The organism is Niveispirillum sp. (genome assembly GCF_017996735.1).
Taxonomy (GTDB): Bacteria; Pseudomonadota; Alphaproteobacteria; order Azospirillales; family Azospirillaceae; genus Niveispirillum.
In genome coordinates this window covers 1-42,379 of record NZ_JAGOGJ010000053.1, presented here as the reverse complement: position 1 = coordinate 42,379, position 42,379 = coordinate 1, and the positions used below count along the sequence as shown (strand labels likewise).

Annotated in this window: 41 protein-coding genes; 18 read left to right on the top strand and 23 right to left on the bottom strand. The window is 65.3% G+C overall.

What is annotated here, in order from left to right; all coding sequences use genetic code 11:
• The coding region (locus tag KBA48_RS17170; protein WP_292908551.1) for an MmgE/PrpD family protein at positions 1 to 952 on the bottom strand (952 nt) is incomplete at its 3' end.
• 187 nt (positions 953 to 1,139) lie between these two features.
• Here KBA48_RS17170 and KBA48_RS17165 point away from each other — a divergent pair.
• Positions 1,140 to 1,859, top strand: coding sequence for a GntR family transcriptional regulator (locus tag KBA48_RS17165; protein WP_292908549.1), 720 nt, complete (start codon positions 1,140 to 1,142; stop codon positions 1,857 to 1,859).
• Between the two features lie 142 nt (positions 1,860 to 2,001).
• Here the strand turns inward: KBA48_RS17165 and KBA48_RS17160 are convergent, their stop codons facing one another.
• From KBA48_RS17160 to KBA48_RS17135, 6 genes are all read right to left on the bottom strand, one after another.
• Entirely contained in the window at positions 2,002 to 2,784 is a 783-nt protein-coding gene (locus KBA48_RS17160) for an enoyl-CoA hydratase-related protein (protein ID WP_292908547.1), read from the bottom strand.
• 24 nt (positions 2,785 to 2,808) lie between these two features.
• Positions 2,809 to 3,603, bottom strand: coding sequence for a GntR family transcriptional regulator (locus tag KBA48_RS17155; RefSeq protein WP_292908545.1), 795 nt, complete (start codon positions 3,601 to 3,603; stop codon positions 2,809 to 2,811).
• 100 nt (positions 3,604 to 3,703) lie between these two features.
• Positions 3,704 to 4,627 (bottom strand): polysaccharide deacetylase family protein, encoded by a 924-nt coding sequence (locus KBA48_RS17150; RefSeq protein ID WP_292908543.1) that lies wholly within the window; start codon positions 4,625 to 4,627, stop codon positions 3,704 to 3,706.
• On the bottom strand, positions 4,627 to 5,580 hold the full coding sequence (locus KBA48_RS17145; RefSeq protein WP_292908541.1) for a polysaccharide deacetylase family protein: 954 nt from the start codon (positions 5,578 to 5,580) through the stop codon (positions 4,627 to 4,629). Before KBA48_RS17145 ends, KBA48_RS17150 begins: the two co-directional genes overlap by 1 nt.
• A gap of 17 nt (positions 5,581 to 5,597) precedes the next feature.
• A complete protein-coding gene (locus tag KBA48_RS17140) occupies positions 5,598 to 6,287 on the bottom strand; it encodes an isochorismatase family protein (protein WP_292908539.1) in 690 nt (229 codons plus the stop codon).
• 236 nt (positions 6,288 to 6,523) lie between these two features.
• The gene (locus KBA48_RS17135; RefSeq protein ID WP_292908537.1) at positions 6,524 to 7,459 is read right to left on the bottom strand and encodes a LysR substrate-binding domain-containing protein; all 936 of its coding nucleotides are present in this window, start codon (positions 7,457 to 7,459) and stop codon (positions 6,524 to 6,526) included.
• 192 nt (positions 7,460 to 7,651) lie between these two features.
• Between KBA48_RS17135 and KBA48_RS17130 the strand changes: the two genes are divergently transcribed.
• The 10 genes from KBA48_RS17130 (at position 7,652) to KBA48_RS17085 (ending at position 18,780) form a co-directional block, all read left to right on the top strand.
• Positions 7,652 to 8,962: an MFS transporter gene (locus KBA48_RS17130; protein ID WP_292908535.1), complete on the top strand. Its 1,311-nt coding sequence runs from the start codon at positions 7,652 to 7,654 to the stop codon at positions 8,960 to 8,962.
• On the top strand, positions 8,955 to 9,845 hold the full coding sequence (locus KBA48_RS17125; protein WP_292908533.1) for a hypothetical protein: 891 nt from the start codon (positions 8,955 to 8,957) through the stop codon (positions 9,843 to 9,845). Before KBA48_RS17130 ends, KBA48_RS17125 begins: the two co-directional genes overlap by 8 nt.
• 29 nt (positions 9,846 to 9,874) lie before the next feature.
• On the top strand, positions 9,875 to 10,924 hold the full coding sequence (locus KBA48_RS17120) for a class I SAM-dependent methyltransferase (protein WP_292908531.1): 1,050 nt from the start codon (positions 9,875 to 9,877) through the stop codon (positions 10,922 to 10,924).
• Positions 10,921 to 11,223, top strand: a complete 303-nt coding sequence (locus KBA48_RS17115) for a hypothetical protein (protein WP_292908529.1) — start codon at positions 10,921 to 10,923, stop codon at positions 11,221 to 11,223. Before KBA48_RS17120 ends, KBA48_RS17115 begins: the two co-directional genes overlap by 4 nt.
• Before the next feature lie 12 nt (positions 11,224 to 11,235).
• On the top strand, positions 11,236 to 12,060 hold the full coding sequence (locus KBA48_RS17110) for a DUF4437 domain-containing protein (protein WP_292908527.1): 825 nt from the start codon (positions 11,236 to 11,238) through the stop codon (positions 12,058 to 12,060).
• 64 nt (positions 12,061 to 12,124) lie between these two features.
• Positions 12,125 to 14,413, top strand: a complete 2,289-nt coding sequence (locus tag KBA48_RS17105) for a TonB-dependent receptor (protein WP_292908525.1) — start codon at positions 12,125 to 12,127, stop codon at positions 14,411 to 14,413.
• A 172-nt stretch (positions 14,414 to 14,585) separates the two neighbouring features.
• Positions 14,586 to 15,995, top strand: coding sequence for a 3-isopropylmalate dehydratase large subunit (locus KBA48_RS17100; RefSeq protein WP_292908523.1), 1,410 nt, complete (start codon positions 14,586 to 14,588; stop codon positions 15,993 to 15,995).
• A 3-nt stretch (positions 15,996 to 15,998) separates the two neighbouring features.
• Complete coding sequence (gene leuD, locus KBA48_RS17095; RefSeq protein ID WP_292908521.1) at positions 15,999 to 16,607, top strand: 3-isopropylmalate dehydratase small subunit; 609 nt, start codon at positions 15,999 to 16,001, stop codon at positions 16,605 to 16,607.
• A gap of 22 nt (positions 16,608 to 16,629) precedes the next feature.
• On the top strand, positions 16,630 to 17,838 hold the full coding sequence (locus KBA48_RS17090) for a CaiB/BaiF CoA-transferase family protein (RefSeq protein WP_292908519.1): 1,209 nt from the start codon (positions 16,630 to 16,632) through the stop codon (positions 17,836 to 17,838).
• A 3-nt stretch (positions 17,839 to 17,841) separates the two neighbouring features.
• Positions 17,842 to 18,780 (top strand): hydroxymethylglutaryl-CoA lyase, encoded by a 939-nt coding sequence (locus KBA48_RS17085; protein WP_292908517.1) that lies wholly within the window; start codon positions 17,842 to 17,844, stop codon positions 18,778 to 18,780.
• A gap of 9 nt (positions 18,781 to 18,789) precedes the next feature.
• Here KBA48_RS17085 and KBA48_RS17080 read toward each other — a convergent pair whose 3' ends face one another.
• The 5 genes from KBA48_RS17080 to KBA48_RS17060 are packed head-to-tail and all read right to left on the bottom strand — an operon-like array spanning position 18,790 to position 22,227.
• Complete coding sequence (locus tag KBA48_RS17080; RefSeq protein ID WP_292908515.1) at positions 18,790 to 19,263, bottom strand: RES domain-containing protein; 474 nt, start codon at positions 19,261 to 19,263, stop codon at positions 18,790 to 18,792.
• A gap of 2 nt (positions 19,264 to 19,265) precedes the next feature.
• Positions 19,266 to 19,703, bottom strand: coding sequence for an antitoxin Xre/MbcA/ParS toxin-binding domain-containing protein (locus KBA48_RS17075; protein ID WP_292908513.1), 438 nt, complete (start codon positions 19,701 to 19,703; stop codon positions 19,266 to 19,268).
• Between the two features lie 60 nt (positions 19,704 to 19,763).
• A complete protein-coding gene (locus KBA48_RS17070) occupies positions 19,764 to 20,648 on the bottom strand; it encodes a VOC family protein (protein ID WP_292908511.1) in 885 nt (294 codons plus the stop codon).
• A complete protein-coding gene (locus KBA48_RS17065; RefSeq protein WP_292908509.1) occupies positions 20,645 to 20,998 on the bottom strand; it encodes a hypothetical protein in 354 nt (117 codons plus the stop codon). Before KBA48_RS17065 ends, KBA48_RS17070 begins: the two co-directional genes overlap by 4 nt.
• The gene (locus KBA48_RS17060) at positions 20,998 to 22,227 is read right to left on the bottom strand and encodes a class I SAM-dependent methyltransferase (RefSeq protein ID WP_292908507.1); all 1,230 of its coding nucleotides are present in this window, start codon (positions 22,225 to 22,227) and stop codon (positions 20,998 to 21,000) included. The genes KBA48_RS17065 and KBA48_RS17060 overlap by 1 nt, the downstream gene beginning before the upstream one ends.
• A gap of 304 nt (positions 22,228 to 22,531) precedes the next feature.
• Here KBA48_RS17060 and KBA48_RS17055 point away from each other — a divergent pair, with 304 nt between their 5' ends.
• Positions 22,532 to 23,218, top strand: a complete 687-nt coding sequence (locus tag KBA48_RS17055; protein ID WP_292908505.1) for a hypothetical protein — start codon at positions 22,532 to 22,534, stop codon at positions 23,216 to 23,218.
• 98 nt (positions 23,219 to 23,316) lie between these two features.
• Positions 23,317 to 24,702, top strand: a complete 1,386-nt coding sequence (locus tag KBA48_RS17050) for an alpha/beta hydrolase (RefSeq protein WP_292908503.1) — start codon at positions 23,317 to 23,319, stop codon at positions 24,700 to 24,702.
• Here the strand turns inward: KBA48_RS17050 and KBA48_RS17045 are convergent.
• The 9 genes from KBA48_RS17045 to KBA48_RS17005 form a co-directional block, all read right to left on the bottom strand.
• Positions 24,699 to 25,817, bottom strand: a complete 1,119-nt coding sequence (locus tag KBA48_RS17045) for a CaiB/BaiF CoA-transferase family protein (RefSeq protein WP_292908501.1) — start codon at positions 25,815 to 25,817, stop codon at positions 24,699 to 24,701. The two genes, KBA48_RS17050 and KBA48_RS17045, sit on opposite strands and share 4 nt — an antisense overlap.
• A complete protein-coding gene (locus KBA48_RS17040) occupies positions 25,817 to 26,944 on the bottom strand; it encodes a CaiB/BaiF CoA-transferase family protein (protein WP_292908499.1) in 1,128 nt (375 codons plus the stop codon). The genes KBA48_RS17045 and KBA48_RS17040 overlap by 1 nt, the downstream gene beginning before the upstream one ends.
• A gap of 201 nt (positions 26,945 to 27,145) precedes the next feature.
• The gene (locus KBA48_RS17035; RefSeq protein ID WP_292908497.1) at positions 27,146 to 28,342 is read right to left on the bottom strand and encodes an acyl-CoA dehydrogenase family protein; all 1,197 of its coding nucleotides are present in this window, start codon (positions 28,340 to 28,342) and stop codon (positions 27,146 to 27,148) included.
• 22 nt (positions 28,343 to 28,364) lie between these two features.
• Entirely contained in the window at positions 28,365 to 28,886 is a 522-nt protein-coding gene (locus KBA48_RS17030) for a MaoC family dehydratase (protein ID WP_102113708.1), read from the bottom strand.
• 17 nt (positions 28,887 to 28,903) lie between these two features.
• Positions 28,904 to 29,719 carry a CoA ester lyase gene (locus tag KBA48_RS17025; protein ID WP_292908489.1) on the bottom strand — a complete coding sequence of 272 codons (816 nt, stop codon included), beginning with the start codon at positions 29,717 to 29,719 and terminating at the stop codon, positions 28,904 to 28,906.
• Between the two features lie 93 nt (positions 29,720 to 29,812).
• Entirely contained in the window at positions 29,813 to 30,775 is a 963-nt protein-coding gene (locus KBA48_RS17020) for an alpha/beta hydrolase (protein WP_292908487.1), read from the bottom strand.
• Between the two features lie 124 nt (positions 30,776 to 30,899).
• Positions 30,900 to 31,787: a polysaccharide deacetylase family protein gene (locus KBA48_RS17015; protein WP_292908485.1), complete on the bottom strand. Its 888-nt coding sequence runs from the start codon at positions 31,785 to 31,787 to the stop codon at positions 30,900 to 30,902.
• Positions 31,788 to 31,830: 43 nt separating this feature from the next.
• On the bottom strand, positions 31,831 to 32,676 hold the full coding sequence (locus KBA48_RS17010; RefSeq protein WP_292908483.1) for an SDR family NAD(P)-dependent oxidoreductase: 846 nt from the start codon (positions 32,674 to 32,676) through the stop codon (positions 31,831 to 31,833).
• A gap of 11 nt (positions 32,677 to 32,687) precedes the next feature.
• Entirely contained in the window at positions 32,688 to 32,999 is a 312-nt protein-coding gene (locus KBA48_RS17005; RefSeq protein ID WP_292908481.1) for a hypothetical protein, read from the bottom strand.
• 108 nt (positions 33,000 to 33,107) lie between these two features.
• On the opposite strand from KBA48_RS17005, the gene KBA48_RS17000 reads away from it, so the two are divergent.
• Both KBA48_RS17000 and KBA48_RS16995 read left to right on the top strand, forming a co-directional pair.
• Entirely contained in the window at positions 33,108 to 34,130 is a 1,023-nt protein-coding gene (locus KBA48_RS17000; protein ID WP_292908479.1) for an NADP-dependent oxidoreductase, read from the top strand.
• An 85-nt stretch (positions 34,131 to 34,215) separates the two neighbouring features.
• Complete coding sequence (locus KBA48_RS16995; RefSeq protein ID WP_292908477.1) at positions 34,216 to 34,617, top strand: YciI family protein; 402 nt, start codon at positions 34,216 to 34,218, stop codon at positions 34,615 to 34,617.
• 230 nt (positions 34,618 to 34,847) lie between these two features.
• On the opposite strand, the gene KBA48_RS16990 is transcribed toward KBA48_RS16995, so the two are convergent.
• Positions 34,848 to 35,693 carry a helix-turn-helix domain-containing protein gene (locus KBA48_RS16990; RefSeq protein WP_292908475.1) on the bottom strand — a complete coding sequence of 282 codons (846 nt, stop codon included), beginning with the start codon at positions 35,691 to 35,693 and terminating at the stop codon, positions 34,848 to 34,850.
• 357 nt (positions 35,694 to 36,050) lie between these two features.
• On the opposite strand from KBA48_RS16990, the gene KBA48_RS16985 reads away from it, so the two are divergent.
• Together KBA48_RS16985 and KBA48_RS16980 are read left to right on the top strand one after the other, a co-directional pair.
• On the top strand, positions 36,051 to 37,199 hold the full coding sequence (locus tag KBA48_RS16985; RefSeq protein WP_292908473.1) for an FAD-dependent monooxygenase: 1,149 nt from the start codon (positions 36,051 to 36,053) through the stop codon (positions 37,197 to 37,199).
• 18 nt (positions 37,200 to 37,217) lie between these two features.
• Complete coding sequence (locus tag KBA48_RS16980) at positions 37,218 to 38,732, top strand: aldehyde dehydrogenase family protein (RefSeq protein WP_292908471.1); 1,515 nt, start codon at positions 37,218 to 37,220, stop codon at positions 38,730 to 38,732.
• A 17-nt stretch (positions 38,733 to 38,749) separates the two neighbouring features.
• On the opposite strand, the gene KBA48_RS16975 is transcribed toward KBA48_RS16980, so the two are convergent.
• Complete coding sequence (locus tag KBA48_RS16975) at positions 38,750 to 39,823, bottom strand: DUF3089 domain-containing protein (protein ID WP_292908469.1); 1,074 nt, start codon at positions 39,821 to 39,823, stop codon at positions 38,750 to 38,752.
• 340 nt (positions 39,824 to 40,163) lie between these two features.
• On the opposite strand from KBA48_RS16975, the gene KBA48_RS16970 reads away from it, so the two are divergent.
• Positions 40,164 to 42,379: TonB-dependent receptor (locus KBA48_RS16970; RefSeq protein ID WP_292908468.1), on the top strand; the 2,216-nt coding region annotated here is incomplete at its 3' end.

Sequence of the window (42,379 nt, the reverse complement as noted above, 5' to 3'; positions counted from 1 at the left end):
CGATCACGCTGAGCGGGTCCGGCCGGTCACAGAAGCGCAAGGCATCGCCATAGGTCTGGATGGCGATGCTTCGCACCTCTCGCAGGTCCAGCCGGTCACGCCCCATCTTGGACAGCAGGGCCAGGGCCGCGTCGATCACCGGATGGGCATGGCGGCAGGCGGGCCAGGGTTTCAGGCTGACATCGGCGATGCACCATCCGGCCGGGCTGATCCCGGTAAGAAGGTCGGCGGGGGTGGCGCCGGGGGCCGTGGCCGCGAACAGCCCTTCAGTCCCTTCCAGGATTCGGGCCGGGCCGCGCAGTCCGGCGGCGGCCATGCGCGCGGCCAGCAGCCCGTCGCCGGCCGCCTGGGCGTTGTGGATCTGCTTGGCGTTCGACGTCGGGTCGTTGCGCGTCTCCCACAGCCCGCCCGTGCGTGTGACGGCCAGCGCCATGGCCTGGGCCAGACGGTCCCGGTCCAGGCCCAGCAGGCTGGCGCAGGCCGCCGCCGCCCCCACCGTGCCGGCGCTGGCCGTGGAATGCCAGACCCGGTAATGCCCGTCGCCCAGCGCGCGGCCCAGGCGGATCACCGCCTCATATCCGCGCACGATGGCGTCCAGCAGGGTGTCGGCATCGGCGTTCAGGGACTGGGCCAGCGCCAGGGCAGCCGGAATGACCACCGGGCCGGGATGCAGCCGGGCCCGCTTGTCCACGTCATCCATCTCATAGATGTTGCCCAGCGCCCCGTTATAGCGGGCCGCCGCTTCCGGTCCCGCCCCGCCATCACGCCCGATCACGGCGCAGGGACCGTCCGCACCATCCAGGAAGACGGCGGCCAGGGCGTCGGCCACCGGTGTGGTGGCGCCGATCACGGCGCAGCCCGCCCAATCCAGCAGATGCAGCGCCGCCCGTTTCCGCATCGCGGTGGGAACGGGGCGGGAAAGATGGTCGGCGAAGTGGGCGATCAGCGTCATTACGACCCCATTTGTCCGGACAAAAATCCGTACCATGCTTCCCCCCATCAAACAGCCATGCGATGGCTCGGCGGGACGGATTTCATCTCGCGCGTCCGACAGGTGGAGACATGGGGCCCCGGCACGGTTGACGAAGCCGTGCCGACGGGGCTTTCATCCCCCCGTCCGACGACAAGGAAAGCGCAGATTGGCCATCGCGACCGTCCCCCGTTACCAGCAGATCGCCCAGTTGCTGCGGGCCGCCATCACCGATGGCACCTACAAGGTCGGCGACCTGCTGCCGACCGAGCAGGAACTGTGCGCTCGCCACGGCATTTCCCGCCACACGGCGCGTGACGCCTTGCGCCTGTTGACCGACGCCGGGCTGGTCACGCGCAAGCGGCGGGCGGGAACCATGGTGGCGGCGGCGACGGAGCCGGCCTTGTTTGTCCAGCCACTGGGCGGGTTTCAGGATCTGCTGCAATATGCGCGGTCAGCCCGCCTGACCATCCTGGCCTATGGGCCGGCGCCGGCCGACGGCATGGCCCGTGATCTGGGCCTGGACCCCGGCGACTGGCGCGAATTGCGCGGGCTGCGCCGCGAGGGTGCCAAGGTGGTGGGCCTGACCCGTGTCCTGATCCGCGCCGATTGTGCGCCCCTGCAGGGGGAGATCGAGGAAAGCCCCACCATTGCCGACGCCGTGGAGGCCCGGTTCGGTATGGTGGCAAGCCGCATCGATCAACAGATCAGCGCCATGGTGCTGGACAGCCGTTTGGCGGCCCTGCTGGGCAGTGAACCGGGGGCCGCCGCCCTGCGCACCCGCCGCACCTATCACGACGCCAGGGGCGCCCTGTTCCTGGCCAGCGAAAGTGCGCATCCCGCCGACCGCTTCGTCTATTCGATGAGCTTCAATCGCGAAAGGGAGTGACAATCCGCCGAGGGTTTGACCCTTGGCGGATTGCAGGCTGGCGACCGCCAGCCCGGCACACGCGCCGCCGCGCCCGTCGGCGCGGATACCAGGGGTCAAAACTTTTGCCCTCTGGTATGAGGGCAGTTAACTCTGATCCCGTTCACCCGAACGTGAAGTTCGGTTTGCGCTTTTCCCGGAAGGCGTTGCGGCCTTCGATGAAATCCTCGCCTTCAATGGCATCCAGGAATTCCGCCACCGTTTCCGCATTATCGGTCAGTTGCCCGCCCAGAACACGGTTGATCATGCGCTTGGTGGCACGTGCCGTGTACTGGCTGGCTGCCGTGATCTGCCCGGCATAGTCCAGCACGGCCGTTTCCAGCGCATCGACCGCCGTCACCCGGTTGACCAGCCCTATGGCCAGCGCCTCGTCGGCCCCCAGCAGGCGGCCCGTGAACAGCAGGTCCTTGGCATGGCTGGGGCCGACGGCCTGTACCAGCCGCTTGGTATCGCCCAGCGGATAGACCAGGCCCAGCTTGCCTGGTGTGATGCCCATGCGGGCGTCGGATGCGGCAAAGCGCAGGTCGCAGGCCAGCGCCAGACCCAGCCCGCCGCCCACGCACGCGCCCTGGATCATGGCGATGGTCGGCTTCACGAAATCGGCCAGCCCGTCCATGGCGCCCGCAATATCGCCGGCATAGGCGGCGGTGCTTTCGCGCGTCTCATAGGCGGCTTCGAATTCGGAAATATCGGCCCCGGCGGCGAAGGTGCCGCCTTCCCCCTGGACCACCAGCACGCGGATGGCGGGATCGGTCGCCGCCTCGTCCAGCCGCGTGCGGACCAGCCGCCACATTTCCTGCGACAGGGCGTTGCGTTTGGCAGGGTGGTTCAGGATCAGGCGGCCGATGCCATCGGCGTCGCGGCGCAGGATCACCTTGTCGGACATGTCACACCTTGAGTGGGAAAGGGCTCACCCGTCCGCGCGCCAGCTTCCGGCGGATTTGCGGGTGGAACGCATATGATATTTGAAGCGGTCGGGGCGGTAATGGGCGTGGATCAACTGCACCGCACGCCCATCCTTGTCCCGCATCACCCGTTCCACCCGCAGCAAGGGGGAGCCGGAGGCCAGATCCAGGGCGGTGGCGATGTGGGGTTCGGCGGCGACCGCCGTTATCCATTGTTCCGCCTCGTGCGGGGTGGCGTCCACCCGTTCCAGCAGGACCAGGGTGGGGACGCTTTCCATTTCCTCCCGGCTGATCCGGGCGGCGATGTCGGCGGGCATGTACTGGATCAGATAGCTGAACGGTTCGCCCGACAATTTGCGCAGGCGCACGGCCCGCTGTACCGGTGTGCCGGGCTCGATGTCCAGCAGGGTGGCTACGGCGGCCGGGGCCGGCAGGTCGGCCAGTTCCAGCACCTGGACCTGCGTTTCCAGCCCCATGGTCTTCAGGCTGTCGATCAGATTGTCGAAACTGCCATGGACCTGGGGCAGGGCGGCGGACGCCGTCACCACCGTGCCGCGCCCGCGATGCCGGCTGACCAGATCATGGGCCGCCAGTTCGTTCAGCGCGCGCTTCACGGTGATGCGCGACACGTCAAACAGCCGGGCCAGCTCCTGCTCGCCCGGGATCACCGACTGGGCCGGAAACTCACCCGTGCGGATCTTCTCCCGCAGCACCAGATAGATCTGGTGGTACAGCGGGACAGGTGCGCTGGGGTCCAGTTGATCCGGGCTCAATCCCGCCGAGGGCAAGTCTTGGTCCATGAAGGGGCGTCCAGGGGGCATGGGGAGGGAATGCTCCCGACTTATCCGCATCTTATGCCTGCGGCACAAGGACGGCGTTGCGGTCGGGAGCGTCCCAGGCTCATGCCGACAGGGCGCTGGTCAGGTCGCCGGGCGTCACCGCCACGGTCCCGGCCCGGTCCAGCACACCCTTCAGGCTGTCGCCCAGCGCCTTGACGCGATAGGGCAGGCCGCTGACATAGGGGCGCAGGGTGAGGGTCAGCAGGCGCGGGCTGTTGAAGCGCCCCGCCTCATCCAGCAGCCAGTCGGCCGCATCGGTCACCTGCAGGGCCCATTCATGTTCGGGCCGGGTGTAGTTGATCAGGATCTGCCAGTCATCCAACTCGTTCGACAGGGGCAGGGCGGCCAGATCGCCCGATGGCGTGCGGAACCGGGTGGGCAGATCGTCATGCGCCCAATCGGCAAACCAGCTTATGCCATTGGCGGCCAGCCGGGCCGGCGTGGCAAAGCCCTCGGCCCGCGCGGGGCTGAGCCAGCCATCGGGACGGGTGCCGCCCGCCGTCTGGATCGCGTCCAGGGTGCGGGTGATATAGCCATCCTCCACCTCTGCCGGCAGGGCGGAATGGTGCAGGCTGTCCGTGTCCCAGCCATGGGCGCAGAGATTGTGCCCGTCGGACAGGACATCCCTGACCAGCCCCGGATAGCGTTCCGCCACCGCGCCCTGCACCGCGAAGGTGGCGCGCAGGCCCAGCTTGCCGAACAGTTTCAGCAGGCGATAGGCGCCGACGCGGTTGCCGTAGTCGCGGGTCGTGTAATGGCGCAGGTCGGGATAGGGCGTCTGCATGGCGCCGGGCGCCTTGAAGGGCTGCCCCGACGGGTTCAGCGGGAAAAATTCCAGCGGCACCACCACCCACAGGCCCAGCTTCGCCCCACCCGGCAGGGCGATGGGCGCGCGGTCGATGATGGGGGAGGCCGGATAATGGTCATGATCCGGGCCAGCATGACGCTTGGCATAGGTGAGGTAGCTATCGGGCAGGATGCTCATCACACGGCCCCTTTCGGGTTGAAGCCGGTGCCGGGCCGTGCATTGCCGCGCCGGGCGATGTCGGCCAGCGACTGGTCGTAATGGTTGGTCCTGTAGAATTCGGCGATTTCCTTGGCCGTCGTCACCCAGACATCGTCGCGGTGGCTGGTGATGTAGCGCAGCGCCTCGCGGAACGGACCGATCCGGTGGGGATGGCCGACCAGATAGGCGTGCAGCGGGATGCACATGACGGTTCCCGTTTCCGCCCCTTCTTCCAGCAACTGGTCGAAATGGCGCATCAGGGCGTCGGCATAGGCGCGCGGGCTCTGGTGATAGACGCCATAGGTGATGACGTCGTTGACTTCCAGGCTGTAGGGCATGGAGATCAGGCGGTTGTCGCCCTTCACCTTCAGGGGCTGCGGCTGGTCATCCTGGAACAGGTCGCAGCTATACCAGAACCCGTATTCGGCCAGCAGGTCCAGCGTGCGTTCGGTATGGGTCAGCGCCGGGGCCAGATAGCCCCGGATCCGCTGCCCCGTCGCGTCCATGACGGACTTGATGCTGTCTTCCAGCACGGCGCGTTCCTGCGCCTCCGTCATGTTATAGGAATAACGGGTGTTATAGATGCCGTGGCTGAAGAACTCCCAGTCGCGGTCCACGCAGGCGCGGATGATTTCCGGGTGATGGTCCAGCATGGCAACGGACAGGCTGATGCTGCCGCGCACCTTGAACTCGTCCATCACCTCCATCAGCCGCCAATGCCCCACCCGGTTGCCCCAGTCGCGTGCCGAATAGGGCACGATGTCGGGATGCGGCCGGCCCCAGGGCTTGCGCGACGGGTTGGTCGGCGGGTCCAGTTCATAGAATTCGATATTCGGCGCCACCCAGAAGGCGACCTTCTTGTTGCCGGGCCAGGTGATTTTAGGCCGGTCACGGTAGGGCCAGAAATCGTAGAGATGGGGATCGCTATGCATCGTGTCCGTCCTCCCGCTCAACCGGCCAGCGCGGCTAGATGGGCATCAACCTCGGCCACAGTCACGACATCGGCATATTTCAGCAGAAGGTCGGTCAGGTTGGCGTAATGGTAGCTTTCATGCTTATCGGCCACGCATTCCTCCGCCACGATGGTGCGGTAGCCGTGGGACAGGCTGTCCACTGCGGTCGCCCGCACACAGCCCGACGTGCTGCCGCCCGTCACGATGACCGTGTCCACCTTGTGCCAGACCAGATAGCTGGGCAGCGGCGTTTCAAAAAACGCTGACGGCATGCGCTTGTCATAGACAAGGTCGACGGCAGGGTCGATTTCCACGCGCGGGTCGAAGGCGTGGCGGTCGCTGCCGGCCTTGATGTTCTGCAAACTGTCGGGCGTGTTGGTGCGTGTGCCCCAGACGCCGGCATCACCGGCATCCGGCTTGTACATCACGCGGGTCCAGACGACGGGCATGCCCAGCCGGCGCGCGGCCGCACTGATCCGGTTCACATGCGTGATCTGATCCGGGTCGGTGACATAGGCGGTCTTGGGGAACAGATCGGGCCGCGTATAGGCCTGCTGGAAGTCGACATTCACGATGGCCACCCGGCTGCCGAAGCCGAACTTCGCGCGGGTCGGATTGGCCTTCACCTGTTCAAACAACTGGCGGGCCGTTTTTTCCTCCCGCACCATCGTCGGCTCAAACCGCATCTGTTCGCCTCGTTTGCATGATGATTGGTATAACTTTATACCATTTAATCGCATTTGCCGGGGCGTATCAATGGGGATTTTATTCCAAGAGCCATGGAGCATTGCTCTTGGTCTGTGCACGCGCCCTCACGCGCCGGGCGCCGCCATCCGGCGGCTTGGGCTTGCGCGCACATGGGTGCGCGGGCCGCCAGTCGGCGGCCTCCAAGGGGCATGGGCCATGACCCTTCGCCGGTGCGTCATCCCAGGTCGGCCTCGCCAATGGGTGTCGGGCCGGGCTGGCCGGTGATCTCTGCCATGGTCTCGGCGAAGCAATCGGCCACCCAGGACCGGAAAGCGCGGGCGCTGGCGCTTGGCACCGTGCCGGTCTGCCAGACCAGATAATAACCGTAGAGATCCTCGGCCTTGATGTCGAACAGCCGCACCAGCCGCCCGCGCTTGATCTCTTCCTGCACCATCAGGCTGCCGGCCAGCGCCACGCCCTGGCCGCTGCTGGCGACCTCCACCAGCATTGAACTGTCGGACAGGGTCAGGCCGGCGGCGGGTTCGGGCAGGCGCAGCCCGGCCGCGCGCAGCCAGGGCGACCAGCTTTGCCAGCCATGGCGCAGCAAGGTACAGCGCCGCAGATCTTCCGGCGTGCGGATATCCAGCCGGTCGCGATAGTCGGGCGTGCAAACGGGATAGAAGATTTCTCCCCCCAACCGCAAGCTGGTGCAGTTGGGCCAGTCGCCGGAACCGTAGCGTACGGCCAGATCGACGCCGCGCACCAGGAATTCCTCCAGGTCCGCCGTGGACCGGATGGTCACGGCGACGTCGGGCATGATCTGCGTGAAACTGCCCAGACGGGGCAGCAGCCAGCGCGTGGCCAGGGCCGGGTGGATGGAGATGACCAGCCGTTCACTGCCATCGGCGCGGCGATGGTTGGGAAAGGCGCGATCCAGGATGGCCAGCGCCTGACGCACATGCGCCAGCAGGGTCACGGCCTCCCGCGTTGGCACCATGCCGCGTCCGACCCGCCGGAACAGCGTCAGGCCCAGCCGTTCCTCCAACTCACGGATCCGGTGACTGATGGCGCCGTGGGTCAGGCCCAACTCATCGGCGGCGGCGGAGTAGCTGCCATGGGTGGCGGCGCGATCCAGCGCCCGCAGGGTCTCGATCGAGGGAAGGCTGCGCATCGGCTCTTCCTAGGTATTGTGAAATTCTTTCACATTGTAGGCCAAATCATATCGTTTGTCATCGCGTGTCATTTCCCGGACGCTACCGTCCAACAAACAAGGAGCACGCCAATGACGAGTGCCCTGAACACAGGTGAGACGGGTCAAGGGCAGTTGGAACGGGTTCGTAGAGCGCTCCGGTCCGGCTGGTATATGGTAATCCTGCTCACAACAGCGCAGATCGTTTCCTATATCGACCGTTTCCTTCCCAGCCTGTTGATCGGCCCGATCAAGGCCGATCTGGGCCTGAGCGATTTCCAGGTTGGATTGTTGCTGGGCCCCGCCTTTGGCGTGTTCTATGTGCTGATGGGTTTGCCGCTGGGCTGGATGGCTGACCGGTTCAACCGGCGCGGCATCCTGGCCGCCGGCATTACCATCTGGTGTTCGATGACGGCGCTGGCCAGCCTGGCCAAGGGTTTTCCGGCCCTGTTCGCCACCCGCCTGGGCGTCGGCCTGGGGGAGGCGGCGCTGGCGCCCTGCACGGTCTCCCTGATCAGTGACCGGTTCCCCCGTGAAAAGCGGGCCCGCGCGCTGTCCATGTTCATGTCGGGCACCTTCCTGGGGGCGGGCGCCGCCTTCCTGCTGGGCGGGCCGCTGGTCCATGCCGTCGCCGGCCTGCCGGGCGTGGTTGTGCCGCTGCTGGGCGAGTTGAAGCCCTGGCAGATGAGTTTCCTGATCGTCGGCCTGCCGGGCCTGCTGCTGGCCGGCCTGATGTTCACCTTCGCCGAGCCGCCGCGCCAGGAACGTGTGGTGGACGCGGAATCCGGTCTGGATGGGCAGAAGGCGTCCATCCCCCAGGCGCTGCGCTTCATCCAGAAACGCTGGCGGGCCTTCGGTGTGCTGTTCGTGGGATCGGCCGCCGTCGTCACCATGGGGTCGCTGGCTTTCTGGAATGCCAGCCTGTTCGAACGCAGTTTCGGCTGGAATGTCCGTGATGTCGGCATCGCCACCGGCGTGATGTTCCTGACCGGCGGTCCCATCGGCACCGCCCTGGGCGTCTGGCTCACCAATCGCTGGATCAAGGCGGGGCACAAGGATGCGACCATGCGGGCGCTGCTGTGCGGGCTGTTCGTGGCCGTGCCGGGCTTCGCCGCCTATCCGGTGATGCCCACGGCGGAACTGGCCATCGCCGCCCTGTTCTTCGCCTTCGTGGGCCAGGCCATGGCCGCCGCCGCCGGTCCCGCCTCCCTCAGCCTGCTGGCACCGGGTCAGATCAAGTCGCAGGCCACGGCCATCTATTATCTGGTGATCTCCATCTCCGGACAATTGATCGGTCCGCCGCCCGTGGGTTGGATGACCGATATGTTCGGGGACCCCGCCAAGCTGGGCTGGGCCATGACCATCGAAGCCGCCACCGTCGGCGGGGCCGCCCTGATCATCCTGTGCTTCGGTCTGCCGGCCTATCGCAAGGGTGTCGAAGCGGTGGAGCGCATGATCGGCGAGGGGGATCGCAGCCATGGCTGAGCCGACCCGTCCCTTGCTGGGCACCATCCGTGCCGTTACCCATGTCGTTCCCGACCTGTCGGTGATCCGCACCGCCTATGGTGAGGTGCTGGGATATCGGGTGGTGGAGGAAGGGCTGGTGCCGGTCGCCGTCGCCGTTTCCTGGTCCGCACCCGCCATGGCGGGCCGGCCATACCTGACCCTGGCGCCGGCCTGCGGCACCCCTGCCTATCTGCGCTTTGTGGAAAGCAAGGCGGCGACGGGATGGCAGGCGCTGACCACCCATGGCTGGAACGCCACCGAGATTGTGGTGCAGCAGGTGGATGCGCTGGCCGCGACGCTGGAGAACAGCCCGTTCTTCCGCATCATCGGCCCGCCGAAAAGCCTGCAGCGCTTCCCCATGATCCGCGCCATGCAGGTGCTGGGTCCGGCCGGTGAGTGCCTGTATTTCACCCAGGTGGGCGATGGCAGCGGTCTTGACCTGGCCCAGGCCCGGGCCTTCGTGGGCCATGTCTTCATCGTCGTGGCGGGCGGGGCGGACCTGCCGGCGATGTTCAACGCCTATGCGGGTTTCAGCAATGAAATCGACCCGCCGGTGTCCACCAAGGTGCAGGTGATCTCCTGGGCCAACGGCCTGCCGCCGGAGACCGAACATGCACACGGTCTGATCAAACTGCCGCACGGCACCCTGATCGAGCTGGACGCCTATCCGGACGTGACGCGCCCCCGGTCCTGCCCGGACGGGGAACTGCCGCCCGGTATGGCGATGGTGAGTTTTGCGGTCGACGACCCGGCCCTGCTGGAAGACGCGGCCACCCTGCCGGCGCTGCTGCCGGGCGGCGGTGCCGCCACCTGCCGGCGCGGTGCGGCGGGCGAATGGATCGAACTGGTCGGGCCGGCGTGACCGGCCCCGCTACGAAAGGAGCGTGAACCATGGCAATGGCACTGGAAGACCGGGCCAACCTGGATTTCGTCTTGAGCCTGCGACGCCATTGGGCGGGGACCGTCTATCCAAGGCTGCGGGGGGATTTTGATGCCATCGATCCGCCGCCGCCGGTGGTGAACGACCCCGCCAGCCTGGCGCCGCTGGTCCAGGGTCTGCCGACATATCCGTGGTTTTCCTGGCTGGAGCGCGGGTCGCAGAAGATGCTGTGGCGGGCCGTGACCGATGCGGTGGTGCATGAAGGCCCGCTTTCGCCTCCGCCTGCCGGCCCAGCCAGCGTGGAGCCGGACCCCGATCTGGTGCTGCCGCAATGGTATACGGACTGGGACATTCACCTGCAGCCGGGCAGTTTCTGGTCCCACGATCTGGCGGGCCGCGTCTATGAGCTGGGCGCCCGGCTGGTGATGCTGGGCGAGAATGACGATTACGGTTTCCATCGCCTGTTCGTGCAGACGGCGCTGCCGGCCCGACCCTATCGCCGGATCGTCGATATGGGCTGTGGCTTCGGTAAATCCGCCTGGCCCATGAAGCAGGCCTTTCCCGAGGCGGAAGTGATCGGCGTCGATCTGGCGCTGCCCTGTCTGGAACTGGCGGCCCGGCGGGCCAGCGAACGCGGCCTTGCCGTGCGCTTCCGTCAGGCCGACGCCGTGGCCACGGGGCTGGAAGCGGGAAGCGCCGATCTGGTGACCTCCACCATGTTCGTGCATGAGGTGCCGACCGATGTGCTGCCCGCCATCTTCACCGAGGCGTCGCGTCTGCTGGCGCCCGGCGGTCTGCTGCGCTTCCTGGATTTTCAGCGTACCGGTGATGGCTTGCGCGATCTGGCCATGATCGAACATGGCGCGCGCAACAACGAACCTTTCCTGCCGCCGATGATCGCCGCCGACCTGCCCGCCATGGCGGCAGCGGCCGGTCTGGTGAATGTCCGCTGGGTCGGTTTCGACGAACGCGGTGGCGGCCGGCAGGAGACGCTGTCCTGGCCCCGCCGTTCCGAATGGCATTTCCCCTGGGCCGTCCTTGAAGCGGAGAAGCCGCAATGATCCCCACCCTGCCACCCATGCAGCCGGATATCGGCCGGCTGACCGGGCTCGTCTTCGAATTGGCCGCCCAGCTTCATATCGAGCGCACCCGCCGGCTGGCGCTGGAAACCGCGCTGGAACGGGCAGGTACGCTGCCGTCAGGCGCGATCGAGGCCCTTGCCGATGACGCGCCGCTGCTGGCCCGCTCCCGCCAGGAGCTGGAGGCGTCGATGCGCAAGCTTCTGCGGGTGCTGGGCGACGATCCCGATCCGCGCACGCCGCTTTCCGGCGATGTCCCGTCCCGTCCTTCATCGGTTTGAGGAGCCACGATTTTGGCACGCTCATGGGTAGAGTTCGTCCAAGCGCAGCATATTCCCTGGCAGCCCCATGATCTCTGGGGCTTGGCGCCGGGCGTGGAGATGCGGCTGCTCAGCCGGGACGATGATAATGGCGCGGTCAGCATGCTGGTCCGCTATCCCGCCGGTTATGGCATTCCTGCCGGCACCCTGCCGGTGGACGTGGAATTCCTGGTCATCGACGGGTCGCTGACCGTTGATGGCCAGGATTATGGCCATCTCTGCTTCGCCCATCTGCCGGCCGGGTTCCAGCGTGGCGCCCTGTCCAGCCCGTCGGGTGCGGTGGTGCTGACCTTCCTGTCGGCCGATCCGACGGGTGTCACGGCGCCCGCGACCTATGACCCCGCCCGGCTGGTGCTGCGGGCCGACGGATATCAGGTGCCGTACACCGGTAATTTCCATCCGGAATTCCCGCCCGGTGCCGGGCGCAAGCTGCTCTACAAGGACCCGGTGACGGGTGATGTCTCCTGGATCCTGGGCACCCTGCCGGTGCGGTGGGCGGAACGGTCGGAGATCCATCCCACCGTGGAGGAGATGTATCTGCTGAGCGGTGAGGTCCACGCCAATCGCGGTGTCATGCGGCCCGGCGCCTATTTCTGGCGCCCGCCGGAGGTGCCGCACGGCCCCTTCGGCACGCTGACCGGCAACCTTTATTTCTTCCGGACCAAGGGCGGGCCGCTGACCACGGAATATGTGGCGCCCGAACGTCCCTTCCAATGGTGGCCGCCCTATGACCCGGTGCTGCCGCCATCGCTGGAGAGCTGCCGCGGCGAAGTGCCCGGCACCCCGCTCGCTTACTGAGGTTCGGTGGACAAGGCGCAACCGCCGCCGCCAAGATCAACAATCAGATATGGGATGCATCACAATGAAGGCCAAGTTTCTGGGAACCGTGTCGCTGACCCTTATCGCTGCGATGGCGGCGACAAACAGCATGGCACAGACGGCCCCTCCGGCTGCCGCCGAGGAGACCTTCCAGCTTGAAGAGATCGTGGTGTCGGCACAGCGCCGCCTGCAGAACCTGCAGGAGGTGCCTCTGGCCGTCTCCTCCCTGGGGGCCGCCGATCTGGAGAACAAGCAGATCCAAAGCACCATCGACCTGATCCGGGAAATCCCCAATCTGGTCGGTAACAACAATGTCGGTCTGGGCAGCTCCAACACCTACTACATCCGTGGCATCGGCAATACGGAATCCATCGCCACGCAGGACGTGCCGGTCGGTACCTATGTCGACGACGTCTATATCTCGCGCCAGAACGCCAATAATTTCGGCCTGTTCGATGTGGAGCGGATCGAGGTGCTGCGTGGCCCCCAGGGCACCTTGTTCGGCCGCAACACCACCGGCGGCGCCATCAACGTCATCATGAAGAAGCCGTCCAGCAAGGCCGGCGGCTATCTGGAGGCAGGGGCCGGCCGGTTCGGCGCCATCGATGTCCGCACCAGCATCGACGCCCCGCTCGCCGACAAGGTTCTGACCAAGATCAGCGCCTATCGCAGCAGCAGCGACGGTTATGTCACCCAGCGGTCGACGGGCAACAAATTCAACGGAACGGATGCCTATGGCCTGCGCGGCGCTGTGCGCCTGCTGCCCAATGACGACCTGACGATCGACCTCTCGGGTGATTATGTCGATCAGGAAGCCTCCAACCTGATCAATTATGTCGATCCGGTCACGGGCAAGCGCGTGTCCAGCCTGGGCATCGTCCAGGGCTCGCTGGCCAATTACTTCACGGGTTCCAAGGCCCGCAACAAGCCGGGCAATGAGACCAAGAACTGGTCGCTGGCCTCCAACATCGCCTGGGAAGTTGGCGGCGTGACGGTCAATTCCATCACCGGCTACCGCGATACGACCCAGCGCTATTATATCGACAGCAACCCGGCCGCCCCCAACCCGATCCCGACCGGCGTGTCGCCGATCACCAATTACAGCCGGCACAAGCAGTTCTCGCAGGAACTGAAGGTCAACGGCCTGGTGTTCGACGACAAGCTGAACTACACGGCCGGCCTTTATTACCTGCACGAGAACAATGACACCGACCTGGGCACCGGTGTCGGTACGGCGACGGGCTTTACGGTCAGCGGCGACCGCACCATCTCCAACGATCTGGATTCCTATGCCGCCTACCTGCAGGGCGATTACAAGGTGACCGACGCGCTGACCGCGACTGTCGGCGTGCGCCTGTCGCGTGAGGTCAAGGATCTGGAAGTGACAACCAATGCCGGTGCCCGGGGGCCTGTGTTCAGCACCGCCCTGATCGAGGCGTCGGGCATTCCCACCGAGTTGAAGAACACCTTCGTCACCCCGCGCTTCGCCCTGTCCTATCAGGTTGATGACGATGTGATGGTCTATGCGTCGGTGACGCGTGGCGAGAAGTCGGGCGGCTGGAATGGCCGCGCCCTGTCCAACAACCTGTTCTATGCCTTCAAGCCGGAGAAGGTCTGGTCGGAAGAGGTTGGTGTCCGTGCCGACCTGTTCGACCGGACCCTGCGTCTGAACGCCACCGCCTTCTACAGCGAGGCGGAGGATGTGCAGATTTCCGCGGCCTATACCACGGCCCAGGGTGCGCGCATCTTCACCACCACGAACCCCGCCGGCCTGCGCAATTATGGCGGCGAGCTGGAAATGCTGTGGCGGCCGCTCCAGGGGCTGAGCATCAATGGTTCGGTGGGCCTGCAGCATGCCCGCTATATCGACATTTCCGACGATGTGCAGATCCAGTTGGCGAACTGCCAGGCGGCGTTGGCTGCACGCAACGCCACGGCCATCGCGGCCAATTGCAATCGCGGCTTCGTCGATTTCAAGGGCCGGATCGCCCGTCCGGTGCGCGCGCCGGACTTCTCCGGTATCCTGTCGGCCACTTATGATGTCGAGACGGATAGCGGCCTGTTCCGGCCGACGGTCGGCTTCAACTACAATAACGGTTATGCCATCGGCAATGCCGGCAACACGGACAGCACCGATGGCGCCTGGACGCCGCACCAGATGCTGTGGAATGCCAGCCTGGCCTTTGAACCGGCGGCCTATCCGGACCTGACCCTGTCGGTCGGGTGCAAGAACTGCACGGACCAGAATTACAAGGTCTCCTTCCTTTCGGCGACGTCGATTTTCCTGAACGAGCCGATGACCTGGGACGTGCGGGCGCGTTACCGCTTCTGATCCCTTCCGATGTGAAGCCTCGACTTCACACCGTCGATTACGGAACCCGGTCGCCCCCTGGCGGCCGGGTTTTTTTATGCCGCCGTCGCATCGGCGGGGTGACAAGCCCTTGCATTGGTGATAATGGTATATTTATATATCATTTGAAATCGAAGCAGCACTGGATTGGACTATGGGGCGTTCGCTTGTCGAAAAACTGTGGGAACGACACCGTGTCGCCGATCTGGGCGACGGGACCGACCTGCTTTACATCGACCGGGTGCTGCTGCATGAGCGCACGGGGTCCATGGCGCTGAAAGGCTTGCAGGAACAGGGGCGTTCCGTGCGCCATCCCGACCGGGCCTTTGTCTGCATGGACCATATTGTCGATACGCTGCCGGGGCGCAGTGATGCGACCGTCATGCCCGGCGGCACCGCCTTCATCCAGGAAACCCGGGCCGCGGCGGCGGAAGCCGGCATCCGCGTCTTCGACATTGGCGACAACCGCCAGGGCATCGTGCATGTCGTGTCGCCCGAACAGGGCATCGCCCTGCCGGGCGCCACCCTGGTCTGTCCCGACAGTCATACCTGCACCCAGGGTGGGCTGGGGGCGTTGGCCTGGGGTATCGGGTCGACGGAGGCCGCGCACGCGCTGGCCACCCAGACCCTGGTGGTCAAGCGGCCCCGGACCATGCGGGTGCGGTTCGAGGGGGCGTTGCCCCCCGGTGTGGGGGCGAAGGATATGATCTTGCACCTGATCGCTGCCCATGGGGCCGGCGGCGGGGCGGGTTACGCCATTGAATTTGCCGGGTCCGCCGTCACCGCCCTGTCGGTGGAGGCGCGCATGACCCTGTGCAACATGGCGGTGGAGTTTGCCGCCTGGACCGGGCTGGTGGCGCCGGATACCAAGACCATCGACTGGGTGAAGGGTCGTCCCTTCGCGCCCAAGGGCGGGTTGTGGGATGCGGCCGTCACCGACTGGCAGGGGTTGGCCAGCGATGCCGATGCGCAATTCGACAAGGAGATCCTGGTCGACTGCGCCGATATCGCCCCCACCATCACCTGGGGCACCAGCCCGCAACATGCGGTTCCGCTGACGGGGACGGTGCCTGATCCGGAGATGGCCGACGCCAATGCGGCGCAGGCACAGCGCCGGGCGCTGGACTATATGGGCCTGAAGGCGGGCGACGCCCTGATCGGTCTGCCCATTGACGGCGCCTTTATCGGCAGTTGCACCAACAGTCGCCTGTCGGACCTGCGCGCGGCTGCCGCCGTGCTGAAGGGGCGCAAGGTGGCGGCCGGTGTGCGCGCCATCTGCGTTCCCGGCTCCATGCAGGTGAAGGCGGCGGCAGAGGCGGAGGGGCTGCATCTGGTCTTCCGCGAGGCCGGTTTCGAATGGCGCGAAAGCGGCTGTTCCATGTGCTTCTTCGCGGGCGGGGAACATTTCGGCAAGGGGGAGCGTGTCGTCACCTCCACAAACCGCAATTTCGAAAACCGCCAGGGGCCGGGCACCCGCTCGCATCTGGCCAGCCCCGTGACGGTGGCGGCATCGGCCATCGCCGGCCATATCGCCGATCCGCGTCCGCTGCTGGGGGGGAATTGATCCATGGAGAAGTTCACCCGCCTGACCGGCGTTGCCGCCCCCCTGTTCCGCGCCAATGTCGATACCGACGCCATCATCCCGTCGCGGGAGATGAAGAAAGTATCGAAGGAAGGGCTGGGCGAGGGCATGTTCGCCGACTGGCGCTACAGCGATGTGGGAGCCCGTGTCGAGAACCCGGATTTCGTGTTGAATCGCCCCGGTTTTCGTCAGGCGCCGATCCTGCTGTCCGGTCCCAATTTCGGCTGCGGCTCCTCGCGCGAACATGCTGTCTGGGCGTTGCAGGATTACGGCATCCGCTGTGTCATCGCCCCCAGCTTCGGCGCCATTTTCCAGGGCAATTGTGTGCGCAACGGCATCCTGCCCTTGGTGCTGCCGGAACCGTCGGTGGCGGCGCTGGCGCGTGTGGAGCGGCCGCAGACCCTGACCATCGATCTGGCGGCGCAGAGCGTGCGTGTGCCCGACGGCACCGAACTGCCCTTCACCATCGCCCCCGCCGACAAGGAAATGCTGCTGGAAGGGCTGGACGCCATCGGCGTCACCCTGAAACGGCTGCCCGTCATCCAGGATTTCGAGGGTGGATATCGCGCCCGCAATCCCTGGCTTTTCTTCTGACCTTCAGCGTTCGAGGTTTTTCATGTCGCAGGACGACAAGGCCGCTGCCCTGCCGCTGGCCGGATTAAAAGTGGTGGAATTCACCCACATGGTCATGGGGCCGACGGTGGGCATGGTGCTGGGCGACCTGGGCGCCGATGTTGTGAAGGTGGAGCCGATCGGCGGCGATAACACCCGCCGCCTGCTGGGGTCCGGCGCCGGTTATTTCCCCATGTATGGCCGCAACAAGCGCAGCCTGTCGGTGGACCTGAAGTCCCCGGAAGGCAAACAGATCGCGCTGGACCTGATCGACCGGGCGGATGTCCTGATCGAGAATTTCCGCCCCGGCGCCATGGAGGCCCTGGGCTTTGGGGAAAAGGCGTTGAAGGCGCGCAATCCCGGCCTGGTCTATTGCTCCGCCAAGGGCTTCCTGTCCGGCCCCTATGAACATCGTGCCGCCCTGGATGAGGTGGCGCAGATGATGGGCGGTCTTGCCTATATGACCGGCCCGCCGGGCCGTCCCCTGCGTGCCGGCGCCTCGGTCATCGACGTGATCGGCGGCCTGTTCGGTGTCATCGGGGTGTTGGCGGCGTTGATCCAGCGCGGCACGCTGGGCCGTGGTCAGACGGTGAAGTCCGCCCTGTTCGAGAATTGTGTGTTCCTGGTGGGCCAGCATATGGCCCAGTATGTGGTGACCGGCACCGCCGCGCGCCCCATGCCCGTGCGCATCTCCGCCTGGGCCATCTATGACCAGTTCCAGACCAAGGACGAACAGACGGTCTTTGCCGGTGTCGTCACCGACGGACAATGGGTGGGTTTCTGCAAGGCCTTCGGTCTGGATGATTTCGCAGCCGATGAGACGCTGGCCAGGAATAATGGCCGCGTGCAGGCCCGTGACCGCATCATTCCGCGCGTGCAGGACCTGTTCCGGACCTTCACCAAGGCCGAACTGCTGGCCAGGCTGGAAGAGATCGGCCTGCCATTCGCGCCCATCAACCGGCCGGAAGACCTGTTCGATGATGCGCATCTGGCGGCGTCGGGCGGGTTGCTGGACCTGCATCTGCCCGATGATCAGCGCCTGATCCGCCTGCCGGCCCTGCCGGTGGAGATCGATGGCCACCGTCCCGTCCTCCAGTATGACCTAGCCAAGCCCGGCCAGCATACGGGGCAGGTGCTGGCCGAACTGGGTTACGACCCGTCCCGGATCGCCGACCTTCTGTCGCGCGGTCTTGTCGTCCAGGCGGAGGGTTGAGCCATGGCCGGTACGTTCATCGAAATTTCCGAGGTCGGTCCCCGCGACGGGCTGCAGAGCATCAGCCCCATCATGCCGACTGACGCCAAAAAAGCCTGGATCGCGGCCGAAGCGGCCGCTGGCGTGCGGGAGATTGAGGTCGGGTCCTTCGTCCCCGCCAAGATCCTGCCGCAACTGGCGGACACGGCCGAACTGGTGACCTATGCCCGTACCATCCCCGGCCTGACGGTGGCGGTGCTGGTGCCTAATCTCAAGGGGGCAGAGGCGGCGGTGGCTGCCGGCGCGCACAAGATCACCATCCCCCTGTCGGTCAGCGAAACCCACAGCCTGCGCAATGTCCGCCGGACCCATGCCCAGATGCTGGAGGAGACGGCCGCCATCGCTGCCCTGATCAAGGCACAGCCAGAGGGCAGCCGGCCCAAATTCGAAGGCGGCCTGTCCACCGCCTTCGGCTGCACCCTGGAAGGAATGGTGCCGGAAGCCAAGGTGCTGGAGATCGCCGAGGCCCTGATGAAAGCCGGTTGTGACGAGGTCGGCCTGTCCGACACCACCGGTTACGCCAACCCGGCCCAGGTGAAGCGCCTGATCCGCGCCGTCCGGGGTGTTGTGGGTGACCATGCCTGCTCCGGCGTGCATCTGCACAATACGCGCGGCCTGGGTCTGGCCAATGCGCTCGCGGCGCTGGATGAAGGCATCACGACGCTGGATGCCTCCCTGGGCGGTATCGGCGGCTGCCCCTTCGCGCCCGGTGCGTCGGGCAACATCGTGACCGAAGACCTGGCCTTCATGCTGGCCGCCATGGGCTATGAGACTGGGATCGACTTGGAAAAGCTGCTGGCGGTGCGCGACATCGTAAAGGCGGCGCTGCCGGACACGGAGCTTTATGGCTTCACGCCGGATGCCGGTTTGCCCAAGGGTTTCAGCGGGGCGTGGGGGGTGTGAAGCCTGGCGTCAGCCATCGGTGCCGAACAGCCGCTGGTCCCAAATGACGGGAACCGGTCGTTCGGCCTTGATGTCCATGAATTCAGGGTGAAGCTGGTTGATCAGCAGGTTGCGCTCCAACCCCATGGCGGGGGCCGAGGGGACGATCAGCGCGGCTGTTCGCTTGCTGTCATACCATTCATCCCCGAATGCCCTGCTGGCGACATGGTCCATCCGATCCCATCCCGGCAACGCGGCCGGGTCAAGGGTTTCGACGGATACGCTCTCGGGAATGGTGATCACCGCATAGTGCTGACCGGTCGGGATGCGGCCGATCCTTGTATGGGCCAGCTTTTCAAGCATGGCCGTGGCGAAACCAATCCCGGCATAGATGACGTATCGTCCTTTGCTGTTCCAGCGGCCGCCCATGCGGAAGGCGCCACCGCCATCCATCAATGGAAAGCGGTTATCGGCGATGCGAAAGGCCCGGATGGTTGCGGTCATGATCAGGCCGGCAGGCCGTGAAGGATCGCCTCCAGCAGATATTCCACGTGCCGGGCGCCGAAATCTTCAACCGCGACGTCGATCGGGGGGCGATCATTCAGTGCCGGGTGCGGTGTGATCAGCCATGCCCGCGCATCGTCAGTGTCACGCCAGACATATTCAGCTTGCGCAATGATATTGGCCAGCCGGGCTGTGCGCTCACTTTCGGCGGGCGTCAACCGTCCTTCGCGCAGGCGGCGCTTCAAGGTGCCCTCCGGCACGACCCGCGCCATCAGGGTACGGCGCGCGCCGGGGTCGGGATAGACATGACCGGCGACATGGTCCAACGCTTCAACCCGGATGCCTTCGCCTAAACCACGCACAAGATCCAGCGGGGTGGAGACCGGCCCTTTGAATGCGGAACGGCCCCCCATGACGGCAATGATATCCTGTACCTGCATGGCAACCTCCGGATCATTTGATGCTGAAATATGGCATCAAATGATCCGGAAGCCAACCCCTCACCCCAACTGCACCAGTTCCACCAGCGTGCCGTCGGGTGCGCGCAGCGTTCCGGTCAGTTGCCCGCCATAGATGGGGCTGTCGCGGCGGGTGGGCGGCGTGATCCAGTTGCCCTTGACTGTTGAGAGGTCGGGGTGGGACAGGGTGCAGATGGCGATGCCGGGGGGCAACTGGCCGTCATGGGCCGGGCGCGGGGTGGCGGCCGGCGGATACTGGTCCAATTCCAGGAACACGTCGCGGTCATGCACGACGGTGCTGATCGTGTGCGGGTCTTCCATCGGCAGGTCGAAGGCAGTGGCCAGCATCGTATAGATGATGTCCATCTTGCGACCCAGGCTGAGCCCGACCACCTTTTCAAACCAGTCGATGCTGGCATCCATGTCCGAACAGGCCAGGACCAGGATGAAAAGCTTGTCGATCAGGCTTTCGGCGCGCGGCAGGTCAAAGGCCGGCAGGTCGGAACGGATCTGCGTCAGATAGACGATTTCCCCGTCCGGTCCCTTCACCTGCATCGGATAGATGGCGGGCAGCCCGTCGATCTCCCGCGGGGGGCCGATGATCTCGAACGGGCTGTTCAGCATCCGCTCGTTCACCTTCAGCACATCCTGCACACAGATCTCGATGGCGGCCCAGCCGAAGGTGCGCAGGGGCCGGTAGTCCGGTACGGGATCACCGGCCACGAACCGCAGATAGACCGGTGCCCCACTGGATGGTTGCAACACGACATAGGCCCGGCCCTGACTGGCCGGCGTGCCCCAGGCGGCGGCCAGATCGGCGGACAGGCGGCCCCGTTCCACCACATCATAATCCAGCCACTCGATATAACGGGCGGCGCTGGCCTCGGGGTTGGGGACGGTCAGGGTGGCGGCACGCAAAAGCTTCATCGGGCCAGTTCCTCGGCGATATTTTCGCTGCTGTCATCGGTGGCGGTCAGGGCCTCGGCCTCCTGCTGCACCACGCGCAGGACACGGGCCAGGAATTCCTGGTTCCACAACCCGCGTTCGGCGGCCTCATCCTTGGTCGGCTTGAAACTCTCGATCTCTTCCCGGCTGACAATGCCCTTGGCGGCCAAAAGCCGTTCCAGCGTGTCCAGCCGCTGGCGTGTGACCACCAGTTCGCCGGCCAGCGACAGGGCGATGGCCATGCTGCGTTCGGCTTCCCAGCTTTCCAGGAAATGCGGGCGCTTGCCCGTGGGTTTGGCCGATGCGCCGGCCAGGGCCATTTGGATCGACATCACACAACCTCCTTGCGGGCACCCACGACATGCCAGGCCGCCTTGCGGCCATAATCCTCGCCTGTATCGTCGGCGGCGTCGGGGAAGACGGATTTGTCCACCACCGCCGTCACGCCGCCATGGATCAGGCTTTCCCTGGCAAAGCCGGCCTGCACCATCCAGGCGTCCAGGTCCGCCTCATGCATCTTGGTCCAGAAGGGCTCGGCATTGTAGAACGCGTCCCAGTCGCGCATGGCCTGTTCGAACAGGGGCATTTCCGGACTGTATTGCGGCTGCTCCACATGCATGACGATGCCGCCCGGCGCCAGCAGACGGTGCGTCTCCTTGAAGATGCGCTGCATGGAGCTGTAGCTGGTTTCATGCAGGAACATGGTCGTCTGCACCCAGTCGAAACTGCCATCGGCGAATTGCGGCAGGCTTTCGACATTGGCCTGGACGAAGGTCACATTCTCCACGCCCAGCGACTTGGCCCGCGCCAGGCCGTAACGCAGCATGGGCGCGCCCACATCCACGGCCACGATCTCGGCCTCGGGGAAGGCCTGGGCGATGGGCAGCACATTGTGGCCAAGGCCGCAGCCCATATCCAGGATACGCCTGGGCTTGAAGTCCGGCAGGTTGCGGGCCACCCAGCGGGCCACCGCCTGACCGCCGCCATCCGACCATGTGCCCAGCATGCCGCCCGTGGTGGCGAACAGGCCGCTGTCGTAATTGGCGGCGTTGGCCACATCGCCCGGACCATATTCGGTGTGATAGCTGCCGGGCATGCAATGATGGTCGATGGACGACACATAACGCGGCAGTTTCAAGGACGGGTCCAGCACCAGACGCGGGTCGCCCGCCGTCAGGGAAGCCGCGCGGGCCGCCAGCTCCTCCTGCTGGCGCAGGGTGACCCAGCGCCCGGCCTGCTGCCGCATCTCCATGGTGTTGCGGCGCAGTGCCGACCAGAGCTGCCAGTAAGGGTCCCTGGTCAGGGCACGGCGCACCTGATGGCGGTCGGTGAAGCTCTGGCCGGGGGCCACCCGCGTCTCGAACGCGCTTTTCACGGCCGGCATCACACGGCCGGCCAGATGGCGGTTCATATGGGCCAGGAAATTGAAACGCTCGATCTCGTCATGCGTCATCTCCGGGAAGATGCCGTGGCGGCCGACCACCCGGTAATCGGGCGGGCCGTCATAGGCGGCGACAAGGGCCGCGTCCCGGTCCTGAACGGGCTTTCCTGAACCGTCCATCTCACCTGTCCTCCATCTTGTTGGCGGCGGGCGCCATGGCCCGTTGCCACGAAGCTTAGGACCGGGGGCGGCCCCCCGCCCCACATCCAATTGTCAATCTCCACCACGTGGATTTGTGGGCGGGGCAACCCGCCTTTGTGGGGGCGTGACCGCAGGTCGGTCAGCGTCAAGCTTCCTGGTCTATTTGTCCGGACATATTGATCTGGATCAATTCAGCGCCCCGTCTTCCCGCCCCATGGTTCATCGCGTCGGCGGCCGCGAAGGATCGGACCGCCATCCATCAGGAACGGGAAGGACGGGGGTCATGGAATTTCTGGGCATGTATCTGGATGAACATCTGATGCTGCGTTGGGTCCATATCATCGCCATGGCCTATTGGCTGGGCGGGGAATGGGGAGTGTTCAACGCCTCGCGGCTGTTGACCAATGCCAATCTCAGCCTGGCGGAACGCAAGCGGCATATGGAAACGGCCTATCGCATCGACATCCTGCCGCGCACGGGCATCGTGCTGCTGCTGCCGCTGGGCCTGCATCTGGGCTATAACATGGGGTATCAGCCGTTGGGCGGGAACTGGCTGGTGGGCATGTGGATCTTCACGGCGGCCTGGGTGGCGCTGGTGATCACGGCCTTCTTCAAGCGCAAGTCGCCCTTCTACATGGTGCTGACCAAGACGGACGAGGCCATCCGCTATGTCGTGATCCCGGCCCTGTTCGCGGTCGGTGTCTACAGCCTTGTCACGGGCGGGCCGCTGTCGGCCGGGTGGTACGCGGCCAAGGCCGTGATCTTTTCCGGCCTGCTGATCATCGGGCTGCTGCTGCGCTATATCATGCGCGACTGGATCACCATCTTTAACCAGTTGGAAGCCATCGGCGGTTCGGCCGAACTGGAGGCCAAGCTGGCAAGCGCCTTGGCCTTCGGCCGCAAGCTGGCCTATTTCTACTGGGCCGGCATCATGACCAACGCCTTCCTGGGTGCCGTGAAGCCATTCTGAGGGCGACAACCGGCATTTGTGGTGTTTCCCAAGCGGTTGGCTGGACCAACCGTTTGGGACCGGGTCATGCTGCTGCCCTTGGAAAAAGGGGGAAGGCGATGACGAAGGTCGAGCGGCATTTCATCCGGGTCGATGGCCGGCTGGTCCATTACCGTCGCGCCGGCAGCGGCCCCGTGCTGGTGGCCCTGCATCAGTCACCGCGTGACAGCGCCGAACTGCTGCCCCTGATGCGGGCCATGGCGCCGTTCGCCACGGTGATCGCGCCCGACAATCCCGGCTTCGGCCTGTCGGACCCACTGCCCGATGGCCCCGCCACCGTGGACCGGTTTGCCGATGCGCTGGTGGCACTGCTGGGGGCGCTGGGGCTGGAAAAGGTGGCGCTTTACGGCTTCCATACGGGGGCCTGCATCGCCAACCGTTTTGCCGCCCTGTACCCCCGGCTTGTCTCCGGTCTGGTCGTGGACGGGTTCCTGCTGATGGAGGAGGGGGAGCGGGCGGACCTGCTGGCCAATTATCTGCCGCCCCTCCATCCGCAATGGGATGGCGGGCATCTGGCCTGGGCCTGGCACCGTATCCGGGATCAGGGCATCTTTTTCCCCTGGTACCGGCGTGAGCCGTCGGCCCGGCTGGCCCGGCCCAAGCCAGACCTGGCCCGCATCCATGAACAGATCATGGAGTTCCTGCGCGCAGGCGACAACTACCGCACCGGCTATGGCGCCGCGCTCTCCTACCGTCCGGCCGACGATATGGCAGCGCTGACTGTGCCCGCCCTGCTGTTCATCGCACAGGATGATCCGCTGGTCGGTTATCTGTCGAAGCTGCCGGCCTTGCCGCCCGGCGTGGCGCCGGGGACCGCGCCCGACCGGGAGGCGGCGTGGACCGTGATCACGGATTTCCTGCGTCGTCATCTGCCGGACGGTGACGCCCCACCGCCGCCCGCCTTCGCGGAACGCGGCGTGACGGGTGGCATCGCCTGGAGGACGGGTGGGCAGAGGGCGCCTGTCCTGCGCCTGCATGATCTGGGTGGCGCTGGTGGTCTTCTGCCCCCGTCCGCCGATAGTGCGTGGCTGGCCCCGGATCTGCCCGGCATGGGTGATAGCGACGCGGTGGCCGATCCCGGCGATCTTGCAGCCATGGCGGATGCCATTGCCGGCCTGCTGGCCGCGCGGGGCTGGATGGGTGGGGCCGTGGAGGGGTGGGGCTATGGTGCCGCCGTGGGGGCGGTGCTGGCCGACCGGCATCCGGCGCTGGTGACCGGCCTGACGCGCCATCCCGGTATCGGCGAGGCGCCGGCGGACCTGTGCCCGGTCGAAGGCGGCGGTCATCTGCTGGCGGCATGGCAGCAGGCGCGGGACGGGCATCTGTTTCCGCCGGGCGACGGTATCCTGCCAGGGCCGGAGCGGTTGCAGGCAGAAGCCTGGTACTGGCTGAAAGCAGCGCCAATCCTGGCGCGGGGGTGGAGTGCCGTGGCTGGGGGCGGTTAAGCCCGCCCCCAGCGTGCCGATTTATCGCCGAAAGCCGGCAGGTCGAAGCGTGGCTGGGCCGGTTCATCGGTGAACCGGATGGGCACGCCGATATGGCGATAGCCGTCGCCATCGGTCAGGACCATGCCGCGTTCGGCCACGAACGGGTCGTCGAACGCGTCCTTCAGGCTGCGCACCGGCGCCCAGCAGCAATCAACGCCGCGTAGGAACTCCCGCCACTCAGCCAGACTGCGCATGGCGAAGGTCTGTTTGAAGAAGGTGCGCAGGGGCTCCTGCGCCGGCCCAGGCTGCTGCCTTGCGAAGGGCAGCAGGTCCGGCCGGCCGAGCGCTGTCAGCAGGTTTTCGGCAAACTTGATCTCCGACCCGCCCAGCACCAGGAAACCGGCATCAGCCGTTTCATAGATATGGTACATGGCCGATCCGCCGAAGCTGCGCATGTCCTTGACCGGCGGGTGACGATCCTCGGCAAAGACCGGGCCGGTGACATTGGGTGTCCAGGCCAGCGCGGCGTCGAACATGGACAGGTCGACATAATCGCCCTTGCCCGTCTGTGTCCGCCGCAGCAGGGCCATCAGCACGCCGGACAAGGCCATGAGGCTGGCGGCCATGTCGGCCACCGGCATGTTGGGGCTGGCCGGTTTGCCATCCGTCAGGCCGCGGTTGAGATCCACCAGACCGGCCAGCGCCTGCACCGTCATGTCATGGGCGGGCTTGTGCGCATAAGCGCCGGACTGCCCGAAGGCGGAGATGGAGCAATAGACCACGCCGGGATTGATGGCGCGCACGGCGTCGTAATCCACGCCCAGCCGCTTCACCACGCCGGGACGGAAGGCCTCCACCACCACATCGGCATCCTTGGCAAGGTCCATGAACAGGGCATGGTCGGCCGGGTCCTTCAGGTTCAGCGCGACCGACCGCTTGCCGCGCCCGATATTGCGGAACCAGACGGTGACCCCGTCCGCCGTTCTCTGCCCAATCTCGCGCGTGGGCTCGCCGGTACCATTGGCGGGTTCAACCATGATGACGTCGGCGCCGTGGTCGGCCATCATCATGGTCATATGCGGACCCGGCAGGAAGGCCGACAGGTCGAGAACCTTGATCCCGTCGAGCTTCATCACATCCTCTCCCCCAGCTTGGGCGCACGGCGGCCCTTGGGTCGTTCACCATTGATGCGGATCGGTGAGGACAGCAGGCGCAAGGTGCCATCCCTGGCATCGGGGTGCACCACCTGCTCCACCATGCCGATCTCCGCCACGAACGGGTTATCCAGCGCCTGATCCAGATTGGTGATCGGTGCGAACGGCACATGCCCGCCCAGGATGGACAGCCATTCCGCCGTGGTCTTTGTGGACAGCAAGTCGTCCAGCGTGTCGGACAGCAGTTGCCGGTTGGCGCGGCGGGCGGGGATGTCCTTGAATTCCGGGCGGTCCAGAAGGTCGGCGCGGCCCATGCGGCGGCAGAATTCTTCCCAGAATTTCGGCGTCTGGCACATCAGCATGGCCCAGCCGTCCTTCGTCTTGAACGACTGGCTGGGGGCGATGCTGGGATGGGCGCCGCGCGGCAGGCGTGTCACCTGATCGCCGGCATTCAGATACCAGGTGGCGGGGTAGGAGAGCTGGTGCAGCGCCGTGTCGAACAGTGCGACATCAACGTCGCAGCCCACCCCCGTGGCCTTTGCGCCCAGGATGGCCGACACGGTGCCGAACGCCATCATGGTGCCCGTCATGAAATCGACCATCGACACGCCCAGCCGGGTGGGCGGCGCGTCCGGTTCGCCGGACAGGCCCATAAAACCGGCCTCGGCCTGCATCAGGTAATCGTAGCCGGGCCAGGTCTCCCGGCTGTTGCCGCGCCCATAGGCCGACAGGTGCGCGCAGACCAGACGCGGGTTGATATCCTTCACCCCGTCATAGGTCAGGCCCAGCTTTTTCGGCTGATCGCCGCGCAGATTGTTGATCAGGGCGTCGGCGCCTTCCAGCAGATCGTTGAAGGCGGCGCGTCCTTCCGGGCTTTTCAGGTCGATGCTGGCCGACTGCTTGCCCTTGGAAAAGGTCTGGAAGAACTGGCTGTCATCCTTGCCCAGGAAATGCGGGCCCGTGGAACGGGAGACATCCCCGCCCGTCGCGGCGTTTTCCACCTTGATCACCGTGGCACCCAGATCGGCCAGCAGCATGCTGCCATAGGGCCCGGCGCCATATTGCTCCACCGCTATGACGCGGATGCCGGAAAGGGGGCGTGTCATGGGGGGCTCCGTTGGGGAAGGCGTGGTGAAGGTCCATCTCCCACATCCCTTTCCGTCATCCCCGCGAAAGCGGGGACCCAGCGTAAGGCGCGATTAGCGCCGTTATGACTCTGTGCTTGCGTGAGTCATGTCGCGGCAGACGCCGCTTATGCTGGGTCCCCGCTTTCGCGGGGATGACGGTGAGAGCGAGGGAACGCGCAATCACACCGGATTGCGCGCAATCATCTGCTTGGCGATGATGATGCGCTGCATCTCGTTGGTGCCTTCGCCGATGCACATCAAGGGCGCGTCGCGGTACAGGCGCTCGATCGGATATTCCTTGGAATAGCCGTAACCGCCGAAGATACGCATGGCCTCCAGCGTGACCTCGACCCCCGTTTCGGAGGCGAAATACTTGGCCATGCCCGCTTCCATGTCGCAGCGTTCACCCCGGTCATAGGCGGCGGCCGCATCCTGGACCAGCAGTTCGGCCGCGCGGACCTTGGTGGCCATCTCGCCCAGCTTCAACTGAATGGCCTGATGTTCGCCAATGGGCTTGCCGAAGGTCTTGCGGGTCTGGGCATAGGCCACGCTTTCCTTCAACGCGCGCCGCGCGATGCCAACGGCGCGCGAGGCGACGTTGATACGGCCCAGTTCCAGACCGCCGACCGCCATCAGGAAGCCCTTGCCTTCCACGCCGCCGACCAGATGGCGTTCGGCATCCAACTCGTAATCCTCGAAGATCAGCTCGGCGCTGTCGATACCCTTATAGCCCAGCTTTTCCAGCTTCTTGCCGGTGCGGAAGCCCTCGTACCGTTTGCCATTGTCGGGGTCGACCTTGGGTGCGATCAGCATGGTCATGCCCTTGTGGCGCGGCTGCGCCTCGGGGTCGGTCTTAACCAGCAGGGCCACGGCCCCGCCCTCGATCCCGTTGGAGATCCAGGTCTTGGTGCCGTTGACGATATAGGTGCCGCGATCGGTGCGGGTGGCCCGCGTGCGGATGGCCTGCAGATCGGTGCCGGCATCGGCCTCCGTCAGGCCCAGACCGCCCCGGATCTCACCGGCGCAGAATTTCGGCAGCCAATATTCCTTCTGGGCCTGGGTCCCGAACTTCTCCACCACCGTCGCCATCATGATATGGCTGTTGAAGATGCCGGTCAGCGACATCCAGGTCTCGGAGATCAGGGCGACGATGCGGGTATAGGTGGATGCCGGCAGCCCCAGCCCGCCAAATTCCGGGCTGATGGTGGCGCCGAACAGGCCCAGTTCCTTCATCTGCTCGACCAGTTGGATCGGGTAGATGTCGTCATGTTCCAGCTTTTCCGCCACGGGGCGGACTTCGCGGGCCAGCCAGCGTTCGATGCTGTCCAGGATGGCGGCTTCATCATCCGGGTGAATGCCGGGGTGGGGCGTGCTCATGAGATCGGCTCCGGGCTGGGGATCAGTAATTTTCGACCCGGTCTTCCACGGCATGGCCACGGAAGGGGATCAGCATGTTGCGCTTGAACGAACAGACGGTGACGCCGTTCTGGTTCTTGCCAATGGTGCGGATGGTGACGATGCCCTGGTTGGGGCGTTTTTCCGACGCGCGCTTGGCCAGCACTTCGCTTTCGCCATACAGTGTGTCGCCATGAAAGACCGGGGCGCTGAACTTCACCTCGTCCATGCCCAGATTGGCGATGGCCTTCTGGCTGACATCCGTCACGCTCATGCCGATCAGCAGGGCCAGCGTATAGGGGCTGACCACAAGGTTCTGCTTGAACTCCGATGCCTTCGCGAATTCCGTATCGAAATGCATCGGATGCGTGTTCAGCGTCAGCAGCGTGAACAGGTGATTGTCATATTCGGTGACGGTCTTGCCGGGCCGATGCTCATAGACATCGCCGACATTAAAATCCTCGAAATAGCGGCCGAACGTCTCGCGATAACGGTTCGGGCCGACTTCTTTCCAGTTCTGCACCATGTTCCTGGGTCCTTATCTCATCCGGCGGCAGCGGCCAGCACGCGCCGCGCCGCCCGCACCACGGGGATCTCGATCAACTTGCCATCCAGCAGGGCCACGCCACCGCCGGCTTGTTCAAAGGCGTCCACCACGCGGTTTGCGCGGGCGATTTCTGCCGCTGTGGGCGTGAAAACCCCGTTCACAACGGCCACCTGTGACGGGTGGATGCAGGCCCGCCCCGTGAAGCCCAGCGCCCTGGCCCGCGCCGTGGAGGACCGCAGTCCGTCGACATCCGCGACATCAATGGACGGCACGTCGAACAGGCCGACCCCACCCTCCGCCGCCGCCGCGACCAGGGTGGAGCGGGCGTAGAGCAGCGGTTCCCAATCCAGCGTGCAGCCCAGTTCCGCCGACAGGTCCACCGCCCCGAACAGCAGCGCGCGCACCCGCTTGGCCATGGCGATGGGTGCCGCGTTGCGCAGGCCCGCCGCCGTTTCGATCAACGGTACCAGCCCCGCCGCCCGTTCCCCCAAAACCTCATCCACCAGGGAAAGGTCGGCCGGGTCTGTCAGCTTGGGCAGCATCAGGGCCGCCGGCGCCTTTTCCATCGACAGCACGGCCAGAAGGTCGGCCAGACCCGCCGCACTGCGCACCGGGTTGATGCGCAGCCAGAGGTGATCGGGGCATCCCTGTTCCGTGATGAAGGCGATGGCGGCAACGCGCGCCGCATCCTTGCCATCGGGCGGAACCGAATCCTCCAGATCGATGCAGGTGATGTCCGCCCCGGCGCCCAGCGCCTTTGCGAACCGGTCCGCCCGCGCGCCTGGCACGAACAACAATGACCGCTCTGCCATGGTCAGCCCCTTGTCATATATGTCCGGACATATTCGAACTGACACGGCGCCTGTCAACCAACCACGTTGCGCTTTGACCACCAGGAGGATGAATCAGGGTTTCAGCACGGCGTCGAAGAAATCGACACTGTCCTGCAGCGCCTTCACATGCGTGCTGCGCATCAGTTCCCGGTCCTTCGCCATCCAGCCATGATTGACGCCGGGATAGACCACCATGCGCGCCGACACGCCCGCCGCTTTCAGCTTGTCCAGCATGACCTGCGCCTGGATCACCGGCACCGCCGCGTCCAGTTCCCCATGCAGCAGCAGGAAGGGCGGGGTCTTGGCATCGACATAGTTGATGGGGCCGACGGCCTTGATCTCGTCAACACAGTCGGCGGCGTCCTTGCAGCCCAGGAAATCATAGATCGGCTTGAAATCTTCCGGCGGGCGCGGCTTGTCGGTGACGGTGAAATCATAGATGCCGTACCAGGGCACGGCGGCCTGCACGCAGTCGCCCTTTTCCACGGGCGCCGACCGGTCGCAATCGACCGCCGCCATGGCCGCCAGATGGCCGCCGGCACTGTCGCCGAACACGCCCACACGCGTCGGGTCGATGCCATAGGCGGCGGCATTGGCGCGCAGCCAGCGGATCGCGGCATCCACATCCTGGCTTTGCGCCGGGAAGGGTGCTTCCGACTTCAGCCGGTAATTCACGGCGGCAACGGCATAGCCGCGCGCCGCCAGATCGGCCAGCACGGCGGGGAAATCGGCAAAGGCCGCCAGCCCGCGCGAATTGCCCATGGCCCAGCCGCCGCCATGGATATAGACCAGCAGCGGCCGGTCCTTCGCCCCCTGCTTGCGATAGATATCCAGTTTCAGCGGACGATAGCCGGGGATCGTCGCATAGGTCAGGTCCGGCAGGGCCACCACCCCGCCGGGGAAAGGGACGGGCAGCCTGGGCAGCTTGTCTTCCTGGCTCCAGCCCGTGCCCACCTCCGCCTTCACCGGTTCGCGCGCCGTGGCGGAAATGGACAGCATCAGGGCCAGCGTGGACAACAGCAGACGTGCGCGCATGGACGGGTTCTCCGGGGAAACGGTGAGTCTGTCGGGCGGGGGTCACCCCGCCGCGACCCATCATCCATCGGCCCGTGCACATGCGCCCGATCGGCGGCTTCTTCTATCCGCAGGCCGGATAAACCTATGCAGCATCGGGCGGAACGGCCGCCGCGAAGGCCGCCGCGATATTGGCGCGGCTGGTGACCCAGACGTCCGGGTTGCTCTTCACATGGTCCAGGAAGCCCTGGAACGCGCCGATACGTCCCGGCCGCCCGATGATGCGCAGATGCAGCCCCAGGCTCATCATCCGTGCCCCCTCGGTCTGGGCCTCGCGGTACAGCCAATTGAAGCTGTCGATGGCATATTGCAGCCAGTCACGCGGCGTCAGGGACGGGGCCAGCCAGAACTTCATGTCATTGCTGTCAATGGCATAGGGCAGGATGACCATGGGCCTGGTCGTGCCGTCGGACAGCGGGACATGATCCCAGAACGGGAAATCGTCCGAATAGTCATCCATGTGATAGGAATAGCCTTCTTCCGCCAGGATGCGGCGGGTGGCTTCGGTATGCAGATAGCGCGACAGCCAGCCGACGGGGCGTTTGCCGGTGGTCTTTTCGATGGATTGCCAACCGTCGCGGATGAATTGCCGCTCCCGGTCTTCCTTCATCCAGAACTGATGTGTCCAGCGATGGCCATGGCAGCAGATCTCATGGCCCTGGGCCACGATCTCGGCGGCCAGATCGGGTGCCCGTTCCAGCGCGACGGCGGCCGCCGTGAAGGTGGCCTCCACCCCATACTCTTTCAACAGGCGCATGACGCGCGGGGCACCGGCCTTGATGCCGTACTGGTAATTGCTCTCATTGCCATGGATGCGGATGGGCTTGGCCACATGCACCGACAGTTCGTCCACCGGCTCCGGCCCCTTGTCGCCGTCACGGATATTCTGTTCCGCCCCTTCCTCGACATTGACGACGATGGACAGGGCCAGCTTGGCCCCGTTGGGCCAGGTGAAATCGGCGGGTGCGGGCATCGGGACCTCTGACATTTGAAAGGAGGGAGCGGCGACAGACGCCTCAATGCGGTTCTTCACCGCCCGACACATTCATGCTTTCGGCGGTGATGTAGCCGGCATCGTCGGAGCAGAGGAAGGCAACAGCGCCCGCCGTATCATCGGGCAGGCCTGGGCGGCCCAGGGGGATGCGGTTCTTCATGGCCTGGAGATAGTCCTCCAGCGAAAGCCCCAGCTTCTGGCTGAAATATTCATTCTGCCAGGCACCCAGACCCGTGGTCACATGGTTGGGGCAGACATTGTTGACAGTGATCCCGTGCGAGCCCAACTCGATCGCCGTGGACCGGACCAGACCGACCAGACCATGTTTGGACGCGCAGTATCCGGCGGCGAAGGGAAAGCCGGACTTGGCGGCCTGGCTGGCGATATTGACGATACGCCCGCCCTTGCCGGCCGGGACCATCACTTCGGCCGCCGCCTTGATGCCATTGAAGCAACCGGTCAGGTTGACATCGATCACGGCCTGCCATTCGGCCGCTTCCAGATCCAGAAGCGGCTTCATGATGTAGCCGATGCCGGCATTGTTGACCCAGAAATCCAGGCCCCCCAGCGTCTCCACCGCAAAGGCCGCCATGGCGCGCATCTGCGCCAGATTGCGCACGTCACAGGTAAAGGTCTCCACCCGCGATCCGGTGTCGGCAGCAATCTCCGCCGCCAGCGCCTGCATTTCCGACAGGCCACCGATCATGCTGTCGGGCGTGGCGGCGTCGGCCGACTTGCCGATGTCGGACAGCAGGACGGACGCGCCCTCGGCAGCCAGACGGCGGGCAATGGCCTCGCCCAGCCCCTTGCGGCGGCCCGATCCGGTGACGATTGCGACCTTGCCCGCGAAACGTCTTGTCTCCGCCATATCCGCCCCCGTCAGCCCAGTTTGTCGGTCAGGATGAAGGTGACGTCGGCCATTTCCTGGAACTGGGCGGCGATCTTCTGCATGGCCTCGGCGGCGATATCCCGGCCGAACTGGTCCATGTCGGCGACGTCGATCACCTCGATATACTGATAGGGCGGGGGTACCTCGCTGCCCAGCGTGACCACTGTGCGGAATACCGCGAACTCCGTGATCGACGGCAGTCCGTTGACGGTGGGAAGGTCCACGCCACGGGCCCATTCCTCATAGGTCGCGCGGTCGATGCCGGGTTTCAGGTTGAACAGGGCGATGATGCGCGTGGCCATGGGGGTTTCTCCGCCTTGCCAGGGTTGGGGTCGGGCTTGAATGGATTATTGATATATCATTATATCAATTACAAGTCCCTATTTTCATCTCCATCCAAGGACCCTTCGATGAACAAGCGCATCGTCCTGGCCCGTGCCACCGGCCCGTCGCCCGTGCCCGAGGATTTCCGGCTGGAAGAGGCGGCGATGCCGTCGCCCGGCCCTGGCCAGGTGCTGATCCGGGTCGACCATGTGTCGCTGGACCCCTATATCGCCAGCGCGCTGCGCGGCCGGCATATGTCGGGCACCGTTCCCGTGGGCAGCGTCGTGCCGGGGGAGGCGGTGGGCACCGTTGTTGAAAGCCGGGGTGAGGGTCTGGCCGCTGGCGACCGCGTGCTGTGCCGCGCCGGCTGGCAGCAATTCGCCGTGGCCGACATCGCGCCTGCCGGTGTGGCCCAAGGTCCGCTCAGCCCCGCCGCGCAGAAGATCACGCTGCCCGATGGCGTCTCCTACACCGCCCTTCTGGGTGTGCTGGGCATGCCGGGGCTGACGGCCTGGGCCGGCACGATCAAGATGCTGAAGCCCATTCCCGGGGACACGTTTGTCGTGTCCGCCGCCACCGGCCCGGTTGGCGCCACGGCGGGACAATTGGCCAAGCGCATGGGCGCGCGGGTCGTGGGCATCGCCGGCGGACCGGAGAAATGCGCCTTTGCAGTCGACACGCTGGGCTTTGACGCCTGTATCGACCATCGGGATGCCGATTGGGTGGCAAAGCTGGCGGCAGCCTGCCCGGATGGCATCGATTGCTATTATGACGGTGTCGGGGGCCGCATCCTGGAAGGCGTGCTGGGCCATCTGGCCATGGGTGCCCGTGTCGTCCTGGTCGGCATGATGGAACAGTACAAGGCGGCGGCGCCGCTGCCCGGCCCCAATCTGGTCCCCGTCATCAAGTTCCGCGCCACCGTCGAGGGGCTGGTCGTCTATGACCATTGGGCTGACCTGGCCAATTTCCGCCGCCGCGTGGCACCGCTGGTCCGCGACGGACAGGTGATCGTGCGGGAGGAGCGGGTGGCCGGCCTGGCGGCGGCGCCCGACGCCCTGATCCGCCTGATGGCGGGCGGCAATTTCGGCAAGATGGTTCTGGATATTTGAGATCAATCCCCGATGCCGTCAGCGCATCGCGGGGATTGAGGTCACGGATCGGTTCCGATCAGTGAAACATGGCATGAGGCAGATGATGAGCAGCGTTCCCCCCACCGTTCCCCGTATCGACAGCCCGACCTTCCTGGTCCTGGCCTATGATATCGCCGACAGCGCCAAGGCCCTGGCCCTGCGCGATGAACATATGGAAGGCCATCTGGGCCATATGGAGGCCAACTGGACCCGCTATGTCAGTGCCGGGCCGATGCGCACCGAGGATGGCAAGGGCTATCTCGGTTCCATGTTCCTGCTGAAAGCCGCCAACCGCGCCGATGTCGATACGCTGATGATCGGCGACCCCTATTTCCGCAGCGGTCTTTATGACCGGGTCGAGGTGGTGCCAGCGGTGGTGGCCATCGGTACCGCCATCGGCGGCCGCATCTGGGCCGGCGCGGATCAGTTGAAGGGCGCGCCGGCAACGGTTGTGTCGAAGGGCTGATATTTGCGGGGGGTGGGGGATGTTGTTCCCTCACCCTCCCGTTGGCTGATGCCAACGGGCCCCTCCCTCTCCCGCACGCGGGCGAGGGGCGAAATCAGGCACGACGCCCAGTCCGCCCCTCGCCCACGAAGGTGGGAGAGGGAGGGGCCCGAACGCGTCAGCGTTTGGGAGGGTGAGGGAGCACCCTAGCGTAGGAGGGTGAGGGAACAACATCCCGCACCCAAACCCCATCAATGCTCCACGCGGCGTTCCAGGGTCCAATCCCAGCGGCGGGTGGGTATCTGCTCCAGGGGCTGCGGCTGGCTGCTGGCCTTCCAGTCCAGATAGGCCTCGCCGATCTCCCGCGCGGCTTCCTTCAGGTCAGGCAGGTAGCGGCTGGCGAACACGGATTCCGTCACCGCCTTGTCCATGAAACGCATGCCGACACATCCCAGCAGCGCCGAACCGGCATAAAGCGGAACGGCGGCGGTGGACTCGCCGCGATATTGCCGGATGCTGATCGCATAGCCGGCCTTGCGGATGCCGGCCAGCATCTTTTCGATCATGTCGCGCTGGCGGCCGGCGCCTTCCATCTCTCCGCCCGAACCCAGGGCGATATCCAGCAGGGCCGCGCGCTGCGGGGCCGGGCTGAAGGCCAGATAGGTGCGGCCCGACGCGCTGTTCAACAAGGGCAGCCGCACGCCGGCATTGTACCGTTCCAACGCCAGCGGGCTGTGCTTGTCGGTCGTGTGGCGGACCAGCATGCCATTGCCCTGGTTGGTACTGATCGACACGGGCCAGACCAGCTTGCGGCCCAGTTCGCCCAGCAGCGGCTGCGCCACCTCCCCGATCCAAGCCTCGTCATCGTAACCATCGGACAGGCCGCGCACCAGCACGGTCAGGCGGTAGCGGTCGTCCGACCCGTCGCGCACGGCGTAGCCGGCGGAACAGAGCGTTTCCAGCACGCGATAGGCGGTGGTGCGGGGCAGGTCGATGGCGTTGGCCACGTCCGTCACCGTCACGCCGTTGCGGCTGTTCAGCACCTGCAGAACGTCCAGCACACGCAGCATCGCCCGAACAGGTTTGATCTTGTCCATTCCCGAACCTCCTGACGCGCAAACAATCAACCGACCGCACTGATCATGACGGCGAATTAAAACTGTAACCGAAGAATATGCTCGTATGTCCACCTGTCGGATAAGGCCGGCGGCACAGGATGCCGTTTTGGCGGTTTTCCGCGGCTTTTTCGGGGGTGGCGCCGTCCCCGCCTAATCGCCTGCCGGATAAAACGGCCGCAAATGCCCGCTAGGCTTACATTTTTAAAGCCTGCCGGCACGTCCGCCGTGTGGACAAGGGACTGAAGCTGCCTATCCAGGCGGCACTTTCACCCCGCCTAATCCGTTGCGACGCCGATGATGGGTCGGCCGTCAACGAATCGAAGGCTTCAAACGCCCATGAGCAAAGCGAGAATAACGATCGTCGGTGGGGGTATCGGCGGGTTCACGGCGGCCATCGCACTGTTGCGCCAGGGCTTCGCTGTCACGCTGCTGGAAGCGGCCCCCGCATTCGCCGAGGTTGGTGCCGGTGTCACCCTGTCGCCCAACGCCATGAAGGGTTATGTGCATCTGGGGCTGGCGGAGCGGATCGCCGCCGCCGGTGTGGAACCCGCCCGTCAGCGCATCCAGCATTGGCAGGATGGACGCCTGTTGCGTGCCATCGACCGTTCCGACATGCGGGCCCGTTATGGCGCACCCTATGTCTATATCCACCGCGCCGACCTGCACGCCATTCTGGTGGAAGCGGCTGAAACGGCGGGCGGCCGGCTGCTGACCGATGCCGGGGTGGTGGCGGTTGAGGGAACCACGGCCGTCCTGCATGATGGCCGCCGGATCGAGGGTGACCTGATCATCGGTGCGGATGGCCTGAAATCCGTGGTCCGCCGGCTGTTCGAACCGGCTGCCGCCCATTTCACCGGCCATGTCGCCTGGCGCGCGCTGGCGCCCGTGGAAGGGGCGTTGAAGGATCTGGTGGACTGGCCCGGCATGCATATCGGCCCGAACCGCATGGTGGTCCGCTATCCCGTGCGCGGCGCCAGGATCATCAACATGGTGTTCTTCGCCCGTCAGGAGGGATGGACCCAGGATGGCTGGACCATTGCCGCAGAGCGGTCCGACCTGGAAGCCACCTTCGCGGGTTGGGCGCCGGAAGTGCAGGCCATGATCGCGGCCGTGCCGGAGGGCAAGGTCTATAAATGGGCCATCAATGCCCGCCGGCCGCTGGATACCTGGATCATCGATGACAAGGTGGCGCTGCTGGGCGATGCCGCCCATGCCATGACGCCGTTCATGGGCCAGGGGGCCGCCTGCGCCATTGAGGATGCGATCGTCCTGTCGCGCGCCCTGGGTGACAGCGCCAGCACAGGCGAAGCGCTGCGCCGCTATGTCGCCGCCCGGCATGAACGCGCCACCTTCATCCAACTGGAATCCAACGCCAACGCCGATAGGATGCAGGCCGCCAACACCGAACTGTTCGGGATGGAAGGCGTGCGCAACGAGGATACGTTGGGCCTGCTGGATTATGATTGCCGCACCGTTCCCGTCTGATTGCTGGTAGCCGAACCAATGTCCCGTAAAGCCCTGCCGTTCGACGGCCTTCCCGTCTCTTCCGCCACCCGGGCCTTTCTGGCCGAACGGCAGGGGCTGTTCATTGACGGGCAATGGCGGCCGTCCCTGTCCGGCGCCACGCTGGACAGTTTCGATCCCGCGACCGAACTGCATCTGGCGACGGTTGCGGCGGGCGGGGCGGGGGATATCGATGCGGCGGTCCGGGCCGCGGCCCGCGCCTTTCACGGCCCCTGGTCGCGGCTGAAGGCGCGGGAACGGTCGGGACTGCTGGTCCGGCTGGCCCGGCTGCTGGAACGCGATGCGGAATTCTTCACGGAACTGGAGATACTGGACAATGGCATGCCGTGCTTCATCGCCGGCCTGACCGTGTCCAACTGCGTGGAGATGTTCGATTATTATGCCAGCGCCATCCTGCGCATCGAGGGTGTGACCACCACGCCCCCGCCGCATGTGACGGCGGATGCCGAAGCGTTGACCTATACGCTGCGTGAACCGGTGGGCGTGGTCGGCCTGATTGTGCCCTGGAACGTGCCCGTGTCCACCCTGACCTTGAAGCTGGCCCCGGCGCTGGCGGCGGGATGCACGGTTGTGGTCAAGCCGGCGGAGGAGACGCCGCTGTCGGCCCTGGCGCTGGCCCGGTTGATCCAGGAGGCGGGCTTCCCCGACGGGGTGGTCAATATCGTCAATGGTCCCGGTGAAACGGCGGGGGCCGCCCTGTCCACCCACCCGCTGGTCGACAAGATCAGCTTCACCGGCTCCACCGAGGTGGGGCGCAAGATCGTGCAGGCCGCCGCCGGCAACCTGAAAAAAGTGTCGCTGGAACTGGGCGGCAAGTCGCCCGTCGTGGTGATGCCCGATGCTGACCTGGAACTGGCCGGTCCCGGTGTGTCCATGGCCACCTTTTTCCTGCAGGGCCAGAACTGCATGGCCGGCACCCGCATTTTTGCCCATGCGTCCATCCATGACGAACTGGTAGCGCGGATGAAGGCCTTCACGGGCGTCTTCACCCTGGGTCATGGCTTGGATGCCGGCAATAATTTCGGGCCCCTGATCGGCGGGGCGCACGCGTCGCGCGTGCTGGGCCATGTGGACCGGGCGCTGGGGCAGGGGGCAACGCTGGTGACGGGTGGGGCCAGGCTGGACCGGCCCGGCCATTTTGTGTCGCCCACCATCCTGACCGATGTCCAGCCCGACATGGATATCTTCCGCGACGAAGTGTTCGGCCCCGTGATGGCCGTCCACCGGTTTGAAACCGAGGATGTGGAAGAGATCGCGGCGCTCGCCAATGACAGCGTCTATGGCCTGTCGGGCAGTGTCTGGACCCGCAGCCTGTCCACCGCGCACAAGCTGGTGTCGCGCATCCGCTCGGGTCAGGTGTCGATCAACTGCCATGGCGCCATCGCCACCAACATCCCGTTCGGCGGCTACAAACAGTCGGGTTGGGGCCGGGAATTCGGCCGCGAAGGTCTGGATGCCTATCTGGAGACCAAGGCGGTGACGGCGCGGCTGTAACGCCGCGCCGTGGTCCGTTATCGCTTCAGGAAAGCGTCGATCCGTACCCGGATATTGGCCTGGATGTCGGCATAGAACAGGCCGTAATCATGGTAATGCATGATCCCGCCGGGCAGCGGTTTCAGGCCCAGGGCCGGATCGGCATCAACCACCAGAAAACCGCTGTCGCAGCGCGCGGCCACAGACTTTGCCACCAGCGCCTTCACCGGCCCCTCGCCCGGATCGCCGGGGGCGGCGCCTTTGCTCTGGTCCTTCGCTGCGGCCGGTTGGTCCCGGTCGAAGGTCAGTGGGTTGACGCAGACAGGTTCCTTGCCCGGCACGTCGCCATAGAGCGACACGAACCGCTGGGCATTGGCCTTGCCCATCAGGGACAGGTCCGTCTCCGGCGTCACGGCGTTCCAGGCGATGACGCAGCCCGTGTCCGATGGCTTCGCACAGACCGACAAGGTCTTATAGGTGCGGGGGAAGTCACCTTCCGACAGGTTCACGCCGATGACATAGGCGGCGACCATCCGGTCCTTCAGGGATGATGTGTCGATCCGGTCCTTCAACAGCCGCATCAGGTGGGATGCGCCTTGGCTGTGACCGGCCAGGATGAAAGGGCGCCCGGCATTGTCGCGCTTCAGATACAGGTCGAAGGCCCGCAGCACATCGCCATAGGCCAGATCGAACGCCTTCTGTCCGTCGCCCGCCATGTTGGAGAAGGCCAGCCTTGTCGCCTGCCGGTACCGTGGCGCGAAGATGCGGCAGCAAGTGTTGAAGATGGTGGCCTGACGCGCGATGACGCTGGCGTCGGTCCAGTCATTGACGGTCTTGTCCGCCGGGTCCTGGTTCCAGCGGGTCACCGACCGGTCGGTGGTGGGGTGGATGTAGAAGACATCCACATCCGCCGCCGTGGCCAGTGTGCCGGCCCCACCCGGCAGGGCCGTGCTGGCGCCTTGTGCCCAGGACGTGGCGGCCCAGGAGGTTGCACGGCCATAGTCGGGGGGCGCGGCGGGCGTCTGGCTTTCAAAGGACGGTGGCGGATCGGCCGCCAGGGCCGTGCCGGCCAGAAGGCCCAGCGACAGAACACAGGACAGGACGCGCTTCATCTCGATCCCCGTTTATCCTTTATGGTTCCGAAGCCTAGCAGTGCGGGCGCCGACAGGGACGCCGCCGGGGATCGCCTGTCCGCTGGGCGGACAGTCTCCGCCGCCCCTTGACACTATCCGTCTGGTGGACAGCGCGGGCGGCGCTGTTGTGGAAAGTTCGCCAAAGGAATTAGCTGGCCGGGCAGGCAGATATCCGGCTAGCAGGCTGATCGGGCAGTAGCAGCGCAGGCAAGACAAATAAGTCAGCGCGGACCCCAAATAAAGCACAGCCGCCAGAAAACGGGAACGTGGCGCCGGAAAGAATGCCGCTCGAAATGACCGGAAAAATCAAGGGGGCTTCATGTACCGTTCCAAATTCGTTGCATTGACCACGTCCGCGTTGGTCAGTGCCTTTGCCGCCTCTGCTGTCGTTCCCGCTGCCCTGGCCGCCGAAGGCGAGCTGATGCTGGAAGAGATCATCGTCACGGCCCGCAAGCGCAAGGAGGACATCCAGACCGTCCCCATCGCGATCCAGGCCCTGACCGCCGACGATCTGGCGGAGCGCAACATCACCAGCCTGACCGACCTGGCCAACAACACGCCGGGCATCTCGGTCACCAACATCACCGGCGGCACTTTCACCAACGTCTATGTGCGTGGTCTGGCCCCCGCCAATTCCTCCATCGACCTGAATGTCGAGGCCAATGTCGGTGTGTTCATCGACGGCATCTATCAGACCAGCCGCAACACGGCCGACGTTCTGGGCACCGTCGATATCGCCCAGCTTGATGTCGTGAAGGGCCCGCAGAGCGCGCTTTATGGCCGCTCCACCTTCGCTGGCGCCGTCGGCATCACGACCGCCCGTCCCGGCACCAGCCCGGAAGGCAAGGCCAGCGTCACCATCGGCAACAATGGCGACTATCGCGGCAAGGTCTCGCTGTCCCGCCCGATCATCGAGGACAAGCTGGCCGGCTCCATCACCGCCTCCTGGTCCACCTATGCCGGTGAGTTCAAGAACAATTTCGACCCCAACGACAAGCTGGGCGGGTATGAGAAGCGCGGCGTCTCCGGCGCCCTGGTCTTCACCCCGACCGAGAATTTCACGGCGACCTTCACCGGTTTCGCCACCAAGTCCACGTCGGAAATGCCGGGCCTGTCACTGAACCCGGTGACCACGCATAATTGCGGCGGCTTCAACGCCCAGTCGCAGGCCTATCTGCTCTATTGCGGCAAGATCCCGACGAACCTGCCCATCGACGTCACCTCCACCATCCCGGAAAGCGTCTCCAAGTCGCGCCAGGGTGCCCTGGAACTGGAATATGAGTTCGAGAATTTCTCGGTCGTCAGCGTGACCGGCATCACCGCGTCGGAGGTTTACGCCGCCAATGACAGTGACATGTATGGCTATGGCGCGCTTTATGGCGTCTGCACCGTGGGCACCACCTGTGGTGCGGCCACCGGCAGCTATACCCGCACCGTCAATGGCAACTCCCTGCTGATCAGCAATGACGAGGTGGTGACCAAGAGCCAGGAAATCCGCATCCAGTCGCCCGACAGCGACCGGTTCCAGTGGCTGGCCGGCGCCTTTTTCTTCCAGTCGAATGTCGACAGCAAGTCCTGGGCCGGCACCACGGCCCCCGGTCTGGCCGCCAATGAGCGTCTGGTGCAGGTTCTGCCCGGCTTCCCCGCCGGCACCGGCCCCATGGCCTCTCTGGCCAATCCCGGCCTGATCCTGGACCCGACCGTGGTCGCCCGTCTGGCCAGCCAGAACTATAAGCAGAACATCACCCGTTCGGTGTTCGGCTCCGTCGGGTATGAAGTGGTCGACGGTCTGCGCGTCGCGGCGGAGGGCCGGTACAATATCGACCGCAAGACCGACCGCTGCATCCTGACCTTCTTCAACGCCTTCGGTCCCTGCGTTGGCGGCCAGCCGTTCCGGGGTGAGTTCACCAGCTTCACGCCGCGCTTCACAGTCGACTATAAGGCGACGGAAGACATTTTCCTGTTCGCGTCGGCCGCCAAGGGCGTGCGTTCGGGTGGTTTCAACTCGCTGGCCGGCCTGTCCGACAGCGAGAAGACCTTCGACGAAGAAACCAACTGGACCTATGAAGCCGGTGTGAAGTCCTGGCTGTTCGATCGCCGTGTCATGCTGAACGCCTCGGCCTTCCGCGTGAACTGGACCAACCTGCAGCTCTCCACCTTCTCCCCCACCGCGTCCGTCGCGCAGGCCATCATCATGAATGCCGGCAAGATGGAGACGAACGGGTTCGAGGTGCAGACCGAAGTGAAGGCCACCGATATCGTGTCCGTCGGCGGTTCGGTGACCTATTCCGATCCGAAATTCGCCAAGGGCACTTATGACCCGGCTTATTCGTCACAGTGCGGCAACCCGTCCACCGTCTGCGATCTGGTCACCATTCCCGGCCGTGGCACCTTCGCGTCCATCGCCGGCAATCGTCCGGCCCGCTCGGTGAAGCTGCAGTACAACCTGCACGCCACTGCCGACGTGCCGGTGTCTGCCGACTGGACCCTGGCCGGTCGTGTGGATGTCAATTACACCGGCCCGACCTATGTCAA

Coding starts and splice junctions, on each gene's coding strand:
- KBA48_RS17160 (WP_292908547.1), bottom strand. CDS start 2,784: ATGTCCGACAAGGTGATCCTGCGCCGCGACGCCGATGGCATCGGCCGC.
- KBA48_RS17155 (WP_292908545.1), bottom strand. CDS start 3,603: ATGGACCAAGACTTGCCCTCGGCGGGATTGAGCCCGGATCAACTGGAC.
- KBA48_RS17150 (WP_292908543.1), bottom strand. CDS start 4,627: ATGAGCATCCTGCCCGATAGCTACCTCACCTATGCCAAGCGTCATGCT.
- KBA48_RS17145 (WP_292908541.1), bottom strand. CDS start 5,580: ATGCATAGCGATCCCCATCTCTACGATTTCTGGCCCTACCGTGACCGG.
- KBA48_RS17140 (WP_292908539.1), bottom strand. CDS start 6,287: ATGCGGTTTGAGCCGACGATGGTGCGGGAGGAAAAAACGGCCCGCCAG.
- KBA48_RS17135 (WP_292908537.1), bottom strand. CDS start 7,459: ATGCGCAGCCTTCCCTCGATCGAGACCCTGCGGGCGCTGGATCGCGCC.
- KBA48_RS17130 (WP_292908535.1), top strand. CDS start 7,652: ATGGTAATCCTGCTCACAACAGCGCAGATCGTTTCCTATATCGACCGT.
- KBA48_RS17125 (WP_292908533.1), top strand. CDS start 8,955: ATGGCTGAGCCGACCCGTCCCTTGCTGGGCACCATCCGTGCCGTTACC.
- KBA48_RS17120 (WP_292908531.1), top strand. CDS start 9,875: ATGGCAATGGCACTGGAAGACCGGGCCAACCTGGATTTCGTCTTGAGC.
- KBA48_RS17115 (WP_292908529.1), top strand. CDS start 10,921: ATGATCCCCACCCTGCCACCCATGCAGCCGGATATCGGCCGGCTGACC.
- KBA48_RS17105 (WP_292908525.1), top strand. CDS start 12,125: ATGAAGGCCAAGTTTCTGGGAACCGTGTCGCTGACCCTTATCGCTGCG.
- KBA48_RS17100 (WP_292908523.1), top strand. CDS start 14,586: ATGGGGCGTTCGCTTGTCGAAAAACTGTGGGAACGACACCGTGTCGCC.
- leuD (WP_292908521.1), top strand. CDS start 15,999: ATGGAGAAGTTCACCCGCCTGACCGGCGTTGCCGCCCCCCTGTTCCGC.
- KBA48_RS17090 (WP_292908519.1), top strand. CDS start 16,630: ATGTCGCAGGACGACAAGGCCGCTGCCCTGCCGCTGGCCGGATTAAAA.
- KBA48_RS17085 (WP_292908517.1), top strand. CDS start 17,842: ATGGCCGGTACGTTCATCGAAATTTCCGAGGTCGGTCCCCGCGACGGG.
- KBA48_RS17080 (WP_292908515.1), bottom strand. CDS start 19,263: ATGACCGCAACCATCCGGGCCTTTCGCATCGCCGATAACCGCTTTCCA.
- KBA48_RS17075 (WP_292908513.1), bottom strand. CDS start 19,703: ATGCAGGTACAGGATATCATTGCCGTCATGGGGGGCCGTTCCGCATTC.
- KBA48_RS17070 (WP_292908511.1), bottom strand. CDS start 20,648: ATGAAGCTTTTGCGTGCCGCCACCCTGACCGTCCCCAACCCCGAGGCC.
- KBA48_RS17065 (WP_292908509.1), bottom strand. CDS start 20,998: ATGTCGATCCAAATGGCCCTGGCCGGCGCATCGGCCAAACCCACGGGC.
- KBA48_RS17060 (WP_292908507.1), bottom strand. CDS start 22,227: ATGGACGGTTCAGGAAAGCCCGTTCAGGACCGGGACGCGGCCCTTGTC.
- KBA48_RS17055 (WP_292908505.1), top strand. CDS start 22,532: ATGGAATTTCTGGGCATGTATCTGGATGAACATCTGATGCTGCGTTGG.
- KBA48_RS17050 (WP_292908503.1), top strand. CDS start 23,317: ATGACGAAGGTCGAGCGGCATTTCATCCGGGTCGATGGCCGGCTGGTC.
- KBA48_RS17045 (WP_292908501.1), bottom strand. CDS start 25,817: ATGAAGCTCGACGGGATCAAGGTTCTCGACCTGTCGGCCTTCCTGCCG.
- KBA48_RS17040 (WP_292908499.1), bottom strand. CDS start 26,944: ATGACACGCCCCCTTTCCGGCATCCGCGTCATAGCGGTGGAGCAATAT.
- KBA48_RS17035 (WP_292908497.1), bottom strand. CDS start 28,342: ATGAGCACGCCCCACCCCGGCATTCACCCGGATGATGAAGCCGCCATC.
- KBA48_RS17030 (WP_102113708.1), bottom strand. CDS start 28,886: ATGGTGCAGAACTGGAAAGAAGTCGGCCCGAACCGTTATCGCGAGACG.
- KBA48_RS17025 (WP_292908489.1), bottom strand. CDS start 29,719: ATGGCAGAGCGGTCATTGTTGTTCGTGCCAGGCGCGCGGGCGGACCGG.
- KBA48_RS17020 (WP_292908487.1), bottom strand. CDS start 30,775: ATGCGCGCACGTCTGCTGTTGTCCACGCTGGCCCTGATGCTGTCCATT.
- KBA48_RS17015 (WP_292908485.1), bottom strand. CDS start 31,787: ATGCCCGCACCCGCCGATTTCACCTGGCCCAACGGGGCCAAGCTGGCC.
- KBA48_RS17010 (WP_292908483.1), bottom strand. CDS start 32,676: ATGGCGGAGACAAGACGTTTCGCGGGCAAGGTCGCAATCGTCACCGGA.
- KBA48_RS17005 (WP_292908481.1), bottom strand. CDS start 32,999: ATGGCCACGCGCATCATCGCCCTGTTCAACCTGAAACCCGGCATCGAC.
- KBA48_RS17000 (WP_292908479.1), top strand. CDS start 33,108: ATGAACAAGCGCATCGTCCTGGCCCGTGCCACCGGCCCGTCGCCCGTG.
- KBA48_RS16995 (WP_292908477.1), top strand. CDS start 34,216: ATGAGCAGCGTTCCCCCCACCGTTCCCCGTATCGACAGCCCGACCTTC.
- KBA48_RS16990 (WP_292908475.1), bottom strand. CDS start 35,693: ATGGACAAGATCAAACCTGTTCGGGCGATGCTGCGTGTGCTGGACGTT.
- KBA48_RS16985 (WP_292908473.1), top strand. CDS start 36,051: ATGAGCAAAGCGAGAATAACGATCGTCGGTGGGGGTATCGGCGGGTTC.
- KBA48_RS16980 (WP_292908471.1), top strand. CDS start 37,218: ATGTCCCGTAAAGCCCTGCCGTTCGACGGCCTTCCCGTCTCTTCCGCC.
- KBA48_RS16975 (WP_292908469.1), bottom strand. CDS start 39,823: ATGAAGCGCGTCCTGTCCTGTGTTCTGTCGCTGGGCCTTCTGGCCGGC.